At 47.8% G+C, this 57,255-nt stretch carries 52 protein-coding genes (2 of these 52 only partly in view); 17 read left to right on the plus strand and 35 right to left on the minus strand.

Going from position 1 to position 57,255, the window contains the following annotated elements; genetic code table 11:
• A protein-coding gene (locus tag ACJJIZ_RS05810) for a cytosine permease (protein WP_444915507.1) crosses the window boundary here: on the plus strand, positions 1 to 1,055 show its 3' portion. The gene continues 340 nt to the left of window position 1, outside the view; only the last 1,055 of its 1,395 coding nucleotides appear in the window; its start codon lies beyond the left edge, outside the window; it ends in the stop codon at positions 1,053 to 1,055.
• A 46-nt stretch (positions 1,056 to 1,101) separates the two neighbouring features.
• On the opposite strand, the gene ACJJIZ_RS05815 is transcribed toward ACJJIZ_RS05810, so the two are convergent.
• From ACJJIZ_RS05815 to ACJJIZ_RS05825, 3 genes are all read right to left on the minus strand, one after another.
• Positions 1,102 to 1,665: a YceI family protein gene (locus ACJJIZ_RS05815; protein WP_108734532.1), complete on the minus strand. Its 564-nt coding sequence runs from the start codon at positions 1,663 to 1,665 to the stop codon at positions 1,102 to 1,104.
• A 12-nt stretch (positions 1,666 to 1,677) separates the two neighbouring features.
• The gene (locus ACJJIZ_RS05820; protein WP_444915508.1) at positions 1,678 to 2,283 is read right to left on the minus strand and encodes a cytochrome b; all 606 of its coding nucleotides are present in this window, start codon (positions 2,281 to 2,283) and stop codon (positions 1,678 to 1,680) included.
• 134 nt (positions 2,284 to 2,417) lie between these two features.
• Positions 2,418 to 3,086 (minus strand): hypothetical protein, encoded by a 669-nt coding sequence (locus ACJJIZ_RS05825; protein ID WP_444915509.1) that lies wholly within the window; start codon positions 3,084 to 3,086, stop codon positions 2,418 to 2,420.
• Between the two features lie 570 nt (positions 3,087 to 3,656).
• On the opposite strand from ACJJIZ_RS05825, the gene yihG reads away from it, so the two are divergent.
• Positions 3,657 to 4,559, plus strand: coding sequence for a 1-acylglycerol-3-phosphate O-acyltransferase, YihG family (gene yihG, locus ACJJIZ_RS05830; protein ID WP_444896075.1), 903 nt, complete (start codon positions 3,657 to 3,659; stop codon positions 4,557 to 4,559).
• Positions 4,560 to 4,611: 52 nt separating this feature from the next.
• On the opposite strand, the gene ACJJIZ_RS05835 is transcribed toward yihG, so the two are convergent.
• Positions 4,612 to 5,049, minus strand: a complete 438-nt coding sequence (locus ACJJIZ_RS05835) for a host attachment protein (RefSeq protein WP_413663346.1) — start codon at positions 5,047 to 5,049, stop codon at positions 4,612 to 4,614.
• A gap of 315 nt (positions 5,050 to 5,364) precedes the next feature.
• Here ACJJIZ_RS05835 and ACJJIZ_RS05840 point away from each other — a divergent pair, with 315 nt between their 5' ends.
• From ACJJIZ_RS05840 to ACJJIZ_RS05850, 3 genes are all read left to right on the plus strand, one after another.
• Entirely contained in the window at positions 5,365 to 5,793 is a 429-nt protein-coding gene (locus tag ACJJIZ_RS05840; RefSeq protein WP_282931225.1) for an Hsp20/alpha crystallin family protein, read from the plus strand.
• A 74-nt stretch (positions 5,794 to 5,867) separates the two neighbouring features.
• Positions 5,868 to 6,284, plus strand: coding sequence for a CBS domain-containing protein (locus ACJJIZ_RS05845; RefSeq protein WP_108734525.1), 417 nt, complete (start codon positions 5,868 to 5,870; stop codon positions 6,282 to 6,284).
• A 272-nt stretch (positions 6,285 to 6,556) separates the two neighbouring features.
• Positions 6,557 to 7,132 carry a PhnA domain-containing protein gene (locus tag ACJJIZ_RS05850; RefSeq protein WP_444915510.1) on the plus strand — a complete coding sequence of 192 codons (576 nt, stop codon included), beginning with the start codon at positions 6,557 to 6,559 and terminating at the stop codon, positions 7,130 to 7,132.
• Positions 7,133 to 7,278: 146 nt separating this feature from the next.
• Here the strand turns inward: ACJJIZ_RS05850 and ACJJIZ_RS05855 are convergent, their stop codons facing one another.
• The gene (locus ACJJIZ_RS05855; RefSeq protein ID WP_444915511.1) at positions 7,279 to 7,521 is read right to left on the minus strand and encodes a DUF6868 family protein; all 243 of its coding nucleotides are present in this window, start codon (positions 7,519 to 7,521) and stop codon (positions 7,279 to 7,281) included.
• Positions 7,522 to 7,754: 233 nt separating this feature from the next.
• Here ACJJIZ_RS05855 and ACJJIZ_RS05860 point away from each other — a divergent pair, with 233 nt between their 5' ends.
• The 3 genes from ACJJIZ_RS05860 (at position 7,755) to fghA (ending at position 10,948) form a co-directional block, all read left to right on the plus strand.
• Positions 7,755 to 8,768 (plus strand): AraC family transcriptional regulator, encoded by a 1,014-nt coding sequence (locus tag ACJJIZ_RS05860; protein ID WP_444915512.1) that lies wholly within the window; start codon positions 7,755 to 7,757, stop codon positions 8,766 to 8,768.
• 174 nt (positions 8,769 to 8,942) lie between these two features.
• A complete protein-coding gene (locus ACJJIZ_RS05865) occupies positions 8,943 to 10,076 on the plus strand; it encodes an S-(hydroxymethyl)glutathione dehydrogenase/class III alcohol dehydrogenase (protein WP_444915513.1) in 1,134 nt (377 codons plus the stop codon).
• Between the two features lie 14 nt (positions 10,077 to 10,090).
• Entirely contained in the window at positions 10,091 to 10,948 is an 858-nt protein-coding gene (gene fghA / locus ACJJIZ_RS05870) for an S-formylglutathione hydrolase (RefSeq protein ID WP_444892043.1), read from the plus strand.
• A 138-nt stretch (positions 10,949 to 11,086) separates the two neighbouring features.
• Here the strand turns inward: fghA and ACJJIZ_RS05875 are convergent, their stop codons facing one another.
• Positions 11,087 to 11,539, minus strand: coding sequence for a hypothetical protein (locus ACJJIZ_RS05875; RefSeq protein WP_444907253.1), 453 nt, complete (start codon positions 11,537 to 11,539; stop codon positions 11,087 to 11,089).
• A 412-nt stretch (positions 11,540 to 11,951) separates the two neighbouring features.
• Between ACJJIZ_RS05875 and ACJJIZ_RS05880 the strand changes: the two genes are divergently transcribed.
• A complete protein-coding gene (locus ACJJIZ_RS05880) occupies positions 11,952 to 14,159 on the plus strand; it encodes a S9 family peptidase (protein ID WP_444915514.1) in 2,208 nt (735 codons plus the stop codon).
• A 71-nt stretch (positions 14,160 to 14,230) separates the two neighbouring features.
• On the opposite strand, the gene katG is transcribed toward ACJJIZ_RS05880, so the two are convergent.
• Complete coding sequence (gene katG, locus ACJJIZ_RS05885) at positions 14,231 to 16,504, minus strand: catalase/peroxidase HPI (RefSeq protein ID WP_444915515.1); 2,274 nt, start codon at positions 16,502 to 16,504, stop codon at positions 14,231 to 14,233.
• 338 nt (positions 16,505 to 16,842) lie between these two features.
• Between katG and ybaK the strand changes: the two genes are divergently transcribed.
• A complete protein-coding gene (gene ybaK / locus ACJJIZ_RS05890) occupies positions 16,843 to 17,310 on the plus strand; it encodes a Cys-tRNA(Pro) deacylase (protein WP_444915516.1) in 468 nt (155 codons plus the stop codon).
• A 140-nt stretch (positions 17,311 to 17,450) separates the two neighbouring features.
• Here ybaK and ACJJIZ_RS05895 read toward each other — a convergent pair whose 3' ends face one another.
• The 10 genes from ACJJIZ_RS05895 to ACJJIZ_RS05940 form a co-directional block, all read right to left on the minus strand.
• Positions 17,451 to 19,799, minus strand: a complete 2,349-nt coding sequence (locus ACJJIZ_RS05895) for a DNRLRE domain-containing protein (RefSeq protein ID WP_444915517.1) — start codon at positions 19,797 to 19,799, stop codon at positions 17,451 to 17,453.
• An 86-nt stretch (positions 19,800 to 19,885) separates the two neighbouring features.
• Complete coding sequence (locus tag ACJJIZ_RS05900) at positions 19,886 to 20,527, minus strand: Lcl C-terminal domain-containing protein (RefSeq protein ID WP_444915518.1); 642 nt, start codon at positions 20,525 to 20,527, stop codon at positions 19,886 to 19,888.
• Positions 20,527 to 22,110 (minus strand): ethylbenzene dehydrogenase-related protein, encoded by a 1,584-nt coding sequence (locus ACJJIZ_RS05905; RefSeq protein WP_444915519.1) that lies wholly within the window; start codon positions 22,108 to 22,110, stop codon positions 20,527 to 20,529. Before ACJJIZ_RS05905 ends, ACJJIZ_RS05900 begins: the two co-directional genes overlap by 1 nt.
• A gap of 292 nt (positions 22,111 to 22,402) precedes the next feature.
• Positions 22,403 to 23,005 carry a glutathione S-transferase N-terminal domain-containing protein gene (locus ACJJIZ_RS05910; protein WP_444915520.1) on the minus strand — a complete coding sequence of 201 codons (603 nt, stop codon included), beginning with the start codon at positions 23,003 to 23,005 and terminating at the stop codon, positions 22,403 to 22,405.
• Between the two features lie 83 nt (positions 23,006 to 23,088).
• On the minus strand, positions 23,089 to 23,340 hold the full coding sequence (locus ACJJIZ_RS05915) for an HP1242/YdcH family protein (RefSeq protein WP_282931240.1): 252 nt from the start codon (positions 23,338 to 23,340) through the stop codon (positions 23,089 to 23,091).
• Positions 23,341 to 23,654: 314 nt separating this feature from the next.
• Positions 23,655 to 24,407, minus strand: a complete 753-nt coding sequence (locus ACJJIZ_RS05920) for a TetR/AcrR family transcriptional regulator (protein WP_282931241.1) — start codon at positions 24,405 to 24,407, stop codon at positions 23,655 to 23,657.
• Positions 24,408 to 24,552: 145 nt separating this feature from the next.
• Entirely contained in the window at positions 24,553 to 25,572 is a 1,020-nt protein-coding gene (cydB, locus tag ACJJIZ_RS05925; RefSeq protein ID WP_444915521.1) for a cytochrome d ubiquinol oxidase subunit II, read from the minus strand.
• Entirely contained in the window at positions 25,569 to 26,957 is a 1,389-nt protein-coding gene (locus ACJJIZ_RS05930; protein WP_444896088.1) for a cytochrome ubiquinol oxidase subunit I, read from the minus strand. Before ACJJIZ_RS05930 ends, cydB begins: the two co-directional genes overlap by 4 nt.
• Positions 26,958 to 27,274: 317 nt before the next feature.
• The gene (locus ACJJIZ_RS05935) at positions 27,275 to 27,832 is read right to left on the minus strand and encodes a GbsR/MarR family transcriptional regulator (protein WP_282931244.1); all 558 of its coding nucleotides are present in this window, start codon (positions 27,830 to 27,832) and stop codon (positions 27,275 to 27,277) included.
• A gap of 125 nt (positions 27,833 to 27,957) precedes the next feature.
• Positions 27,958 to 28,911 (minus strand): DUF1853 family protein, encoded by a 954-nt coding sequence (locus ACJJIZ_RS05940; RefSeq protein WP_444915522.1) that lies wholly within the window; start codon positions 28,909 to 28,911, stop codon positions 27,958 to 27,960.
• Positions 28,912 to 29,174: 263 nt separating this feature from the next.
• Between ACJJIZ_RS05940 and ACJJIZ_RS05945 the strand changes: the two genes are divergently transcribed.
• Complete coding sequence (locus ACJJIZ_RS05945; protein WP_444892036.1) at positions 29,175 to 30,077, plus strand: bile acid:sodium symporter family protein; 903 nt, start codon at positions 29,175 to 29,177, stop codon at positions 30,075 to 30,077.
• A 211-nt stretch (positions 30,078 to 30,288) separates the two neighbouring features.
• Positions 30,289 to 31,206 (plus strand): glycosyltransferase family A protein, encoded by a 918-nt coding sequence (locus ACJJIZ_RS05950; RefSeq protein WP_444915523.1) that lies wholly within the window; start codon positions 30,289 to 30,291, stop codon positions 31,204 to 31,206.
• Between the two features lie 80 nt (positions 31,207 to 31,286).
• On the opposite strand, the gene ACJJIZ_RS05955 is transcribed toward ACJJIZ_RS05950, so the two are convergent.
• From ACJJIZ_RS05955 to ACJJIZ_RS05965, 3 genes are all read right to left on the minus strand, one after another.
• Entirely contained in the window at positions 31,287 to 33,647 is a 2,361-nt protein-coding gene (locus ACJJIZ_RS05955) for an autotransporter family protein (RefSeq protein ID WP_444915524.1), read from the minus strand.
• A 151-nt stretch (positions 33,648 to 33,798) separates the two neighbouring features.
• Positions 33,799 to 34,563, minus strand: coding sequence for an OmpW/AlkL family protein (locus ACJJIZ_RS05960; protein ID WP_444915525.1), 765 nt, complete (start codon positions 34,561 to 34,563; stop codon positions 33,799 to 33,801).
• A 323-nt stretch (positions 34,564 to 34,886) separates the two neighbouring features.
• Positions 34,887 to 35,816 carry a LysR family transcriptional regulator gene (locus ACJJIZ_RS05965; protein ID WP_444896093.1) on the minus strand — a complete coding sequence of 310 codons (930 nt, stop codon included), beginning with the start codon at positions 35,814 to 35,816 and terminating at the stop codon, positions 34,887 to 34,889.
• A 113-nt stretch (positions 35,817 to 35,929) separates the two neighbouring features.
• On the opposite strand from ACJJIZ_RS05965, the gene ACJJIZ_RS05970 reads away from it, so the two are divergent.
• Genes ACJJIZ_RS05970 through ACJJIZ_RS05985 form a run of 4 tightly spaced genes read left to right on the plus strand, consistent with a single transcriptional unit; the run spans position 35,930 to position 38,691 of the window.
• On the plus strand, positions 35,930 to 36,148 hold the full coding sequence (locus tag ACJJIZ_RS05970; RefSeq protein ID WP_282931251.1) for a hypothetical protein: 219 nt from the start codon (positions 35,930 to 35,932) through the stop codon (positions 36,146 to 36,148).
• A 2-nt stretch (positions 36,149 to 36,150) separates the two neighbouring features.
• Complete coding sequence (locus ACJJIZ_RS05975) at positions 36,151 to 37,080, plus strand: sodium-dependent bicarbonate transport family permease (RefSeq protein WP_444915526.1); 930 nt, start codon at positions 36,151 to 36,153, stop codon at positions 37,078 to 37,080.
• A gap of 6 nt (positions 37,081 to 37,086) precedes the next feature.
• Complete coding sequence (purE, locus tag ACJJIZ_RS05980; RefSeq protein WP_282931253.1) at positions 37,087 to 37,578, plus strand: 5-(carboxyamino)imidazole ribonucleotide mutase; 492 nt, start codon at positions 37,087 to 37,089, stop codon at positions 37,576 to 37,578.
• A gap of 12 nt (positions 37,579 to 37,590) precedes the next feature.
• Positions 37,591 to 38,691, plus strand: a complete 1,101-nt coding sequence (locus ACJJIZ_RS05985; RefSeq protein WP_444896095.1) for a 5-(carboxyamino)imidazole ribonucleotide synthase — start codon at positions 37,591 to 37,593, stop codon at positions 38,689 to 38,691.
• Between the two features lie 3 nt (positions 38,692 to 38,694).
• Here the strand turns inward: ACJJIZ_RS05985 and mnhG are convergent, their stop codons facing one another.
• The 12 genes from mnhG to ACJJIZ_RS06045 all read right to left on the minus strand — a co-directional run bounded on the left by mnhG (position 38,695) and on the right by ACJJIZ_RS06045 (position 48,819).
• A complete protein-coding gene (gene mnhG / locus ACJJIZ_RS05990; RefSeq protein WP_413663319.1) occupies positions 38,695 to 39,039 on the minus strand; it encodes a monovalent cation/H(+) antiporter subunit G in 345 nt (114 codons plus the stop codon).
• On the minus strand, positions 39,029 to 39,364 hold the full coding sequence (locus ACJJIZ_RS05995) for a cation:proton antiporter (protein ID WP_444911519.1): 336 nt from the start codon (positions 39,362 to 39,364) through the stop codon (positions 39,029 to 39,031). Before ACJJIZ_RS05995 ends, mnhG begins: the two co-directional genes overlap by 11 nt.
• On the minus strand, positions 39,364 to 39,837 hold the full coding sequence (locus ACJJIZ_RS06000; RefSeq protein WP_413663317.1) for a Na+/H+ antiporter subunit E: 474 nt from the start codon (positions 39,835 to 39,837) through the stop codon (positions 39,364 to 39,366). Before ACJJIZ_RS06000 ends, ACJJIZ_RS05995 begins: the two co-directional genes overlap by 1 nt.
• A gap of 21 nt (positions 39,838 to 39,858) precedes the next feature.
• Entirely contained in the window at positions 39,859 to 41,364 is a 1,506-nt protein-coding gene (locus tag ACJJIZ_RS06005) for a Na+/H+ antiporter subunit D (protein WP_444915527.1), read from the minus strand.
• Entirely contained in the window at positions 41,361 to 41,735 is a 375-nt protein-coding gene (locus ACJJIZ_RS06010; protein WP_444907269.1) for a Na+/H+ antiporter subunit C, read from the minus strand. Before ACJJIZ_RS06010 ends, ACJJIZ_RS06005 begins: the two co-directional genes overlap by 4 nt.
• Position 41,736: 1 nt before the next feature.
• On the minus strand, positions 41,737 to 42,156 hold the full coding sequence (locus ACJJIZ_RS06015; protein ID WP_444915528.1) for a Na+/H+ antiporter subunit B: 420 nt from the start codon (positions 42,154 to 42,156) through the stop codon (positions 41,737 to 41,739).
• Entirely contained in the window at positions 42,153 to 44,438 is a 2,286-nt protein-coding gene (gene mbhE / locus ACJJIZ_RS06020; protein ID WP_444915529.1) for a hydrogen gas-evolving membrane-bound hydrogenase subunit E, read from the minus strand. The genes ACJJIZ_RS06015 and mbhE overlap by 4 nt, the downstream gene beginning before the upstream one ends.
• Positions 44,439 to 44,657: 219 nt before the next feature.
• Positions 44,658 to 45,350: a pirin family protein gene (locus tag ACJJIZ_RS06025; RefSeq protein WP_444915530.1), complete on the minus strand. Its 693-nt coding sequence runs from the start codon at positions 45,348 to 45,350 to the stop codon at positions 44,658 to 44,660.
• A gap of 109 nt (positions 45,351 to 45,459) precedes the next feature.
• Positions 45,460 to 46,362, minus strand: a complete 903-nt coding sequence (locus ACJJIZ_RS06030; protein WP_444915531.1) for a LysR family transcriptional regulator — start codon at positions 46,360 to 46,362, stop codon at positions 45,460 to 45,462.
• A 101-nt stretch (positions 46,363 to 46,463) separates the two neighbouring features.
• Positions 46,464 to 47,435, minus strand: a complete 972-nt coding sequence (locus ACJJIZ_RS06035; RefSeq protein ID WP_444896103.1) for a glutathione S-transferase family protein — start codon at positions 47,433 to 47,435, stop codon at positions 46,464 to 46,466.
• 39 nt (positions 47,436 to 47,474) lie between these two features.
• On the minus strand, positions 47,475 to 47,909 hold the full coding sequence (locus tag ACJJIZ_RS06040) for a DoxX family protein (RefSeq protein WP_444915532.1): 435 nt from the start codon (positions 47,907 to 47,909) through the stop codon (positions 47,475 to 47,477).
• 172 nt (positions 47,910 to 48,081) lie between these two features.
• Positions 48,082 to 48,819, minus strand: coding sequence for an OmpW/AlkL family protein (locus tag ACJJIZ_RS06045; protein ID WP_444915533.1), 738 nt, complete (start codon positions 48,817 to 48,819; stop codon positions 48,082 to 48,084).
• 373 nt (positions 48,820 to 49,192) lie between these two features.
• Between ACJJIZ_RS06045 and ACJJIZ_RS06050 the strand changes: the two genes are divergently transcribed.
• Entirely contained in the window at positions 49,193 to 50,062 is an 870-nt protein-coding gene (locus ACJJIZ_RS06050; RefSeq protein ID WP_444915534.1) for an alpha/beta fold hydrolase, read from the plus strand.
• Between the two features lie 204 nt (positions 50,063 to 50,266).
• On the opposite strand, the gene ACJJIZ_RS06055 is transcribed toward ACJJIZ_RS06050, so the two are convergent.
• From ACJJIZ_RS06055 to ACJJIZ_RS06065, 3 genes are all read right to left on the minus strand, one after another.
• On the minus strand, positions 50,267 to 53,467 hold the full coding sequence (locus tag ACJJIZ_RS06055; RefSeq protein WP_444915535.1) for a DEAD/DEAH box helicase: 3,201 nt from the start codon (positions 53,465 to 53,467) through the stop codon (positions 50,267 to 50,269).
• A 145-nt stretch (positions 53,468 to 53,612) separates the two neighbouring features.
• Positions 53,613 to 56,630: a DUF2339 domain-containing protein gene (locus ACJJIZ_RS06060; RefSeq protein WP_444915536.1), complete on the minus strand. Its 3,018-nt coding sequence runs from the start codon at positions 56,628 to 56,630 to the stop codon at positions 53,613 to 53,615.
• Positions 56,631 to 56,737: 107 nt separating this feature from the next.
• Positions 56,738 to 57,255: the 3' portion of a DUF4166 domain-containing protein gene (locus tag ACJJIZ_RS06065; protein WP_444915537.1), read on the minus strand. The gene runs 43 nt beyond the window's last position; only the last 518 of its 561 coding nucleotides appear in the window; its start codon lies off the right edge, out of view; its stop codon occupies positions 56,738 to 56,740.

Here is a 57,255-nt window from a genome sequence, read left to right on the forward strand (position 1 = left end):
AGACCTGGTTTGCTGCCCATGCCATGTCTTTATTACTGAGAGAGTGGTGGCCACAAGCTGTCGGAGGGCAGTGGCTGGCAATGGACCGGATCGATTGGGCTTCCCTCGTACTTGTCTCATTATTTCAAGCTCTTCTATTTTTCAAAGGTATCAATACGATCCGTTGGTTTATCAACCTGGCTGCACCCTGTGTCTATGGAGTGATGCTAGCGCTGTTGTGGATGTTAGTGGTTCGCAGTGACGGACAGTTTTCATTTGCTGTTGCTACTTTCTTTGATCGGTCTATAGCATCCTGGGGCGATGGCTTGGTCCAGCTCATCAAAGTCACAGGTACTATGTTGGCTCTCTATGCGCCGATAATCCTAAGTTATGGAGATTTTGCTCGCTTCTGTAAGAACGTGTCTGTTATGCGAAGGGGAAATTTGCTGGGAATCACTATAAATATGACTGGCTTTGCGATAATTGTTCTGTTCACCACTATCGCCGCCCAGTCAGTTTTCCACCAGAACCTGGCGAATCCCACTGATATTGTGCAGAAGCTTGGGAATCTGGAACTGTCATTGATCGCCGCGGTTGTTTTTTTTACAGCAACGGCCGGCATCAATGTGGTGGCGAACTTTGTGGCTCCAGTTAACGATATTTCAAATCTTCTGCCAAAGTACCTGGGGTTTCGCAGGGCGGCATTGATAACGCTGTTTCTGGCCTTTCTGATTAGTGCTTTATGGCCCGCTGTTATCAAACAAATTGGTTTAGTGGCGTTCGTAAACTGGATGGGGGTTTTCCTGGCGCCTGCCTACGGTGTCATATTATCTCATTACTACTTAATAGAGAAGCGCCAGATGGACGTAGGGCAGTTGTATTACAGCGATAGTGATGGGCGTTATTACTATTTCTGTGGCTGGAACCCGCGTGCACTGCTGACTTTATTGGCGACATGTATTGTCATCACAATGCTAGCTTTTTTCTTGCCAAGAGGGTTGATGGCAGGCGTCGACTGGCTATTGGCTGCGGCTGTTGCCTCCGTTGTTTATTGGAGTGTTGCGAAGCGCAGTTAGGGGAAAGCCCGGAGGTATTTCCGGGCTCTGGGGGCGTACTTTTTTGTTAGATACGGATACCTTCGATATCCAGGATCATCTCAACTTTCTGGGAGGCTGGGCCTAGGGATTTGATACCGAATTCTTTCAGCTCGAACTCAGTGGTTCCACTGAAGCCCTGGCGGTAGCCGCCCCAAGGGTCTTTACCGCCACCGATATTGGTAACGTCAATTGTGATTGGCTTAGTGATACCGCGCAGGGTCAGTTCGCCATTTAGACGGGCTTTGCCGTCTTCCAGAGGTTCAAAGCTAGTGCTCTTGAAAGTAGCAGTGGGGAATTTTGCGGTATCGAGGAAGTCATCACTGCGCAGGTGCTTGTCGCGCTCAGCGTGATTGCTGTTGAGGCTAGTTACATCGATGTCGACATTGATAGAAGATTTTTCTGGTTGCTTTTCATCGTAAAAGAAGGAGCCGTTGAAGTCATCGAAACGGCCGTACAGCCAGCTGTATCCAAGGTGCTTGATACGAAACTGCACAAAAGCATGAGCTCCTTTGGTGTCGATTTTGTATTCCGCTGCTTGGGCTACAGTCCCCATCAGAGCTGCAATAAGAAATACAGAGAGCTTCTTCATGTCATTTTTTCCTTATTTGGTGGTTGAGAGTGTTGTTTGTACGTGTGAGTGATCGTCTGTAGAGCCCTTTACACGGATGCCGAGGATTCTGCGCAGTGTGCCGTCACGGTCAATAAAGTGATGCTTGAGGGCTGCCAAGATATGTGCTGCTACGAGTCCAATCAGGCCCCAGGCAAGGATTTCGTGGATAGATCCCGCAATGTCTTCCTGATTGGGAATTCCTTGTAAGGTTGCAGGGATGCTCACTATGCCGAAGACATCGATAGAGCGGCCATCGGCGGTAGAAATCAGATAGCCGGAAACCATGATTGCCAGTAGTAACAGGTAAATCAGTCCATGAGTGGCGGTGGCGGCAAATTTCTGCCAGTTGGGTGTTTGGGGATTGCTCGCCGGAGATGGGTTGGCAAAGCGCCAAGCCAGCCTGAAGAGTAGAAACCCTAGCAGGATGATGCCCACCCCTTTGTGAATTTCAGGGGCTCGTTGATACCAGGGATCGTAGTAGGATAGCTGGCGCATCCACCAACCGAGAATAAAAGTCCCTATGATCGCAGGGGCCATTATCCAGTGGAGGGCGATGGCTACCCAGCCGTAGCTGGAGGAGCTGTTTTTGGCCTGCACTTCTCTCTCCTATTGGTAGTACGTCACACTTAGATTTGCTAAGTGCCACTAGGGTACAGCCTTTGGGCTCTACCACCAATGGGGAGTTCCTGAGTATGGGGAAGGAGTCAAAGGTGTTAGTAGGAAATGCCGCGCTATATCGAGCGCCCCAGGGAGCTTTCGCGCTCGGCCGCCTGAAGGATGCGCTCACAAGATAGCCGATCCAGCGAGGAAGAACGCTGTGCCAATTGGTCTGCCAGCCAGCTGGTGGAGTGCTCTTCATCCCCAAGGGCTAGTTGTTCCAGCTGCCAGATAACATTTAGTAGGGTCTCACGCTCAAACCCGGTCTCAACCGCATGGCTGGTAAATAGATGGGGTTCCAGTTGTTCCAAATCGTTGCGCTTGAGCACTAACTCCGCATAGGTAGGGTACCAGCGGCTGCTAAACGGTTCTGGCCGCTGGTGGTAGTCGAAGGTGATTCGCAGCCGGTTTCCGTCGGCATCTTCCAGAAGCGGGGTGTCATGTTCGTAGGCGGGCAGCGCTGGATTGTTCCGCAAGATATCCACGATGGCGTGCCAGTCACTGGCATTTTCGTAACAGAGCCTGACGGGCTCTACCAGTTCACGGGTCCCCTTGTGATCTTCCAAAGACAGTTTTTGGCCTGGACGGTACCAGTACAGGTTAAGAAGCTGCTCATCGGCCAGGTCTGCAAGATGTGCACTGGTTAGTGGCTCTTCAGACAATGCACTCAGGTGGTCAACGGCCTGCTGTACGCTGAGCCATTGCTTGCGGTGGAAGTGTTGCTTATTACCTGTAATTCCCATTCTATTCTCCCGGCGCAATTCTACGACCTGGAGCCTCAAGTTTAGCAGGGTGCAACGCTGCTCCAGTCACTATCGTGCCTTTGCGGCGTGGGAAGATAAAAGTTGCTAATCCATGATTATAGAAAGGGTACAATGGCGCCTTTTCATATCCAGGGCATGCTGAAAAAATGAGGCCGCTCACTGGGCTGCTGTCACTGGTTTTATCCGTGCAGTTTGCGCTGATGTATCGCCGATAGATTCAGACTATTCAGTCAATAAATATGGGGTTGAAATGCGTGTTACTCTCCCAGAGTTGCTGCGGTTTGATATTGCCTCTGGCGCGGCTAAAGCCTAGACGCTCGGCGCATGAATTTATTGCAGTGGAGCAGTTTCCCATGAGCCATAAATATACACAGCCATGTTGATTGCGATAGGCAGCCTGTAGCCCGGATTATGTAAATACACTGATGAGAGCAGAGTCCGCTTAGTTTGTGATAAGTGGATTTCAAGATATTAAAAAAGAAACGGGTAACCTGTGAATATGGCGTGACAGCCTGACCTGTAAGCCCGGAAAATTAAAAGAGCCTTTAGATGTTTAACTTTCTCCCTTCGTTTTTGCTGTTGGTCATATCTTCGGTGTTGCTGGCCGTTAGCACATTGGTTTGTGCAGCCCCCATACTCTTGTTTTCAGTTTTTAGATTTATTCTCCCTTTTGCCTTTCTGCAAAAAATTTTCATGGGTTTTTTTATTTCTTGGGCAGAAATGTGGATAACCCTAAATAAAGGATGGATGAAGCTGACCCAAAGAACCCAGGTGGATGTACAGGGGATAGAGCATCTCGATAAACATGGATGGTATCTGGTCACAGCGAACCATCAAAGCTGGGTTGATATCTTTATTATGCAGTCGATTTTTAATCGAAGAATTCCATTCCTGAAATTTTTTGTGAAGCAAGAGTTGATCAAAGTTCCTGTGATTGGAATGTGCTGGTGGGCACTCGACTTTCCATTTATGAAGCGTTACAGCAAAGAATTTTTGAAAAAACATCCAGAGATGCGCGGTAAGGATCTTGAAGCGACGAAAAAATCTTGTGAAAAATTTAAGCTAATACCCACCAGTATTATGAACTTCCTTGAAGGAACAAGGTTTAGCAAAGAGAAGCATCAAAGACAGCAATCGCCTTTCAAACATCTTCTAAAGCCCAAGTCCGGAGGGATTGCTTTTGCAATGCACTGTATGGGTGAGCAGCTGAACCAGTTACTGAATGTCACCATTGTTTACCCTGATGGTATACCTACTTTTAAAGATTTCCTTTCCGGTAAGTTAAAGAAAGTGATTGTTCGCATTGAGAAAGTCCAGTTGCCGAGCCGGTTTTTTGAGAGAGACTACGCAACCGATCAGGAGTTTCGGGTGGAGTTTAATCAGTGGGTAAATGAGTTATGGACTGAAAAGGATGCCCTGATTGATAAGCTTTTAATGGAAAGCAGGGCTTGAGCGGGGTTCGTAGAGAGGTTCACTCGTGACCCTCTCTACTGGCCGAACGTCATTATAGCCAAATAGGAAGCTGAGCCCGGATCTCCTCGGGTTCACAAGCCACCAGATTTTTTCCTGTTTCTCCCGCTATTGTTGCGCGGGTTGGAGTTTTCAAGGCATCCCTCAAGCTGCCAACCATGTAGGGTTCTGCAACAATATACAGTTTTTCGTACTGGCCCTCCTGTCTTCCCCTCTCCAGGGTATGTGCAATTTCTCTGGCAAAATTCTCACCTTCACGGCGATGTAATCCTGCAGAATTACCTACTGAGTGCCTTCCTTGACCATAGCTGTCGAAAGTGCGTCCGGGTGCATCACTCTCTTGGTCTCTGCCAGAGAGCCGTGATTCTGGGTGGAGTAGTGCCTGGATTTCATTGAGATTTCCCGCGCGTTTGTTGGCTTCAAAAATTCGCGCTTGGGACTGGTTAGCCACAAGGACCCATGCTAAGGCCATGAACATATCCTCGTTTAACTGCCTTATTTAATCCTAGTAAATAGCCATATTGGCCACGAGCCCTGGTTGCTTATTGATGGATATGGAGGTGGAAATTCTCTTTAGGTTCAATTGGAAAGGAAGTTTTTAATATTTATATGTACAAAAGAAATATACGACAGCTCTCATATTCAATTTGTAATGGCTTTTATCGGCACTTAATCCCTTCGTTTGTCGCAGTATTTCCTAGACTGTACTCAAGATGTAACAGGCGCAAGATGGACTCTTGAGTTTTCTGGCGCCTTTTGCGGCTTAGCGTAAAAAGAGGTTGTAGATATGAGTCTGATCCCCAGAGGGTCCCTATTGGACCTTGATAATATGTTTGAACAAATGCTCTCACCGACCCGTGCAATCGGCTCTGAACGCGAGGGATTTTTTTCACCGCGTATTGATGTGAGTGAGCGCAAGAATATGTATGAAATTAGCGCTGAGCTGCCGGGAGTGGGTAAGGACGATATCAGTGTAACCCTAGAAAATGGGGTTTTGACCCTTGAAGCTGAGGTGCACCGCGAGGTTAAGGAGAAGAAGGATGGCCGCGTGCTTCGTCAGGAGCGGCGTTACGGCAAGTTCTTGCGCAGTTTCAATCTTGGTGAAGATGTTCGCGAAAGTGAGATTGATGCAAATTTCAAAGATGGGATTCTCACGCTCACGGTACCAAAACATGAGGGGCATCCCCCGCAAAGAAAGCGGATTGAAGTGCACTGATCTATAGGGGTTAAGGGTGATGGGTTTTACCCGTCACTCTCTTTGGCATTTGTCTAAAGAGCTTTGAGGTACCTATGAAAGTTAAACACGCAATGCATGAGGGGGCTACCTGGTGCACCCCGGATACTCCATTACAGGAGTTGGCAAAAATTTTACGAGATGAAGATATTGGTGCAGTACCGATCGGAGAAAATGATAGGCTTGTAGGAATAGTGACTGATAGAGATATTGTATGTCGCGGTGTGGTTCAGGGGGGTAATCTCAGCTCTCTGTCCGCCCGAGATGTTATGACAGAGGGGATTGAATGGTGCTGGGAAGAGGATGATCTGCTGTCTGCTGTCCACAAAATGGAGCAACAGTTGTTACGGCGAATGCCGGTACTCAATAGTGAAAAGCGTATGGTCGGTATTCTCAGTTTAGGGGATATTACCAGTGCCATCGCCAGCAAGCAGGGTGGGCAGTTCGCAGCAGCGGTCTCCTCGCACCACTGAGTGTGGAACTTAACGCATAATGCTCTTTACAGTCGTCAATCTATATTGGCGGCTGTTGGAAGTTTTAGTGCTCTAGAGTGCCCTGTCTGAAGCCTGTGAATCCCTTGGCAAACTGATGGCTCCATCTACTACTGGGCTGTTGATAGTCTTATTTACTTCCTGTCTGAGCTTGATCATGTTTACGGTCGACCCCGATGTCCGTTAAATGTGATTATTTGGGAGGCGTAAAGGAAGAATCAGTCGTATAATCCCTACTTTTTTTGAGGTTACTTATGGCTGTGACTCAGGAGCAGTTGGCACAACGCAGTGGAAATCAGTGCGAGCTCTGTAAAGCAGAAAATGGCTTGGCGGTTTATGACGTACCCCAGTCAGAGGGCTATCCAGATGCGGCAGTATTATTGTGTCAAACCTGTAGGGACCAGCTGGAAAATCCTGCACAGCTGGAAAGTGCGCACTGGCAGTGTCTGTCGGAGTCTATGTGGAGTACCGAGCCGGCAATTCAAGTGTTGGCATGGCGTATTCTAAAGCGCTTATCTGGCGAGACCTGGGCCCAAGACTTGTTTGACATGTTGTATTTGGATGGCGATTTGCTGGCCTGGGCAGAGGCCGGGGCAATACCAGAGGCTGGTGAGTTGGTGATTCATCGGGATAGTAATGGTGCCCAGTTACAAGCTGGAGATAATGTAGTTATTATCAAAGACTTGGATGTAAAAGGAAGCAGTTTGGTTGCAAAACGGGGAACGGCAGTTCGCGGTATCAGCTTAAGCGATAATCCTGAGCATATCGAAGGACGGGTCGAGGGTCAGAGAATTGTTATTCTGACAAAGTTTGTGAAAAAGAGTGCCTGATAAATATTTCAGAAATAACTTCATTTTCTGAAAAGGGTATCTGCCGGCGGACCCGAAATACTCCCCTATCCGTCTTAATTATGAAAATAAGAAAGGTATAGTTTACCTTTCTTATTTTTTTTGCAAAATATTTCCGCTTTTATCAATTAACTGATAATTTTTAGAGCAAAATACGGTGTAATATTTAAGACGATAATAGCAATTTTGTATTGTGCTAGATATTGAAAATATGCACGGCCTAAATCTTGTTCATTAAGCTCAAATACTCGTGCGTGAATCCTGGTGATCGACTTCCTCAGGCAGACAAGTCCAATAGTTGATAGCAGTAGTATCAATATGTTTATAATCGAAGCCCAGCCTAAAAATAGTGTTAGATTTTCAGTTTCCATGTGAAATTCCCTTGCAGTTCTTTCTCGTATAAACCGATAGTTTTATGAGTAGATAGTGGAAAGTGCCACAATAGTCAGGCACTAGCCTTCAAATAAGTTGCGTTTGTGGATAGGGGTAGTCCCAGTTAGTTGAAGAGCCATGTTATATGATATAGCTATTGTCCGATGCTCATTATTCCTAGACACTGTGTGATAGTGCAAATGAGAGGTTGGCAATATGGTAGCTATAAAACATGAAGCCTATCTATGAAATTCGCAGTGGTGCGCTGGCTGGGTTTAATCTATTGGTGCCACAGCTCGGTGGTCAGTCATCAGATTTTTTAGCGCAAGTGGGGCTTCCTGCGGATTGTACACGTCGTCCAAATATATTGATCCCCATTGCAACGCTGGTGGACCTCCTTAATTTGTGTTCACGGGACTTGTCCTGTAGTGACTTTGGCTTGCGATTGGCGGGGAAGCAAGGGCTACGTATGCTGGGCGTCCTTGGTAAGCTGATACTGGAAAGTGAGAATCTATCCAGTGCTTTGACAGTAACTCATCGGTATATGGTGTTACACAACCAGGCGGACCACTGGAAAATTTACCAAACCGATGACTGCTTGATTGCAGAGAGAGTTAATCACTTCCCCGACGCAATTCCCGCGCAACAGTATACTGAACTTTCAGTAGGCGCCGCCTATCGCCTGATACAGGAGATGGTTGGCTCTAAAGTATCTCCCCGCTCTGTTTCATTTCGGCATAAGCCCCAATCTTCGCTGAGTAGTTACCAAAATTTTTTTAGCATTGAGGCTAGTTTTGAGCAAGATCGAGATCGCTTGGTTTTTGATGGATCATTGATGAACTATCCCCTCGCTAAACCCAGCAGCGGTCTTATGAGATATTTTGAGGAGTTTTCCAAGTGCTTATTGGCAGAGCACAAGGGTGATATCAGCCGACAGGTTCAAGTCTTAATCCTTCAAACTCTCGGGGCCCAGCAGCACTCCCTGGAGCAAGTTTCTCGCTTACTCGGGATGCCAATGAGAACGCTTCAGCGCCGTTTAAATGAAGCGGGGACCTCTTTTAAACAGTTGGTACAGGGGGCGCGAATGAAGACTGCTCGCTGGCATCTACGGGCCTCAAGTATTGATGTGGGATTACTATCAGCAAGTTTGGGCTACACGGATATCAGTGCTTTCTCAAAAGCATTTCGAGCCATTCATGGAAGCTCCCCACTGCAGTGGAGGAAGCGACAAGCTATTAATTGTTAATCAATTAAAGAAATTATTTTGAGTAATGGTTTAGCGCTACCAATTATTACTATAAGGGTGAGATTTTAGATTTTTCCTGATTTTACTTCAGCAGCGGCGCTTGGCTTTGCACCAATAATCTTAGGGGACTATGCTGGGCGCCACTGGAACGAATGATGAAAGGCAGAATTGAAAATGAGTGCAGAGACAATCCGCTGTAAAGCAGCTGTAGCTTGGGGGCCTGGGGAGCGTTTGGTTATTGAGGATGTCGATGTTATGCCTCCCCAACGGGGTGAAGTTCGCGTGAAATTACACGCCACCGGCGTTTGTCACACAGATGCGTTCACTTTGTCAGGAGATGATCCTGAAGGGGTATTCCCGGCAATCCTCGGCCACGAAGGTGCGGGTGTTGTTGAGTCCGTTGGTGAGGGGGTGACCAGTGTCTCTGTCGGGGATCATGTAATTCCTTTGTATACCCCCGAATGTGGCGAATGTAAGTTTTGTCTCTCTGGAAAGACCAATTTGTGCCAAAAAATCAGGGGCACCCAGGGCAAAGGGTTAATGCCTGACGGTTCGACACGCTTTTCGGTAGATGGGAAACCCATTTTCCATTATATGGGATGCTCTACTTTTTCTGAGTACACAGTCCTTCCTGAGATATCTGTGGCCAAAATTAATCCCGAAGCCCCCTCAAATGAGGTTTGTCTGCTGGGTTGTGGTGTTACTACGGGAATGGGAGCCGTTACCAATACCGCCAAGGTTGAGCCGGGCTCCTGCGTGGCAATTTTTGGTTTGGGTGGAATTGGTTTATCCGCAGTGATCGGAGCCAAGATGGCTGGCGCCTCACGAATTATTGGTGTCGATATTAATGAGGACAAATTTGCGCTGGCGAAGAAACTGGGAGCCACTGAGTGTATTAACCCCAAGGCTTACGATAAGCCTATTCAAGAGGTTATCGTAGAGCTTACCGATGGAGGAGTGGATTATTCTTTTGAGTGTGTGGGCAATGTTAACCTGATGAGAGCTGCCTTGGAGTCTTGCCACAAAGGATGGGGGGAATCCATTATTATTGGAGTGGCAGGTGCGGGACAGGAAATCAGTACACGCCCATTCCAGTTGGTTACAGGGCGGGTTTGGAAGGGATCAGCATTCGGCGGTGTAAAGGGGCGCTCTGAATTGCCTTCTTTCGTAGAGCGTTACCTGGCTGGAGAATTTAAATTGAATGACTTTATTACTCACTCAATGCCCCTTGAGCAAATAAATGATGCCTTCGATTTAATGCACGAAGGTAAAAGTATTCGCAGTGTTATTCATTTCCAGCAGGCTTGATAGGAACACTTAAAATGTCGATTGAATTGGTTGGCAGTACTAAATCTTTTGACGGTTTGCAGCAGCGTTACCGACATAAATCCAGCACGCTCAACTGTTCTATGGTCTTCTCCATTTTTTTACCACAGGATGCAGAGGGGAATACACAGAGGAAATATCCTGTTGTTTATTGGCTATCGGGCTTGACGTGCACGGATGAAAACTTCAGTCAAAAGGCTGGTGCTCAGAGAGTCGCTGCAGAGTTAGGGATTATCTTAGTGATACCCGATACGAGCCCCAGAGGAGACGATGTGGCGGATGACCCGGGTTATGATCTGGGGCAGGGGGCTGGTTTTTATGTAAATGCGACTCAAGAACCCTGGAAGCAGCATTATCAAATGTATGACTACATCGTGGATGAACTTCCAAGCCTGGTAGAACTTCATTTCCCCACCAATGATCGACGCGGGATTTGCGGACATTCTATGGGCGGGCACGGTGCCCTGGTCATCGGTCTGCGAAACCCCAAGCGATATCAATCAATTTCTGCTTTTAGTCCAATTTGTAATCCTATTGCTTGCCCTTGGGGAGAAAAGGCGCTGGGAACTTACTTGGGAGCTGATCCCAAGAGCTGGGAACCATATGACGCAACAGTGCTAATGGGGCGCGCTGTAGAGAAAACTCCGATTTTGGTTTCTCAGGGGGAACAGGATGAGTTTCTTGAGGAACAGCTGAGACCACATTCCCTGCAAACAGCTGCTGAAGCCAGTGATTATCCTCTTCGGATAGAGCACCATGCAGGTTACGATCACAGTTACTATTTCATCGCTTCATTTATTGAGGAGCACTTAAGGTTCCATGCAGACTCATTGTTGAGCAGACATATATATTAGGCTGGATAAATTACGGACTAGTGAAGTTAGCCCCTCAGTTGAGGGGCTGTTTGGGTAAAGGGTTTCGCGCCCTGGGCAAGTTGCTATGTATAAAGCGGTACGAGCAGAATACATAGAGCCAAAGTGAGAGGCGTAAGCTTATCGTGCAACCGCCCGACACTCGCCAATAATTTCAGCTCTGTTCTGGTCAAAAGTTTGTTCGATCAGGAACCAGCCATTGGGACAGAAGCCACTTTCGGCTAGCAAGAGTTCCATTCTCTGCCGGGCAACTTTCTTCACATCTCCAGAATTGGCGCCGCCGGGACCGCCACCTCCTGGGCCACCACTACCCTTACCACCGCCGCCGGGACCACCACCACCGGGACCACCGCCACCTGGACCTCCGCCACCTGGACCACCACCACCCGGACCACCACGCTTACCGCCTTGGCCCTTGGGGCCGGCCCCAATGGTTGCCTTGTAGGTAAAGCGACGATGGCCCAGTTCGGTGATGTCAGTGACAAACGATTCAGTGGTGGGGATCTCTGGTGTAGAGCTACAGCCAGCAGCGATCAAAATCACAGCTGCAGATGCAAAGAGATGAACCTTCATTATTGTTACCCCATATTTTGATAAAAGCTTTAGTCCGACATTAGCTAACCACAAATGTTGGTTAAGCAGAGTAAACATTTGTAAAGGGGGGCTATTGCAGCAGGATTGTTTGTGCGCAAACACAAAACTGTAAGGTACTGCATGTCCCGGAAGGTTCCGTTGTAGAATCCTTCACCGGTTTGCTCTATCCACAATATAGCTGCATTTTTTAGAGGGTTTCCGATAAATTTGAGGTACTTCTGGTGATCAGAACAAGTCCCAAAGAGAAGCTATGGCTTACCTGGATGTCATTTAGGCCGGCTCCTAAGGAAGCCGGAGATAACATGGAATTAATCAGAATTTTCTAAATAATCCCCCTGCTAGCAAAGTGGTACGTGAATTGCCAACAATACTTAATATAAAGAGTTTTCCTATGAAACAAGCACTGCTTGCATTACTTGGATGTACTTTTGCAGGAATATGTTCTGCAGAGTCACTCAGCATTGAACGGTTATTCTCCGACCCGGCTCTGAGTGGTACCGCTCCCCGAGCGCTGGAATATTCACCTGATGGGCAGCGCGTAACTTTCCTCAAAGGTAGAGTTGAAGATTACAACCGTTACGATCTTTGGGAGTACAACCTGAAAGACGGTCAGTCCCGAATTTTAGTCAATTCCGATAGTCTGCACAGCGGTAGTGAAACTCTTTCGGATGAGGAAAAGGCAAGACGGGAGCGCCAGCGAATTTATGGTAGTGGAATAATGGAGTACAGCTGGTCAGAGGATGGTCGGTCTCTGTTATTCCCTTTGGCCGGCGATATTTACTATTACGATCTCAAAGACCGTTCTTCGCGTCGACTGACTGAAACGGAAACCTTTGAAACCGATGTAAAGGTTTCTCCCGAGGGGCACTTTGTTTCGTTTATTCGCGACCAAAATATCTATATTGTCGATCTGAAAACCGGTAGGGAAAAGCAGCTAACCAGCGACGGCAAAGATCATATTAAAAATGGAATGGCTGAGTTTGTTGCCCAGGAGGAAATGGACCGGATGACCGGTTATTGGTGGTCTCCTGATGATCGGCATATTGCTTTCCTGCAAGTTGATGAGTCGCCAGTTGATCAGGTAACCCGTAGCGAAATCTATGCGGATCGTATCGAAATGATACAGCAACGTTACCCCGCTGCTGGGCGTGCGAACGCAAAAATCCGACTTGGCCTTATAGATATTGATTCGGGGGATATCCGTTGGGTCAACCTGGGAGATAATCAGGATATTTATATTCCCCGAGTAAAATGGGCCCGTGATCACCTGTTAACTTTCCAGTGGCAATCTCGAGACCAGCAAAAGTTAGAGCTTCGTGCTTACAATCTCAATACGGGAAAAACCCGAACGCTCCTTACCGAGTCCAGCGATACCTGGGTTAACCTGAGCCATGATCTCCACTTTTTGGAAGATAGCGATGCTTTTATTTGGTCATCGGAGAGGGATGGCTTCAAACACCTGTATAAATATGATTTTGGCGGCAGATTACAGGCACAATTGACTAAGGGAGATTGGGTGGTTGACGAGTTAGAGGCTGTTGATGAGCAGGCTAACCGTCTGTATTTTACCGCACGAAAAGATACTCCAATCGAGAGGCATCTCTATGCAGTCTCCCTGCAAGGGGAGAGCGACATTAAGAGAATTTCACAGCGTAGTGGTATGCACTCTATCGAATTTTCTGAGGATGCCTCTGGATATATTGATAAATTTTCCAGCGTTACCACGCCGCCTCAAGTGAGCCTGCACAGCAGCTCAGGGGCCAGAATCACCTGGCTTGAGCAGAACGCTGTAAATCGTGATCACCCTCTCTATCCTTATAAAGATCAATGGATCACTCCGGAGTTTGGCAGTATTGAGGCGCCCTATGGCCAGGAGCTTTTCTACCGCTTGTACAAACCTGCTAATTTTGATGCGAAGAAAAGTTACCCGGTAATGGTGTTTGTCTATGGTGGTCCACACGCTCAGGTGGTTACCAATAGCTGGGATAAACTATTCAACCAGTATATGGCCCAACAGGGTTATATTGTTTTTTCCCTAGATAATCGTGGTTCAGCAAACCGCGGTACCACTTTTGAGAATCCTATCTTTAAGAATATGGGATCTCCTGAAGTGGAAGATCAAATTACCGGCGTTGAATTCCTGCGTACCCTGCCTTACGTTGATAAAAATAAAGTAGGTATCTTCGGCCACAGCTACGGTGGTTACATGGCACTGATGAGTATGTTCAAAGCCGGAGACTACTTTAAGGCGGGGGTATCTGGTGCGCCGGTTACGGACTGGACGCTGTATGATACCCATTATACTGAGCGCTATATGGGCAATCCAAACAAGGATATGGATGCCTATGAGGCATCTTCTGTGTTTCCCTATGCGAAGGGCTTACAAGGTGATCTGCTGATTTATCATGGCATGGCGGATGACAATGTATTGTTTACCAATACCACTAAACTCATAAAACAGATGCAGGACAACGGCCAACAATTTGAGCTGATGACTTATCCAGGCAAGAAGCATAGCTTGCGCGGTAAGCAGACTCGCATCCACCAATACAGCATGATCAAGCGCTTTTTTGATCGGCATTTAAAGGGGCAGGATTAAAACTTAAATAATCTCCCAGAAGAAAAAACCGAGGCTAGCCTCGGTTTTTTCTTTATTGAGGTATATGATTTTTAAGACTGAGGCTGATCAACCCGATCCAAATTCATTACCTTGGTCCAGGCCTGCACAAAATCATTTACAAACTTGTCAGCGCCATCACTAGAAGCATAAACCTCTGCGACTGCCCTTAATTCAGAGTTTGAACCAAAAATCAGATCTACAGGTGTGGCTGTCCACTTTGCCTGGCCACTTTTGCGATCTTTTCCTTCATAGATACCCTCTGATTTTGCCGACTTGGACCAGACAGTAGACATATCGAGCAGGTTCACAAAGAAATCATTCGTCAGTGTGCCGGGGCGCTGAGTAAGTACACCATTCTGTGAGGAGTCGGTATTTGCATTAAGTGCGCGCATTCCTCCAACCAGAACAGTCATTTCAGGCACACTCAGGGTTAACAGACTGGCTTTATCAACTAATAACTCTGTAGGGGTTCTTCCATAACCATCGCCAAAGTAGTTGCGGAAGCCATCGGCCAGAGGTTGTAGTACTGCAAAAGAATTAATATCTGTTTGTTCCTGGGAAGCATCGGTGCGTCCAGGTTTGAATGGGACCTGAATTTTATGTCCGCCTTGCTCTGCTGCTTTTTCAATGGCTGCTGCGCCTCCAAGTACAATGATATCTGCCATTGAGATTTTTTTGCCCCCGGATTGGGAACTGTTAAATTCCTGCTGGACTTTTTCCAGCGATGCCAGGACTTGTGATAGTTCAGAGGGATCATTTACCGACCAGTCCTTTTGGGGTTCCAGGCGAAGACGGCCACCATTGGCACCACCGCGAAAATCTGAACCACGGAAGGTAGAAGCTGAGGCCCAGGCAGTCCTCACTAGATCGGGAACGCTAATGCCTGCCGCCAGTATTTTTGCTTTGAGAGAATTTATATCCCGGCTGTCAATCAGAGGGTGATCAACTTTGGGGATAGGGTCTTGCCAAATTAAATCTTCTTCGGGTACCTCCGCTCCCAAATAGCGCGCGCGAGGGCCCATATCCCGATGAGTCAACTTGAACCAGGCTTTGGCAAAGGCGCGTTGAAATTCTTCCGGATTTTCCTGAAACCGTTTGGCAATTTCTTTGTAGCTGGGATCGAACTTAAGGGATAAATCCGTGGTAAACATGATGGGGGCATGGCGCTTATTCTTGTCGAATGCATCGGGCACCAGATTTGCCGCGCTCTGATCATCGGGAATCCACTGAACGGCACCAGCTGGACTTTTTGTTTTGACCCAATTGAATTTGAACAGGTTGTCCAGATACTGCTGGCTCCAATTGATCGGGGCGGCAGACCAGGCCCCTTCCAGGCCGGATGTCATTGTGTCGTCGGCATTTCCTTTCCCACACTTATTTTTCCAGCCAAGCCCCTGTTGCTCTATCGGGGCGGCGGCGGGCTCTGGGCCGAGGCAATCAGCTTTCACTGCACCGTGAGCCTTACCAAAAGTATGGCCTCCGGCAATCAAGGCTACTGTCTCTTCGTCATTCATCGCCATGCGGGCAAAAGTTTCGCGGATGTCTGTGGCGGCAGCCACCGGATCGGGATTGCCATTGGGGCCCTCCGGGTTGACATAAATCAGCCCCATTTGCACAGCGCCCAGGGGTTTGTCCAGCTCCCGATTGCCGGTGTAACGCTCATCCGCCAGCATCTTGGTTTCGGGCCCCCAGTAAATCAGGTCGGGCTCCCAGTCATCCTCCCGCCCTCCGGCAAACCCGTACGTAGGGAACCCCATAGATTCCAGGGCCACATTGCCAGTGAGCACCATAAGGTCTGCCCAGGACAGTTTGCGTCCGTATTTCTGTTTGATGGGCCAGAGTAGACGGCGGGCTTTATCCAGGTTGGCGTTATCAGGCCAGCTGTTGAGGGGATCGAACCGCTGTTGACCACCACGGGCACCACCGCGACCATCACCGATCCGGTAGGTGCCAGCGCTGTGCCAGGCCATTCGGATCATAAATGGGCCGTAGTGGCCATAATCCGCTGGCCACCAGTCCTGGGAAGTTTTGAGCTGAGTTTCGATGTCCTGTTTTACCGCTTTAAGGTCCAGGGTTTGGAATTCGGTAGCGTAATCAAAGTCGTCACTCATTGGATTGGATCTGGGGGAGTGCTGTCTGAGCGGGCGTAGGTCGAGTTGGTCTGGCCACCAGAACCTATTGGACTTTGGTTGCCCTTCAACTGCGCCCTCAAGAATGACGGGATCAGTCACCACTTCCTCATTGGTGTCTGCGGCATAGAGTGGCGCGGTTATAAATATTGAGATTATTAAAGCGGCACAACTACGATTATATTTTATTAGCATCGAAAGTGTCTCCGTACGATCGTTGATACATCCTTCGTTTCACTATTACTCATCGTAATGATATAGGCGACTTGCTGCGATTTAGTAAGGTGACTTTCGGTTTACGATAGCACCTGATTCATCTATCCAGCAGATAGTATAGCGGGTAAATAGTATAAGAATTTACCGGTATAAGGATTAAAAGTAATCAATAAGGTAAATTGAAAAACTTAATAACCAAGCCTATTTGTTGAGTGGCGATATGGGCTGGGGTAGTTTTATTTATAGGGTGTTTTGTCTGGGGCCTATTGCATTATTATGTGGGTGTCGTTTGGTGGAATATATAGGTTGTGGGTTATATGACTCTGGGAATTGCCTTATTAAAAAAGAATAATATCAGTCATAAGGTTCATGAGTATAGACACGACTCTTCAAGTGATTCTTACGGTTTAGAAGCATCACAAAAATTGGGAGTTGCTGAGGAGAGAGTGTTTAAAACGTTGGTAGTTGCGCTGAGCAATAAAAAGTTAGTTGTTGGTGTTGTTCCGGTTTCGACCACGCTTAACCTGAAACTTATTGCAAGAGCTGCCGGGGCAAAGAAGGCGATAATGGCCGCTCCAGCTGATGTAGAGAGATCAACAGGTTATGTTTTGGGGGGCGTTAGCCCGCTTGGGCAAAAAAAGCGCTTGAAGACTATCCTTGATCTATCGATTCAAAATCACTCAACCATTTTTGTGAGTGCTGGCCGTAGGGGACTGGTAATAGAGTTAAGTCCAGATGACCTGATAAAGGCTGTCGATGGCAATCTAGCAAAAATTTGTGAGTAACTGAGCCGGGCAGTTCCTGATGTGAGGGTTTATTAGCTTCAAGGTGAATAGCTATTGCCTTCTCAAAAGTAGTGCATGAAGAAATCAGTAAGTTAGTTGTTATTGAAACTGGGCTCTCCCTGGGGAGAGCCCAAAAAGTATTAATTACAGACTGTCTGCATTGTCAGGAGAGGGCTCTGTCCACTCTCTTTGGAGCTTATATCGAGGCCATTAATGCCTCCCTCTGAAGCGATCACCAGGCCGTGATTACTATCGTTGAGCCAGCGGTCCACTATACCGGAGGCTCCCAGGTCAATTAGGTGTCGACCAGTAGAAGAGGGAGTAAAGCTACCCACCTGAAGCCCAAGAATCGAGCTGCCGTCGACAGAGTCCCATGTAGCGGATTCCTCTTGCCAGCTTTGTGTCGCCATATATATGCCATAGCTGTTGCTGGATGTATTGGTGACATTCAGTTCGAGTGTCGCATCAATATATTGCTGACAACTTAAACCGGATAAATCGAAGCGAATCAGGCTATACATTGTGCCGTAGATCAAATCGCTACCATCGGCGAGAAGTCCATCGCTGTCACCATCGAAATTGTCATCTTCCTTTCTGGAGGAGATAAAGACATCATCGGAGGCAACTTGGGATATCTTTTCGCTGACAGTGTCACTGCAGTCTGCAACCACCTTGAGGGCTGGTGCAATACCGGTTTCCTTTGATGAGATATCTACGCCATTGCTTCCATTTTGCGCGGCGATGACCATCCCGGTATTTTCAGCGTTTAGCCAGTCTTCCAGAATACCAGAAGAGCTTAAATCCAGGGTTAGGGTTCCAGTGGACGAAGGAATAAAACTGGCTGCCAATTGTGAAAGCACCCCCGATCCGCCGACTGAATCCCAAGTGACTGATTCTTCGTCCCAGTCAGATTCGGCCAGGTAAATTCCATAATCGTTGGTGGAGCGGTTGGTAATATTTAATTCAAGCTCAACTGAATTTATTGCTGAACAATTGGCGATATTGGAGAGGTCAAATTTGATTAATGAGTAGAGAGTTCCGTAGGTACTATCGCTACCATCTGCCAGTAGCCCGTCTGAGTCACTGTCGAAATTACTGGATGAATAGCGGGAAGAGATAAAGGCATCATCTGCTACGGGTAGGGTTACCTCACCGTTGTCACTGCTATCCTCGACAATGACACTCCTGCCAACACTATTTTGTGCGAGAACCATAGATTCGCCAATTTGGTTGGCACTCCACCAGTTAATGTCCTCTGGTAAAGCAAGGGGGTCATTGGCGCGATCTTCACGGGTCAGGATACTGGCGCTGTCGTCAAATTGGGCCGTGCGGACGCTCAGCTCATCAGGACTAACTTGTATCACTTTAAACTGCTGGATGCTGGCCATATCGATGGTCCAAAACTTGGCATCATTGGCGGAACGGGCCGGAGCCCCCCAACTGCCTTCACCCACATAGACAGTGCCTCCGGTATCACTGGTAGAAAAATCACTATTGCCCGGGGCGACAACTTCAGTGAGCTTGGTCAGGTGGGTATCTGATTCGACCACTAGGTTCATGGCGTAGTCATAAAATGGCTCTGCCCACCAATTGAATAATGTGGGGTTATCGGACTTGCCACTGTAATGGGGGAACATGGGCTTGTGGTATTGGGCAAAACGCCAATTGCTGTAGGCGCCACTTGTAGCTAAATCATCTTCCAGCCAGTTGTTCATAGCCGTTGCATAAGATGACCAGCCACTTTCCTGAAATTGGCTGTTTAGGGTGTAGACGCGTAAGAGGGGGGAAATCTGTACGGCGCCGTAAGTATCGCTGGGGCTACAGCTACTATCTGCATTGAAGTCGACTCCAAATACCTGGCAAATAGTGGAGTAGTTGTCATCTTCATGATTTCCATGAGTGGGAATTAAGGGGTAAATGCGTTGGTAGCTATACCCATCAATTTCATCGCTGGAATAAGTCAGGGTCCAGTCTTGTAAAAACTCATCCATCTCTGATGCGCTGTTGGCGTTAGTAAAATCGCCGCCGTGCATAACAGCCAGCGGACGGATCTTAGCCAGCAGTGCATTCCCCTCGCGCCGTGTTGTATGCCCCGTGCGGGTATCTCCCCCAGCGACTATGACGAAGGGAGATTCCTCCGCAGGAGCCGTTTTAAACCAGAACCGGTCGCCACAGCCGTCCTGATCACACACACGATAGTAAACTGCTGAATCCGGTGTTAGATTTTCCAACCTGACAAAGTAGCTATCTAAGCTGCCATCGAAGGTAGATGTTGAGTCAACCCCTTGACTGCTCCAGCTATTTTCATTGGTTGAATAGCCAAAATTAATGTAAGGATTACTCGTGTGGCCGTCTGGCGAAAAACCGATAACGGCACTGGTGGATGCATCACCATCCCAGGCCAATCTGTGGTGTTTAGTTGCTGAACTGGCATCAATTGCCAAACATAGAGTCGAGAAAGCAAAAGCAGTGCTTAAGAACCGTCTCATGGGGGATTCCTGTAAGTAGTGGTTATTATCTGAAGGCGCTGCAATTTGAAAGGTTAGTTGTGAAAGCTGGATGCAGCGCGCCGGAATTATTCGGGATTATTATTACAGGCGGTTGAATGGTTGGAGACTAAGCGTACAAAAGCGGCGTTTCTATAAGGAATTGTGATAGTTTCTGCGTTCATGAAATTAACTGCCCCCGCCCCTGTTTTCAGGTATTGGTAGATGCCATATAAAGGCCTGTCAAAATTACGGGTCCAGTAATCTCCCCTTTGAGTTTTCGGGAAATATTCAGTCGCAATTAGAGGTCTGCCAGATTTACTCTCCTGCAGGATAATGGATCGTAACTCTGTAATATCGGGGAGCCTCCAGTTTTGCGTTGCACACAATTTCTGTTGATTGGTATTGCGAATCAGGTCCTCGGTATCACACCGCTCTTCTTCAAAATAACAATCTCCATTATTTTCTATACCCTCTTCATATTGATACCATGAATAGGTCCACCTTCCATCGTGAATTCCTTCGTCGTCGGTTTTTACTTCCCAAAGAAGCCCTGTATCGGTGTCGCAGATACAGGACCAGGGGCCTGCCCAAGCCTCGATAGGCTCCCCATTTTTATCAATTTTAACTAAGTGGTATTCACTTGGCAGAGGTTGTGATGGTTGGTGCAGTATGACTGCACAGACCGTGATTGCAGGAAAAATGAATACCCAAAATATGCGCACAAACATTATTGATCTGCCAACTTGATTTTGACGGGGAGGGCGTGGCGAGTGTGGGCAATTTGCGACTGATCAAAGGCAGAAACCCAGAGGCAAATGCCGTCTTTTATTACTACATCTAACGCTGACCCAGTATCTAATTTTCGCACCATCTCCATAGACCATTGGCCGTCCTGCCAAACAGCATAGGCCCTTACATCGGCACGATCTCCCTCAAAGCGATTTGAGGTATAGAGGACTGAAGGCATAATCGTATTGATAGGATAATTGTCATCTTCAGCCGCGTATGGTTGGTAATCAAACCAGGAAATAGTCCAATCGCTCTTTGTATCCTCGTTTTGATATGGCGTCAGGCTGGATGGGCTTTTGGGTAGTCTTTTTGGTGTAACGTTTTTTGAGGAGTACCACTTCCAGTTCATTAAGTATGCCCCGGACTCTTTGCCATCCTGGAGATATCCTGCGGTATAGCGGCGTGCTCCTGGCCTTACAATATCAGGCCTGCCAATATAATTGTCATCTGCCAGGTGCATTTTATTGGTTCTTACTGCTTTCCAGTGCCAGAGATCGTGTACTTCATCGGATGAGCTGTAGTGGTAGCCCTTGCCATGCCAATTTGCGGGCAACTGTGCTGATGGTTTGCGGCCCAGGTGAGAGGTTCCCGAAGCACCGAAATCACAGGCATTGGAAAGCAGGATGGCAAACTTATCTTCATAGTGACGGGTTTCATTAAAACTTTGAAAACCTTGCTGTTGTATTTCCCAGCCAGAACCAACTTTTTTCAGTGGTAGGTGTTTCAGGCTTTCAGTGGGATCTTCCCAAGTGATATGAAAAAATATTTCTTGTTGGTTATGCAAGGCTCTCAAGTTGACTGTTGAGCTACCATCAATAAAGTTAGCACCTCCGTCAGTATGGATTTTAAGTGATATGGCTGAGGACCATGCGGATTCTTGGGGGATTCCATCTATGTTGATAAAGGTTTCCGGACTTATTTTCTCAACTGTAAGATCGTGGTAACTGTTATTTGTAACAATAATCCAAAGTAATAAAGTGATACAGCCGGTAGATAAGTAGGTGAAAATTGAAGTTCGATAGCCCGATCGAGTATTGGGAAGTAAATAACTCAAAGTCTTCAGGCCATAGGTTGTTAGGTAAACGCCAGCGTGAAGGAATATATAGAGTACGATCGCAAAAGCACTATAAAAGTGTGCCTGGCGAAAGATAGAAGCATTGTCGGAACCAATAAATAAAATCCAGCCACTTAAGACCATGAGCACTAAAAAAAGTGAGCCAATGCGTGTTACTACCCTATGGTAGCTAATTGATGTTTTATAAGGTTTACTTTGTGAGGTTGTATTTTTTATTTTAATTGTTACTTTATAGGATAAGTAGCAGATAAGGATGGCCGAAGTAATAAATGCTACAAAGAAGTGAATATCATGAATCTGTCCCTGGGGTAACAGTTCTTCTATATTTCCAATACTTGGCTTAGTTAATGTGGAGATACGGAGCCCCGTTAGTAGGCTACATAAAACTGCAACAATGGCCACGCTGTGCAGAATTATCCAAAGAGTACTCTTCGGTTGTTTGGCCATGGGAGTATTCCAAAAGGGTTTAGGCTAGTAAAAAAGTGTGGCATTTATATTAATTAAAATAGACTGTTTTCTAGTGGTAGAGTCACGACTCCTAAAAAAGGAAGAATGCACTGCGCTGTAGAAACGCATAAAGAATGAATGCCGATTCCTATCTTACCGAGATGTAATCGCCGCGAGTCTCAATTGCAGAGTTTCCTTTCCGCCTGACCCAATAGTGTACTACTCAGTATTTTGACCTGTTCAGAACAAATAGCGGGATAACTTATTCTTGTTGGTATTCCGCATTCTGTAACTACTCATGCAGCTGACACTTATTCAGGCTTTCACTTTTCTCCAAATCTTCCGATATGGCCATAAGTTTCGGGTGGTCACTTCTCCAGTCAAAATCTTCATGGCGAAAATCAAGATAGGATAGTGCTGAGCACAAGTTAATATGTGGCAAGCTAAGACTGGCGGGTAATCGATCCAGGTGCTTTTCCAGGTAATCTAGAGATCTCTCAATAGCACTGAAGTAGCGCTGCCACCAAAAATCAGACCTAAGTTCTTCCCGTGCACGCAGCTTTTCCATTTGCAGATGCACAGCTGCGTCCATTAATCCAGAGCTGACACTGTGAAAAGTATACAGATCCCAATTGTTGTCCAGTGGTGCAGATAAGTGACCATCCCCTAAGCTTTTATCAAGAAATGCACAGATGACTTCGCTGTCAATGATCGAGGAGCCATTATCCAGGGTTAGACAGGGGACTTTTCCCAAGGGGTTGCTGGAAATAAGTTCGTCGTCATTGTGAAAGGGGTGAGAGAAATGCTCTGTTACCACAGAGTGCAGACGCTGTTCTTGCACAACAATGCGCGCCTTGCGCGCAAAGGGGGAGGAAAAGGTCAAGTACAGTTGCATAGGCCAAGCTCTTTTAGGCTGCGTGCCCTTTCAGCAACTGCAGTGACCGCTAGTGCTGCTACGAGCAACTGTTAACGCGTACTTTAGTGATGGGTAATCACTGAAGTAATGCGGTTATAGAGGTGCTGTTTTAAGTAGGCTCTCTGTTTTTTGAGGCTGGAATAGTGATCGTCGTCGGTGCCGATACCACTATCCTGAAGGCCTCTTATTTGTTTATCCAGTTTGCTATAGATGTCGTTTTCAAGTTTGAATTGAATATCGTCTTCGATGAGCTGCTTGATTGTGTCTGCATATTCTGGGAAATCCACCGAGAGCTCGTGTGAAGCAATGGGCATAAGGGACCTCCACAATCGATATTAGTTAATGAAGTGTAGGTTCAGTCTTATCAGTCACAAAAATGCAATTCTAGCGCTGCTTCCCTAAATCAACATAGTTATAAAGTGAAGTTAATATAAGTCTGTATATAGCCATTTGGTATATATAAAAGTTGAAGCTATTTTATTAGAAAATATTTTTTACCCTCTTTTTTTTGACTATCGGTAATTGTTAGTCAGGTGAGGCTTAAACAGAGGGTAGAGTGGAAGTGACGGACACAAAAAAGCCCGACAATTACTTGTCGGGCTTTTTTGTTGCGGTTCTGCTACTGGGCTTAGGCCGAAGCCTCCAGTGGGGCAAAGCGCAATTGGCGCCGCTGCAAAAGCTCACCTAGGTAGAGCTTTAAGTAGGCTGCAGCGGCCCGTTTCCCCTCTGCTGCGGAGTCTTCTGTTATTTTCCCAAAGCGGGAATAAGACTGGGAGCAGAAAGAGTCGTTAATGTTGATGGCACACATGAACCGGTCTCGCCAATCCTGAGAGGGTGGCAACTCAAACTCCCGAGACAGGTTTTTGATCAGAGTATCTGCCAGGCGCCAATTGTTTTCCATTTGTAGTTGGCGTAATGCCCAACTGGACTGAGGTCCAAAATGTACTTTTAGTGCTGCGAGATTCTCTTCATAGTAGCCGCGCACAAGGTCGCACAGCTGATTCAGCATATCCTGCCAGCTTTCTGACGGAGAAAAATCCGAATGGCCCAATACTACGTCACCGAAAGACTTATAGTGACGCTCGGCCAGGGCGGTTAAGCTGGCATCTACACTTGGGAAGAAATGATAAACAGACGCTGCTGGAACACCTGCAACCTGACTAAGGTTTGCGAGGCTAATATCCGTAGAGTCTTGTTCAGTAATTAATACTTCAAGGGCGTCAAGAAGCTTTTCATACTTCTCCCGACCATTTTTGCGCTGTGGTTTGCGCGGACTGGCAGTGTCGCGCCGGCTGATAGCTCGTCGATCGATTTGGTTCAAATTACCTCCCCCTATAGACAAGCGGTACTGGCCATGGGCTAGCATACGCTTTACTTCCATGTAAAAAATTGTCTTTTGGAATTGATTATTATAATCGTACCAAATTCAGGCGAGCAAGAAGAACTTGTTTGATTTGTGGGGTAGTTCCACATTAATTAATTAAATTCGGCTAGCGGGTATTTCTGCCAGCCGAATGGAAATGCAGCTAGTGATAATGTAGCTCTGTCGCCTTTCCTCGGAAGACGTAATAAGAGAAAACGGTATAGGCGAGGATGACGGGAACTACTATTACCGCACCCACAAGAATAAATTTTAATGAGGCGGTGGCACTGGCTGCCTGCCAAATATTTAGTTGGCCGGGAACAATATCAGGGAAAAAGCTGAAGGCCAGGCCGACAAAGCACATCAGAAAAATAACAACGACGGTAAAAAAAGGAACCGCTTTATGTCTGTCCGCAGGCTTAGGCATTCTCGCCAGCAGAACATCATTGGAGACAAAGGCGATAAAGCACAGGGTGGGGACGAGTAGTACAAACATAACCAGAGGGTAGGTAAACCATCGGTCAAATACGGTTGGGTTTACCAGTGGATTGATGGCCGATACTGCAACCACCCCAAGCAGGGTGGCCCGCCCTGCGTAACGGGTCCATGTGGTCGCTCGTTTTTGCAGCTCCGACTCGGTTTTAAGAACCAGCCAGGCGCCGCCAATATAGGCGTATGCGGCGGTAACTCCCAGAGCGCTGAGCGCTGAAAAAAGCTGTGCAGACCAGTCGGGCTTAAAGCCAATCACGTACTGCCCCAGCATGTACCCCTGCGCTAGGCTGGTAATAATAGACCCCGCTTTAAAGGTTCGATCCCAGGTTAGCTTTTTGTCGATGGCAGCCTTGGCACGAAAGTCGAATGCCACTCCTCGCATGATTAGCCCGACCAGCATAATCGCAGCTGGTATATATAGATGCATTAACACCAGGTTGTGTGCGATTGGGAATGCAATCAGGAGCAAACCGATTGCCAGCACCAGCCAAGTTTCGTTGGCATCCCAAAAGGGGCCAATGGATGCGATCATGGTATCCCGCTGCGATTCCTCCTCTTCTCCCATGGGGAGCAAAATGCCCACGCCAAGATCGTAGCCATCCAGAATTGCGTAGACTATTACCGCCAGGCCCATAAGGGCGACAAAGGCGACAGGCAGCCAATAGGCCGCTGCAGAAGCGCTACCGGTCATTTGCCTTCCCCCTTGTCATTTTTCTCAGTATCTTTTGGGCGGTTGGTTAAGCTAGTGCCGGCGAATAGTTCCTGAGTTTCAAACTCCTCGACTTTTACAGACTTCAGGGCCATCACTTTCAGGGTTCTTATGTACGCATAGAGCAATATCACGTAGACAACCAGATAAAGGGTTAGGGAAAAACCGACATGAGAAGGTGGTACTGGAGTAACAGCGTCGGCGGTTTTCAGTACTCCTGTAACGAGCCAGGGTTGGCGTCCAATTTCTGTGACATACCAACCGGCCAAGGTGGCTATCCAGCCGGAGAATGTCATCGCGACCAGGGTTTTAAGCATCCAGCGAGGCAGCTCACCTTTACGCAATAGATAGACCCCACCCCAAGCGGTTAGCAGCATCAATATGCCTATGCCGACCATAATGCGGAAGGCGAAGAATACGGGGGCTACCGGTGGGTGATTATCGGGGAATTCATTAATTCCCTTGATCTCACCATCCCACTCATGGGTAAGGATAAGGCTGGCCATTTTGGGAATGCCGATCGCCAAATGGTTGGTTTTTTCTTCTCCGTCGGGAATCGCAAATAACAGCAGGGGGGCACCGCGCTCTGTTTCCCAAACCCCCTCCATTGCGGCGACTTTTTGAGGCTGGTGCTCAAAAGTGTTGAGTCCGTGTAAGTCACCCACATAGATTTGAATCGGAATAAAGATGGCAGCGAGAATCAGTCCTGTTTTAAGGGCGAGCCGGGGCGCGCGTTTGGGGTCTCCTTTAAGAATCCGATAAGCGGAAATCCCCGCAACAAAGAAAGATGCCGTCAAACCCGAAGCCAGCAGCATATGTGTAAGTCGGTAGGGGAAAGAGGCGTTAAAGATAATTTCCATCCAGCTTGCCGGGTAGGCGACCCCATCCCGTAAATCGAATCCGGCAGGTGTTTGCATCCAGGAGTTGAGAGCAATAATCCAAAAAGCGGATAGAGTGGTTCCTGTTGCCACAATAAAGGCAGATAAAGTATGTATTTTGCTTGGCACCTTATTAATGCCAAACAACATAATGCCGAGAAAGGTTGCTTCGAGAAAGAATGCAGTAAGTACTTCGTATCCGAGAAGCGGGCCGGCGATATTGCCGACCTGGGCCATAAAGCCGGGCCAGTTTGTTCCGAACTGGAATGACATGGTGATGCCACTCACTACGCCGAGAGCAAATGTCAGGGCAAAGACTTTTACCCAAAAACGATATGCGCGCATCCAGACCGGATTATTAGTTTGGTCGTAGCGTAATTTAAAAAAGAAAACGATCCACGCGAGTGCGATGGTGATTGTTGGAAATAGAATATGAAAGCTGATATTTGCGGCAAACTGTATCCTGGAAAGGATCAGGGTATCTAGCATGAGAGCCTCTGCTGGTCTGAGATCTTTGAACCAGTGAGCCGATTAGCACCTCCTGTGCTAATCGGCACTGCAAGAAAATATAGAGGCAGGTGTGTGTTCCCGCGTATACAATCCTGCAGGAGCCGACTTTGGATCGGCAGCGGCACGGCCTTGTGCCGTTTTTAATCCAGCACTATGGGCTGCTGGATTAAAAATATGCCGGGGCTTTTAGCCATGGATTTGGCCCTATGGGTTTCTCCCCGGAATAAGTGCTTCAGATGAAGGTGTTATTTCGCTTTGAGTGCAGCGGTATATTCCTCGTGCTAGCGTTTTTTTCGCTAGTTTGAGGTGTTCTGTCCACCTGTCATCTTACTTTTGAGTTCCAGTAGCTTGACGATACCGGAGCCTAGCTTCATCAATTTAAGCAGGTCCTGGTGTTCTAGCTTGCTGAGTGTGTTGGCAAATTCTTCGAGTAGCTCCAGCAAGCTGTAAACTTCCTGGATTTTTTCCTGTGCCTGGGCATCCAGCTCATCTTGGGGCTCATTGAGCAGCAGCTGGCGAAGCAGACTTAATGTAGGGTCGAGCTCTCGCTTGCGGCGCTCCTCGAAGACAGTGCGAGCGAGGTCCCAGATTGACCCAGCTGCAGTGAAATAATCTTTGCGATCGCCCGGTTGATGGTGCAGCTCAACCAAGCGCCAGGCCTGTAGCTCTTTGAGCCCCATACTGACATTGCCACGACTGATCTTCAGTGCCTGGGCCAATTGCTCGGCATTGAGTGGCGTGGGATGAATGGTGAGTAGGGCAAACATTTGCCCGACCGTGCGATTGAATCCCCAGCGGCTACCCATTTCACCAAAGTGCAGTACGAATGCCTGGGCTTGACTCGATAGTTTCATTTACTTCTTAAGTTTCAGAAATTTCTGAAAATTGTAAATGTAAATTGATCTATGTCAATCACCAATTTAGAAAATAATGTGAGGCCAGCGAAAGGCTCCCTGATTCTGATCTGGGGAGAGGCTGGTTATATGCTCAAACTACTTTTGGCTCTTTGGTACCAGTTGTCGGGCACGATAAAGCCTCTGCAGGCTTCGCCATTTTTATCGACGGCGGCGATGCACAGGGGGTGGGTAAAACTTTCGGGCAGCAGCGCTTCTAGCAATTGATCGGCAGTCATGCCGGTGGTGCTTCTCTGAGGCGCCAGCCAGGCTTGCTTGGGGAGCGCCAGCCACTCGAGAGCACCGCGGTTTGCCTGGCTCAGGGAGAATGACCGAAACTCAGATAACGATACCCACCAAAGATCATGACTGGAGGGCCGGTGAAGTGTATCCAGGGGTTTGAACAGTCTCCCAGGCATTAGCGCCCACTGGCGATCTATCTCTAGGCCGTGCTCTTTCAGCATCGATTGAACTGCCGGCATGTCAATCAGTGGTAGTTGATGATCTGTCATTCTTGCCAGTTTGATATCCAGTCGGTCCTTGATTCCGGGCCCCACCCAATGGATATCGGTAACCTGGAGATAAAATTTTACGGCAATTTCCCAGTGTTCACACTGGTTGCTGGGCAGGTGTTGCACGACGAAGTCGAGTTCCCCCAGTGTCTTGCCGCCGGACCTTAGAGGGAGGTTTTGGTAGAGCAGCTGGTAGTCGGGGTGTTTGTCAAAGGCAAATGACCAGAGCCTTTCAAAGTAAGTGCCCAAGCGGTTGTTGGGTTTGTTGAGGTTGAGTTCGTGCAGGTAATTATCCAGTTCAGGGGAAAGTGCATTTTTTACTTTCGGGCAGGAGAAGTATTCCAATAGGGACTTTCGTCGCGTGGGTAGAAGCCAGGGGAGTTGGTTAGCTGCACTAAAAGCTGTAACGGAGTCCTCGCTAGTGGGAATATCCGAACTTCCCACGGACCACATTAAGTTGTCCCAATTATCTACCTGTCCGCTTTTCAGGGAGGAAATCATGGCCTTCTGTATCGTTTCCTGAGTCATTAAACTTCTGTATATTGCTAAAATACAAGACAGATTGGTGAAGTCATCTATGATTGCTTTACCATCTGAACTAAAAATAATAATTACACTTATAAGAATCGATCCGAGCACCAAGATAATCAGCGAATTACCGATGTCGAAATAAGTCCTCTGGCAGTGAAGTTTCTGCCTTGATTTCGTTATCCATCTCCAGTGCCAGCTTTATTCTGGGAGTTGATTTTGGTCGGGTATTTTTCTTACAGTGACTGATACTGGAGAAAATCATGGAATCAGGTCCCCTTATTTCGATCGGCTTGCCTATCTCGCTGTTTATCATCATGGTGGGAATAGGGATGACCCTAACTGCCAGGGATTTCCATCAGGTAACGGTAAAGCCCATTGGCCTTATTATCGGAACTTTTACCCAAATTCTCCTGATGCCAGCTATAGCAATTGGCCTCTGCTGGGGATTAAATCTACCACCGGCCATTGCTGTTGGCCTAGTCATTATTGCCGCCTGTCCGGGAGGCACAACATCGAACCTGTTTACCTTGATGGCTCGCGGCAACGTGGCGCTTTCTATTGTATTAACAGTTTCTGCCAGCCTGATCACTATTGCCAGTTTACCGCTTTTCGCAAATTATGCGCTTCGAACTTATTTCGGCGCTGACCAGACTATAACTCTGCCATTCGCCAGTACAGTGGTGATGTTATCCAGTATTGTCCTCTTGCCTGTTGTGATAGGGATGCTATTTCGTGCCTGGAGACCGCACCTGGCTCGCCGCGCAGAGGGAATAGTCAGTATTTTTGGCGGGGTTGTATTGCTTGCACTGGTAGCGGGTCTTATCTGGGGAATTCGCGATCGCCTTGCAGACTTGATGGTTCAAGCTGGACCCTCGGTCATTCTATTGAATCTCTGTGGTGTGCTATTGGGGCTTCTTATCAGCCGGGTTGCTGGCCTGCCAAAGCGGGAAGGGGTTGCGGTTGCAACGGAACTCGGTATTAAGAACAGTACCATCGGAATGATGGTAACCCTCACGCTCTTACACTCGAGTGAGATGTCCGTGCCCTCAGCAGTTTACGGTGTATTGATGTTCCCATCTGGCGTTCTTTTGGCGTTATATGGTCGCCGTGGTGCAACGAAAAAACTGGCCTCTGAGACGGAAGGAGCAGGTGAAGTAGGGTAGTAAATGTTGCATTTACCGAAAACTAGACCATACCTTTACTATTGAGGGTGTGGTCGATCTTGGAAAATTGAGCTCGCCTATACCAATTTCTGTTACTGCACTATGAATTTCAATAATTCTAATGTGCGGCCACGGATTACTGAATGTCCTTTTTAGGTATATGTCTAAAACCAGGCATTGAGTTGTCTCAACCCCAGATTGTAAAGTCAATATGTTCAAGGGTTTTACGGCGAAGCGCAGCAAGAAAAATACAATCAACAACAACCTAAAATTAGATGCTCTGGTCTGGAAGAGAATATTGGAGCAGTCGGCCCTCAGTGGTAATGATTCTGGGGTAGGTAATGCGGCTAAACACAGTATTGTTGTTTCTCTGACTAGCTATGGAAAGCGAATCCATGATATCCATTTGTGTATCGAGAGTTTATTTCAGCAGTCGCTAAAAGCGGATTTAATTGTACTTTGGCTGTCGACCAAAGAATTTCCAGATTATATGTTGCCCAATATTTTAATGAGGCAGGTGGATCGTGGGTTGAGAGTTGAATTTGTTGATGAAGATTTAGGACCTTACACAAAGTATTATTACGCGCTTCAAAAATTTCCTGATAGCCTGATAGTCACGGTGGATGACGATATCCTTTACCCGATGGATACCATCGATATGCTGTATCAGTCATATTTAAAGTTCCCGTCACATATTTTCTGTCATCGAGCTCACAGGATAGGTGTTGATAAAAAAGGCAATATATTGCCTTACAATAAATGGAGGACAACGCGGGAAACTTGGAAGTGCAATATGAATATCAAACCTTCTTATCGTGTTTTTCCTACTGGAGTTGGGGGCGTTTTATATTATCCGGGCTCTTTACATCCCGATGTTCTGAATAAAGATAAGTTTTTGGAGTTATGTCCTAATGCGGATGATATCTGGCTTAAAGCCATGAGTATGAGGCAAGGAGTCCGTTGTGCAAGAGTGCCAGATGTTCGTTTCTGGAGGGATAGGTTTTTAACAATCCCTGGGTGTCAGGCTAGCGGCTTGAAGAAACAAAATTTAAAGGGAAAGTGTGGTAACGATAAGAAAATACGCAGAGTATTCTCTGAATATAATTTATCTCAGTTACTGTTAGAGTGAATAGGCGCTGCTTAATCTAGAGGTAATATAGCTGTCGCACTCTAAGGTTGATATTTGGCTTTCAGTTTAATCTCAAATTGCTACCACTTATAACGAAATCCTAATTCCAGGCCTCCGGAAAAACTATTCCCCAGGTTTTCCAAACTGCTGCTGTAATAAATTTCTGAATAGATAGAGCAGTGATCACCGCACTCATCGTAGCTTGCGCCCAAGCGTAATTCACCGTACCAGGTATCAGGTTTTTGACTGAGTCGGGTTTCCGATACGAGTAAATTAGTTCTCTGGTCGATATTGTAAATAAGGCTCGGAGTTGCGAACAGAGAGAACCTTTCCAGGGGAATTGAGCCATACATATTGCGACTACTCTTACGTTGGCTCTTGCGCTTTTCAAAGATGGTTCCCAAGCGTAAGAGGAAGCCATTGTTATTGATATCTGTGGCTTGTACGGCATAGATATCCTGCAAGTTGTTGGCTTCCTCCGAGGTGTAAATCAATTGCGCATGGGGTGTCCAGGAATAGTAATCATGCAGTTTAAAACTCTTTCCACCCTCGATAGACAAGGCATAGCCAAATGCTTCATCGCTATTATTGAGTTCGCGCAGTGATTTGGCATCCATTTCAAAGTCAAACCAATTTAGCTTAAGTTGACTATCAATAAAAATGCCATCCAATCCATACCAGGTGACAAATGCGCTGACGCCGTAGTTACTCGCATCGATTGAGCCATCACCAAAAAATGAACTCACATCGTTATTTGAATCGCCGTAGTGCAAAGCGGCGCTGCCAATAAGTTGGCTTCCAAATACGGAGACTTGTATTGGTAAATCAAAGCCCAATTGTACTTGATAGTAAGTCTGTTTCCAGTTTGCACGGGTACTGGACTCACTGGGATCAAGGGTAATATGTCGGGCAGAGTTCCTGATCCAAAGTCCACGACTATCAATTGCCTGCTCTTGGGCATCGCTATACTCGCTACTGGCCAAGTCCAAATAGCTTGTACCTACCCAATAGCGATTGCCCAGGCGGCTGCGCAGTGAAGAGGGAATATTGAGTGTTCTGAGAATTTGCGGGAGGGCTTCGTAGAGTACTGCAGTAGGTTGCCAGCGGATCATTCCGCCTTCAGGAAATACTGAAGAGTTATCCACAGTTGAACGCAAATACCAGCTGCCATCATCACTTCCTCCTGCGCCGTTCTGGTGCAATGTGTAAGCATAGGCTCCACCTATCACTGCCTGCTGATCATCTTTACTGACAAAGTCCCCTGCCAGAGTGAATTGTGCATTTGATTCGCCTTTGACGGAAACCACCTTAATACCATTGCCCTCTGTCCGCTTTCCTTTACCTGAGCGGTTAAAGACAGAGATAGTGGTGGTGCCAGAGCTGTCTCCTTCCACAATTAGTTGATCGCTCTGTGAGAAATCATCTTCAAGGACGGCGTCTACCCATAGGCGCCCATTATTAGAGCGGTATTGCCCATAATTTCCATTATCGTCTTTGGCTATGGTGAGGGTGTTGAACCTATTGTTGGATAGATCAATGGTTCCACTATTGGATACATCTCCTGAAATTACATAACTGTCGCTATCAAAAAATGCCTGTCCACCCCAGCGAATGTCCAGGCCGAGGGAATTCCCCTCCGAATCGAGACCTCCTCCGACAGCTAAACTCCCAGTAAATGTCATTTTGGAGCTACCCCAGATAACGACTCTTTCCCAGTTATTTAGAAGAGTCCCATCAACGGAGTAATCCAATTTAAATATTAAATTGTCGACTTCACCATCATTTGCACTGAGATCATCACCACCATCCAGTATGACGTCTCCATCGAAAGAGTGTGAATCTATCAGTAGGGTGTCTGATCCGGAGCCGCCTCGAATTTCGTTACTGATGCCCTCATCCCAATAGATGTAGTCATCGCCGTTTCCGCCATCCAGGTAGTTAAAAATGAACCCTCCATCCAAGGTGATTGTATCGTTTCCTTCTCCTCCCCAGACGTGAAAGGACAGCCCATCGAGTAGAATCAGGGTGTCATCTCCATCGCCTCCATGAATGCCTCCTCCCCCCAGATAATTCCCTACATCACTGGATCGCTCGTCGAGAGTTATCGTATCGTTGCCAGCGCCACCGTCGGCAAATAAGGTAACAATTCCTCCCGTGATAATAATTTCGTCATCTCCCTCTCCCGCAAGTACATTTTCCGCCGTCCCACCGTTGAGAATGATGGTATCGTTGCCGGCATAAGTTTCTATGTCCGCACCATCGGGGTCATTGTCTTCGTCACAGGTGATTTCATCTGCGGCAGAGGTGCCACTATTGCCGGGGTTGCATTGTGCTAGAGAGTTGCTGCTAAAAACAAGCAGTGCAGAAAGCGTCATAATGAGTAGGAATATTTTTACGAATCCTACAGAAGAAAGCTGGAAACCAGTTTTTTGGGGGGACACAGTTATTCCTTTTATTGTGCCAGATAGTTGTAATACCGATTAGGTTTTTAGCGGCGAAGTTATAGTTGGGGACAACGCAGCTCGTGTATGAAATAACTTCAAATTTTAAGAGTATTCGCTGTCGCCCAACTGTATGAAATTGCTCCGGTAACTAGAATTTAACGCCCACCCCGAAATTTATGATCCAGGGGTTGTAGTCAAAATGGGCATAGAGGCGATCCCTGCCCAATTCAGTGGGGAAGTCGATAGTGGCATCGGTGTCTGCCAGGTAATAAATCGCGGATGCGTTAAGTAGTAGAGGATATCTCCAGTCGCGGAAATCAAAGATATAATCCAGGCCGGCTTGCAGCCCCCAATCCCACGAGTGCCCCATATTAAATGATCCCGGTGCGACCGAGAGCTCTGAATCTATCAGGTATTCGTTAAACTGGCGGCTGATTTCAACGGTGTGGAAGTTGGTGTAATTGATTCCTGCACCGATATAGGGGCGAGCGCGATAGGATGGGTCTAAGAAATACCAGTTGCCGAAGACCATTGTCGTTGTAGTGCTAAAGTCGCCGAGCTGGATTTGGTTTCGCCCAGGGTTGCCGGTGAAATTATCCAGTTTTGTACCATAGCTGGCGCCATTAATATGCATTAATTCTATGCCCCAGCGATCGCTGGGCCGCCACACTCCCGATATTTGCCATGCATGGGTCGAGTCGATTTGCCAACTGCTGTTGTATAAATCCCATTGCTGTAAAACTCTATATTTGAGCGCTGTGCCCTCATCATTTGGCTGGACATAAGTCAGGCCAAAACGAACAATAAATTCACCCCATTCGATATCACGCCAATCATCCTGGGCATGGGTCGATAGTGCTGAGAGAGTGAAAAGTAGAGTAATAATTCCTTTATTAATTCCTTTTGCGGTCATCTCGATATCCATCTCTGAAAATCCGGACACAGGCAAAACAGCTTATCTGCCATAGGTGGCTTTGGTTGATAATTATTGGCAGTGCATGGGCCAAGTACCCCAAAAAGTAGCAGGACTGAAAAAGGCCGCAGGGAATTTTTCAAAATTTGAGGCCTAAATTATCTAGCCAGGTTTACAGGGAGAAGGGAATTTATAAGGAGAGAAAGAATAATGCGCTTGGTGCCTTTGGGGGGATAAGTGTCTATTCGGGTTTACAGGGAAATTTCCACTGCGAGTCTTGGGTGCAGTGTATTCTTTCCCTCTTTTCCAATGATAAGGCTGGGCTACGGGAGATTACCCAGGGGCACTTTTTCCAGATTGCGGGCGTATTCCAGGAACTTCTGTGCTGCTGGTGATAGTGGACGTGATTTGCGTCGAGCTAAATACCAGTGGGTGACAATGGGAAGCTCTTCGACATCGAGAATTGACAAGCCTGCACGCCCGCCAAATGCCAAAGTATGCTCCGACAATATAGAGACCCCCAGACCGGACATAACCGCGTGCTTAATGGCTTCATTGCTCTCAATGGTCATACGGAGCTTGAGGTCTACATTGCGTTTGCGCAGGAACTGTTCAATGGCATGGCGTGTACCGGAGCCCTCTTCCCGATGTAGGAACTGACATCCTGCAAATTCTTGCAGGGAGATTTTCTTGCGGGAGGCCAGTGGGTGCTTCTCAGGCGCTATAGCCAGTAATCGGTTGGGTAGAAACTCCACCAGCTCCAGGTCCTGGCTCTTTGGAGGATGGCTGAATACGTAGAAGTCATCTTCATCCTCACCAGTGTAATCAATGATCTGTTGGCGGTTGCCCACCCTGAAGTGGATATCCAGTCGCGGATGCTGCTGATAAAACTCCCCGATCAGGTGAGGGATAAAGTATTTGGCGGTAGTCACTACTGCCAGTTGTAAGCTGCCGGTATCCAACCCTCGCAATTGGGCCAGTTTCAGGTCCAGATACTCGTAACTCTTCAGGATTTCCCGGGCACTTTCTACCAGGGTTTGTCCGGCCTCCGTAAATTGCAGTTGCCTGCCCACCGAGTAATACAGAGGTAAACCCACCGCATCGGAGAGTTTGGCCAGTTGCATCGATACGCTCGGCTGGGTTAGGTGCAGTTTTCTGGCTGCGGCGCTGATATTGCCCAACTCATAGACACAAAGCAGGATCTCCAGTTGTCGAACGGTTCCAATGCGGGCATGGGCACGAGTTAGGGGCACAAAATCACCTATATAGGTTTTGGGTTATAGTTTACATAATAAATATCTATTTTTATCTATCAATAGCAATTCCGATAATGCGTCAATTTCAATAACCAGTGGGGGCATTATCAATGCAGAGATCACAACTCTTCTTTGGCGTGGTTGTCGGCTTGTTAGTTTTAAGTACAGGCTTATCAGTAAATCTTGCCGGTATGAACGGGGTTCCCTTGATGGCTGTAGGCCTAGTGGTGGTTCTGGCCAATGCTGCTTACTGGCTGATGGCGCAGCAAACCCCGAAACGCATACGTATCTCCAATAATCGCTCCAGACAGCGCCGGGGACAGCGATAGAGATGCAGTTGGATATTGTTGTTGGTTTCTTTCTGCTGGGCGCCTTTGCCCAGCTGGTTCGCAGTGACCTGCGTTTACCCCAAGGTCTTTACCAGAGCTGCGTTATCTTCCTGCTAATCGCCATCGGCTTGAAAGGTGGTGCTGCTTTAAGTGCGTATTCCGCTGCCACCCTGGTTCCCCAGTCCCTGGCGGTTGTGGCTTTTGGTGCTCTGTTACCTCTGGTGGCTTTCCCTATCTTGCGCTGGATTGGCAAGTGGTCACGTGTGGATGCGGCGGCAACGGCGGCGCACTATGGGTCTGTCAGTGTTGCCACCTACGCGGTGGCTGTGGCCCTGCTACAGTCACAGAATATTGAATACGAAGCGTATTTCCCTCTGTTTGTAGCACTTCTTGAAGTCCCGGCAATCATTGTCGGCATGCTGTTGGCGCGGCAATCGATGGGCAGTTCGAGCAAGCGCCGGGTGTTTCACGAGGTCACCTGCAACCAGGGAGTACTGTTGCTCCTGGGGGGAATCGTTATCGGAGCCTGGGCTGGAGAGCGCACCGCTTCAGTAATGCCTTTGTTTGGGATCCTGTTTCATGGCATATTGGCGCTCTTTCTGCTGGAAATGGGGCGTGTCGCTGCGGCGCGGTTGGCCGATGTTAGAGGGCAGGGGGCTTTCCTGCTCAGCTTCGGCATTTTTATGCCGCTGATTGGCGGTGCCGCTGGCGGTATCTTGGGGAGTTTGTTGGGTTTGTCGCCTGGTGGTATCTTTCTGCTCGCGGTGCTCGGTAGCAGTGCCTCTTATATCGCTGTGCCTGCGGCCATGTCCGTTGCCCTGCCGCAGGCCAATGCTAGTGTGTCCATCACTTTGTCCCTGGCAGTTACCTTTCCTTTCAATGTGCTGGTGGCGATTCCCGTCTATCTGGCGCTCGTTCAATATTGGAGTTAATCGCAAGTGAAGCCGATTCCCTTTGAAAAAGTCACTATCGTAATGGGTTCCCGCTCGGATTGGGCCACCATGAGCAACGCGACTAAGCCTCTGGAAGAGCTCGAAGTTCCCTTTGCTACTGCTGTGGTTTCGGCCCACAGAACTCCCCAGCGCATGGTTGAATTTGCCAGCCGTGCCCACGAATCCGGTACCGAAGTGATTATTGCTGGCGCCGGCGGCTCCGCCCACCTGCCGGGTATGATCGCTGCTTTGACTCCCCTGCCTGTGATCGCAGTGCCGGTTGAGAGCCGCTTTATGACGGGTATGGACAGCTTATTATCCATTGTGCAGATGCCTCGCGGTGTGGCGGTAGCAACCCAGGCGGTCGGTGCTTCCGGTGCCTACAATGCAGGTTTGATGGCTGCGCAGATGTTGTCTTTGGCTGATGCGGAATTGCAGAAGCGCCTGATCGCCTGGCGTGAGCGTCAGACCGAGCAAGTCCCGATCACGGTTGAGTGATAGGAGATCGTTGTGAGTAAGAGACGAGTTGCCATTATTGGCTGTGGGCAGTTGGCGCAGATGATGGCTCAAGAGGGGCAGCCCCTCGGAGTGGAGTTCAGTTTCCTGGCTGAGACCGGTGAAAACACCGACTGTGTGAAGGGACTGGGGACTATCGTGGAGATGGAACCGGGACAGGACCCTGAGGCCTTGTATCAGGCACTGGGACGCCCGGAAGTGATCACCAGTGAGAGGGAGCAAGTGAGTGTGGATTTGCTGCGCTCATTTCAGCCCTTCTGTCCGGTATATCCGGACCCGCATATTACAGAGAAGGCCCAGCACCGCTTGCGTGAGAAGCGAGCACTCACAGACGCTGGCCTGCCTGTTGCACCTTTTGCAGCAGCACAGGGTGAGAAAGAGCTGCGGGAAGCAGTCGACCAACTGGGATATCCGGCGTTTATTAAGAGCTGTGAAAATGGCTACGACGGCAAGAACCAATGGTGTGTGAAGAGTGCTGCAGACTTGGATGCTGCCATTCCCCAAGCTGGAGATCAGGAGTGTGTGGTTGAGGCTGGGGTGAATTTCGCCTGTGAAGTTTCCATTATCGGTGCTCGCTCGGCATCTGGCGAAATCAAAGCCTATCCGCTGACGGAAAACCGCCACCGCAACGGCACCTTACTGCTGTCCACCGCTCCCTACGACAACCCGGAGTTGCTCAAGGCCGCAGAGGGTTACCTGGCGACCCTGCTGAAAGACTGGGACTATGTGGGTGTATTGGCCGTTGAGTGTTTTGTCAGTGAGAGCGGCCTGATTGTCAACGAAGTGGCACCGCGAGTTCACAACAGCGGTCATTGGACCTTTGTCGGCCCTGAGGCCAGCCAATTTGCCAATCATATCCGCGCGATACTGGATATGCCCCTGGGCGATACTGCCTGCCCGGTGCCGGTTGCGATGGTCAATATGTTGGGGGTTGATGTAGCTCCGAAGCAGGATAACGATGGTGTTTGGCTGTACGGCAAAGCACTTCGCCCTGGGCGCAAAATGGGTCATGTCATTTTACAGGACCCGGATATGGAGCACCTGCGCCAGCGCAGCGAAAGTATGATTGAAGAACTTTACGGCGAAAAGATTTAGTGCTTACTGAATATTGCGCATCGGGTTCTTGAACTTGAGTTTGTAGCCGGTACCCCGCCACATGGGAGTGCCGGCTCGATAAGCCGCCCGGGCAATCATATGGACACCAATTGGCACTGTAAGTAATAAGAATAAAATAGCGGCTATGGCCCTGGCTGTTACCTGAGCGTCACTAAAAAGAATTGCTACGCCCGCCAGCAATAATCCGCAACACACCGTAGCCCCTTTTCCCGATGTACTCATTCGAGTGTAAAAGTCCGGCATTCGCAACAAGCCCAAAGCGGCACTGAACCCAAAAAAACTGCCCACCAGAATTATCAAAGCGATAAAAATTTCATCAAATGTCATCACGATCCCTATGGCTGTGGGTGACTGTGCGCGAGCCGCTTTTTTCAATAAAACGGGCAAAGGCCACACTCACTAAAAATGCGACCAGGGCCAGGGCGATGGCAGCGTCCAGATACACGGGTTGTCCCGAGGCGATTGCCAGTAGTGCACAGTAGGCTACCGCCAAAATATTGAGAACATCCAGGGCGACAACCCTGTCTGCTAGGGTGGGGCCCAAAGCGATACGTAGGAAGCACATCACCAGGGCGAGTAACAATAGAAAGGAGGCAATATTGATTGCTACTGTGACCAGTGGCGAATGAATATCGATAATTGTGAGAAACATCAGGAAACGGCCTCCTTAACCCGTTTCTCAAATCCCTCCCTAATCTCCTCGCGAAAGGTTTCTGGATCACTGACAAACATAGTATGTACGATTAAGGCATCATTGTTGGGTGTGACATCCAATACCATAGTGCCCGGTGTCAGCGAAATTAAGTTAGTGAGAATAAAAATCTGGTTTCTATCGAGCCTCTCCATGGGTAGCCGTACGACCAGGGGCCGGCTTTGCAAGCGGGGCGAAAAGACTTCATAGGCTGCACGCAGGCTGGATAAAACAAGCTCCTCGATAAAGAAAAAGAATAAATGAGCCAAACGGGGCAAGCGGGTAAAGTAAGTCTGTGCCCCGGGTAATATAGGTGAGACTCGCAGTGCCAGAAATCCGATCAGAAAACCAAAGAAGAAATTTGCCATGGAAGCATTGCCGGTCAGGGCCGACCAACTGATCGCGAGCAATAAATTTAATAGAAAAATACGCATTTCTATTTATCCATCCCAAAGTTAATGAGTGGTACCTGGTAACACGGCGTTCAGGTAATCATCAGGCTCCAATAACTCTCCGGCAGCCCCCAGGGAGTATTCGATAAAAGGCTCGGGAACCAATCCCAAAGCCAAAGTGATTAATGCCAGTAACGCGACTGGTAACAGCCGCTGGAAGCGCTCTGCGCCGCTGAGGCTATATAAATTTTTGCAGTGCTCCTGGGGGTGTGGCTTCCAGAATGCCTCTGCCCATATTTTACTCATTGAAAACAGGGTAAGCGCCCCGGTAATCAATGCGACTGCAGCGACGATATAGGCGGCCTGGTCGAGACTTGCTTTAACTAATAGCAGTTTCGCCCAGAATCCAGATAATGGTGGGAACCCCGCCAAGCTAAATGCGGCGATAAAAAAGAAAGTAGAGAGAAGTGGGCTGGCGCGATATAAACCACCAATTTCATTGAGTTCATAACTGCCAGTAAGGCGCTGGGCAGTACCGCTAATCAGGAATAAATTTGTCTTTGCCACAATATTGTGGACCATGTAGAACACAGATCCGGCCAATGCTAAAGGGCTGTTCAGTGCTAATCCCAATACCAGGAATCCAATCTGGCTGATGATATGGAATGCGAGTATCTTGCGGAATTCGTACTGTGCTGCTGCGCCCAAAACACCCGTCAGCATGGTGAGTAATGCAGCTCCCAATAAAATATCCCGGGTGAACTCCAAATCATTGGGAAATATTAAAGTAAAGGTGCGAATTAGCGCATAGACGCCGACTTTGGTCAGAAGACCGGCAAATACAGCGGTTACAGCGACCGGTGGAACATGGTATGACGCGGGCAACCAGAAAAAGAGTGGAAATATTGCCGCCTTAATTCCAAAAGCGCAGATAAAAATAACTGCCAATGTCGAAATCGCGACGGGATTTTGTACCTCGGCCAAAGAAATATGCAGCTGCGCCATATTAAGGGTGCCGGTGAGTCCATAAAGCAACCCGATAGAGGTCAGCATCAACAGCGTGGATACAAGGTTTAATGCTACATACTTGATGCCACCGTCCAGCTGTATTTTTTCACCCCCCAGTACCAGTAGCGCGAAAGAGGCAATCAGCATCACCTCAAACCACACATACAAATTAAATAAGTCACCGGTGATAAAGCTACCGCTGACACCGGCCAATAACAGTTGAAAGAAACTGTGAAACCCAAGTTTTACCCGTTTCTCACTGATATCTGAAATGGTAAATAGAGAGACACACAAACCCACGATGGCACTCATCAACAGCATTACCGCGCTGAGCCGATCGGCGATCAATGTGATTCCGAAGGGAGCCTGCCAGTCTCCCATTTGCCCAGCCTGAGGGCCGTGGCTTTCTACCAGGACAAGGATATAAAGGTTAATGCAAAGGGCGGTAAGGCACCCCAATATCGAAATACCAGAGCAAAGGTATCTACGGCCTCGAGCGGGAAATGTGATTAACGCCGTGGCGATAGGGATTAGGAATGGCAGGGCCAATAACCAACTCAAGTGGTCTTCTTCCTCTTGGGTTTCACAGGCTCGGCAATACGCATGCTATCCACATCCAATGTACCCAGCTCACGGTAAGCCTGGGCGATCAGGGCCAGGGCAAAGGCCAGCAGGCCGAAGCCAATTACGATCGCAGTTAGGATCAGGGCCTGGGGTAGGGGGTTGGCAACGATAATTTGTGGGGCTTCCTGGCCCTCGGGTACCAGGGGTGGTGAGGCGCGAGTCAACCGCCCGGCGATAAAAATTGCCAGGTTAGCGGCATTGCTAATTAGTACCAAGCCAAATAGATAGTGCAACAGGTGGCGGGCAAGCATCAAATATACGCCTGTAGCAATCAGAATACCGACGACAACGGCGAGGGGAGACTCCATATCAACTGGCCTCTTCCAAGGCAAAAATGAGTGTGAGAACGGCTCCGAGTACCGTCAGGTAAACCCCAATATCAAAAAACAAAAGATTGCTGATAATGATTCCGCCATCTTCCTTGCTGCCTACTATGGCAAACCACTGTCCGGAAAAGGGACCGTCTCCCCAAAATAGAGCCATCAATCCAGATAATCCGGCGATGACAACTCCCCAGGCGGCGAGGGTCCCTGGAGGTATGCGCAGAGCACTTTGTGCCGCCTCCATCCCCCAAGCCATGGCAAACAGGGCAAAAGCAGAAGCGGCAATTAATCCAGCAATAAATCCGCCTCCGGGATAATTGTGTCCACGCAACAGCATATAAATGGAGAAGACCAAGATCAGCGCTACCAACACACGGGTCGCTGTCTGTAGGATAATAGAATTCACTGCTTGCCCCGTCTTAAATGATGACCGAGTAAGGTCACCGCAGCGACAGCTGCGGTAAACACCACAATAATCTCCCCGAAAGTATCCAGGGCCCGGAAATCCACCAGAATGACATTGACGATATTGCGCCCATGAGCCTCGGGTACAGCAGCTTCCTTGTAAAATTCACTCACTGGGCTCTCGAATGGGGTTTGCAGAACCACCAGAATGCTAATAGTAAATAAAAGGCCAACTGTGGCACCGAGCAGTGCATCCCTTGGACGAAAGCCTTCCTTCTTGCCGGGAGTAAATACGGGCAGACGCGGAAGAATCGCAGCAATTAATACTAAATAGAGTGTTTCCACCAGAATCTGTGTAATGGCCACATCCGGTGCACCAAAGAAGAGGTAAATTAGAGCGATACCCACACCGAGAGCGCCGAGAGCGCAAATGGCAGTCAGAGGTTTACGCGCAAAACCCGCAGTAAATGTACCTCCTACCGTCAGCAGTATGGCTGCCCACTCTTTTAAATTAAGTCGTGGCGCAGTGTATTCCAGTGAGAAGTGGCCGGTATGAACAAAGGCATAAAAAAGGGCCATCGAGAGCGTAACAAAAATGACTGTGAGATAACGACGCATAATTCCATTTTGCAATATGCGTGTTTGCAGTGCGGCAAAAGCTTTTAATAGTTCTAAGGATTTATCCCACAGTAGATCGGCGCTAGTTGGCGCATGGGTAAAGTCCCAGTTTAGCCAGGCACGCATACGTTTTAAATTGACATACATAATCACCCCGAGCACAAAAGTAAGAATGCTCATCAGGAGCGGAATGTTAATACCGTGCCAGAGTTTCAGGTCGATGGTTTCCGGAAGGCCAAGTATCGCTGTCAGTGCCGGTTCCACCAGTCCGCCACCGACTAAGTCCGGGGCCAAACCAAATGTGAGGCCGAAGGCGCTTAAAACCAGTGGGCTTATCCACAAACCAGGAGGTGCCCAGCGAATACGACTGGCATCTTTGGGGGGAGGGCCAAAGAAGGGTTTGATGGCCACCATGCCGGCTACTGTCACCGTTACCGCATTGGCAAAAATTGCTGCTGTGCCCACCAGTGCGGGCTCTGAAGCTACCGCCAGTGCACCTTCATATTTAAGCTCTTTACCAATAAATCCAAGGAACGGCGGGAATCCTGCCATGGATAGGGCTGAAGCCAGTGCAGCTATAAAAGCAAAGGGCAATAATTTCGCCAGACCGTGCAGCCTGGTTAAATCCCGGGTACCTGTTTGCCGATCGATAATGCCCACCACCATAAACAGTGCGGCTTTATAAAAAGAGTGAACCAGCAAGAAAGTAATTGCAGCGGCGACGGCAGCTGAAGCATCAGAACCCAGAAACATGGTGATAGTGCCCAGAGCGATCACGGTGGTATAAGCGAGGGCCAGTTTCAGGTCTGTTTGACGCAGGGCGGCCAATGCCGCTACTGCGGCAGTGGCAATACCGGTGCAGGTTAAAATCCACTCCCAGTATTCAGTGTGAGCCAGTACCGGATGTAGGCGCGCAAGAAGGTAAATACCGGCTTTGACCATAGTGGCGGAATGTAGATATGCGCTCACCGGTGTTGGCGCCGCCATGGCATTGGGCAACCAAAAATGGAAGGGCAGCTGTGCCGACTTTGAGAATGCTCCGATAAGTACCAGTATCAAGATAGGAAGATACAGTGAACTGGATTTAATCTGTTCCCCTTTAATTAACAATTCTTCAAGATCATAGCTATCGACAATCTCTCCCATTAATAGGAAAGCAGTTAGTAAGCAAAGCCCCCCTAAGGCGGTCACTAGTAAAGCCTGTAAAGCTGAGCGTCGTGCAACAGCACTGGAGTGGTTAAAGCCAATCAGGAGGTAACTTGCGACCGTCGTCACTTCCCAAAACACAAATAAAGTAATGAGATCGGATGCCAATACCAACCCCAGCATTCCGACCATAAAGAGATAGAGATAGAGGAAGAAACGCCGCAATAGTGGATTGCCGCGTAAATACGCAGCGGCGTAAATGGTGATAAAAAATCCGATACCGCTGATTAATAAGGCAAATAAAAAGCTGAGGCCATCAATATAGAAGCGTAGGGATACGCCAAGTTCTGGAACCCAGCTAATGCCAAAAGAAAACTCTCTACCAGCGGAAATATCGGGCAGATGAAAAAGCAGTGACAAGGCGATAATGGCCGGAGGGATCGGAGAAAGCAGGGAGATCCATCTTCCTGGCGTTTTTTTATCGCCATTGCGACTTTCCATGTCGCCTTCTGATTCCATTATTTTATCCCTGGTGACTCGATGCCTATATACAGCAGTTATTCACTGCCAAGTTAGTAGTTTAGGTGTAAACCAGAGATTGTCGCTTTTAGGGTGAGTAGTCTTGTGCTTGTGAATATGAACATGCCGGTTAGATAGAGTTTAATGCCTATTACGAGAAGCGGTATCTTAGAGCAGGTTTACAGCCCAAAAAGAATTAGTCTGTTGATAGATCACCTATTATCGAGGCAAGTCGAACCACAGTGCGATAAGATCATTTTCTGAAGCGGTTAATTCTATTTTTTCCCGATAAACTCCCAAGCCATCTCCCGCCACTAGCCGGTGGCTGCCATTGAGTTCGGCATTACCAGTGATGATATGCAGATACCCTGGTCGCTTTAGAGTATCCAATTTTAAACGTTCACCAGCGCGTAATTGGAGACGAAATAAGCTGGCATTCTGATGAATAGTTAGTGAATTATCGCGTCCATTGGGCGTTACAAATGGAGTTAATGCTCCAGTTTGAGTGATTGCCCTTTGTTCATAGCTGGGCTGAATATTTTTCCGGTTAGGTTGAATCCAGATTTGTAGGAATTTAAGGTTTTTAGTCTTTGAGTGGTTATATTCTGAATGAGTAATACCTTTACCCGCACTCATTCTTTGAATTTCGCCAGCGGGAACGACAAAGTGATTACCCTCACTATCCCGATGCTCGATAGCACCTTCCAAAATATAGGAAATAATTTCCATATCCCGATGTCCATGGGCGTCAAACCCGGCTCCTGCTTTTACTGTGTCATCGTTGATAACGCGCAGTGCAGAAAAACCCATGTGTTTTGGGTCGTAATAGTGTCCGAATGAAAAGGTATGTTTGCTGTCCAGCCAGCCAAAGCGGGCTTGACCGCGTTCATGTGATGGTCTGAAGTAATACATAGCAAGCCCCTATTAGTGCAGTAAGTAGAATGTTAGGGCTATGATAGTCTTCTGCGATATAAAGAAATATTGGATAAAAAGAAGCTTATTATTCGTATCAATAGAATACTCAGCCTTCCTCAGAGGTGGGCATATCTAAAGTAAGTAATCGAAGCTCGCCAATAAACTCCCTCGCCACGGGGCCTAATTTATCCTGGTCTTTAAAGTTCAGGTAAAAACTGCTGGAGCGCACTCCGCCATTTTTCAAGGGGAGTCGATTTAAAGTGCCATTCTCGAGTAGTGTTGAGACCATTGGCAAAGGCAGCCAGGCGAACCCCAGCCCCTGTACAATTAAATCCACGGATGCCCGTAAACTGCCCACTTTCCAGCGTTGCTCTGCCCCCAGCCAGCCGGAATCCCTATTGGTCTGCAGTGCGGAGTCCCGCACAATAATCTGGCGATAGGACTTCAAGTCTTCATAGCTCAGCTCGTATCCCAGCTGATGTAGTGGATGGTTCTTATGGGCTACAGCCACAAATTCGATACGACAAATCTCATCGTTGAGGGCATTCTTCATGCGGAAGGCGGAAAGTCCCAGATCTACCAGCCCCTCCTGAATCAACTCATTAGTGCCGGATAGTACGGTATCAACGATATCAATATTCACTTGTGGATAAATTGCGGAAACTCTCTCCAGAGCCTGAAAAACGACACTTTGGGGAAAGGCGCCATCTACGGCAATGCGCAGCTCGGATTCCACTCCCCGGTTAAGGGAGCCGGCAATATCCTCAATACGTGAGACTTCATCCAGCAGGTATTGGCCCCGGCGTAGCATTAAATTACCGGCTTCAGTAATTACTACTTTTCTACCCGAGACTTCAAACAATTTCACGCCGAGAGCAGCTTCCAGATTGCTAACTGCATTGTGAATACTGGACTGGCTTTTGTGAACGTGGGAAGAGGCCTGATTAAAGCCGCCGGCATCTGCGACAGCTTTAAACATTCGCCACTGTTCCAGAGTGGTTTTTTGCATCTGGGTACTCTTTGAAGGCTGCGAAGGGCTGTTCCAAGGTTTAAGGAGCCTGGGGCAGCCCTGAATATCCTGACTGGCCCAGGCTGGATAGGCAAGGGTTTTTAGCTGCGGTTGTGAGAGCTGTTGTAATCGATTTCCGGCCCTACAGGTACAACCTGGGTTGGGTTGATCGATGTATGGCTAAAGTAGTAATGACGTTTAATATGGTGGAAATTTACTGTTTCAGCAACTTTCGGCCACTGGTATAGCTCGCGTACATAGTTACGCAGATTAGGAAAGTCCTCCAGTCTCTGGCGGTTGCACTTGAAGTGTCCATGATAGACAGCATCAAAGCGAATAAGGGTAGTGAACAGTCGCCAATCTGCCTCGGTAATTTCTGTTCCGACCAGATAGCGCTGTTCCCCTAAAATTTTCTCAACCTGGTCTAAAGCAGAGAATAAATTATAGTAAGCATTCTCGTAGGCTTCCTGGGTTGTGGCAAAGCCGCAGCGATAAACTCCGTTGTTTATATTCTCATAGACCAGTTGATTAATGGTATCTATATCCTGCTGCTTCTCTTCGGGGAAAAAGTCCTGTGTATCGCCGGTAATGGTATTAAACGCGCTGTTGAACATGCGGATAATTTCAGAGGACTCATTGCTAACGATACAGTTTTTTTGTTTATCCCAGAGTACTGGTACCGTCACCCGGCCCGAGTAGTCAGACTTGTTACGAGTGTATACTTGGTGCATAAACTGATAGCTAAACAGAGTGTCCCCGCTGCTACCTTCGTCGACGTTAAAGCTCCATCCCTGATCGAGCATATCGGGGCTTACTACCGAAACATCGATATGCTCTTCCAGTTTCTTCAGCTTGCGGAAAATAAGGGTGCGATGGGCCCAAGGGCAGGCCAGTGAAACATACAGGTGATAGCGGCCGGACTCCGCCTTAAAGCCGCTGTCACCACTGGGACCTGCACTGCCATCAGCAGTCACCCAATTGCGCAGTTGCGCCGCTTCGCGCTTAAAGCTCCCACCGGAATTCTCGGTGTCGTACCACTGGTCGTGCCACTGGCCATTGACTAACAGTCCCATTTTTTACTCCACAATCGGTATTTTCTGGTCCAGAGGAATTTATTGCTTGGTGCTTTTGCGGTGATCCAAGCTGAAACGCCCGGCGCCATGGGCTGCCACTACCAAAAAGCCGCCGGCAATCGCCAGGTTTTTGAAGAACATCAAAAACTGCATCTGATTGCCCAGATTGTTATGGAACAAGGCAGCAGTAACTAAGCTAAAGCCAGCAAACGCCAAGGCGGTCAGGCGAACCTGGAAGCCGGCGACTAGTGCGAGCGCACCACCTATTTCAAATAGAATAACAAGCGGCAGCAGAAATTCTGGCAGACCGCCATAGGCTAGGTACTGAGCACTGCCCTCATAATTTTGGATCTTGTTCATTCCCGCCAACAGGAAGATCGCCGCCAAGCTGATACGGCCAGCCAAGTCAGCACTTGCGGAAAACAGGGAGCTGCCGTCGATATTGGCGCTTGTGGATAAAGTGGATGTGCTCATGGTATCGCTCCTAAAACTGTGAATTTTGCGCTACTCAGTAGTCGCTGCTGTGAGTAAGAGGCAGTTTACAGAGGATCGATAGAATGAAAATTGGTTAAATTCGACCAAAACATTCGAAAAAATAGAATGGTTGTTGAGCCTATCTTATCATTAGGTGCAATAGGGCCTTAGTTCAGAAATGGTAACCGATGCCCACTGAGTAAACCCAAGGGTCGATATCCACATCGACATTGATGCGGTCGTAGTCGTTATCTTCTGTACGGAAGCGAATTTTGGCCTTGGTATCGATGCTCAAGTACCAGATGGCCGCATTAAACAGCCAGTTGCCCTCTCGTCCAAAGGCAATATCTATGCCCACTTCCCCTGCCAGGCCCCAGGAATTGCTCAGGTTCAGGGATGCTCTTGAGTCTGCACCCAGGGCTGTATCGAAGTAGTTTTGTGCCGTGCGGCTGATATCTTCATCGAAGAAATGGGTGTAGTTAATTCCCACACCAATATAAGGCTGTACCCAGGACTCGGTGCATACCGGATACCACTGTAAGCTGAGGGTTGGTGGAAGGTGCTTGATGTCACCCAGGGATACCCGCCCCAGTGGATCACCGGTATCCGGGTCCGGTAAACCGCGAACATCAAGATCGTGTCGGAAAGGTACAGCTGCCAGTAATTCCAGCCCCCAATGGTCTGCAAATAACCAGGTACCAGTGATGCTAGCGGAGTAGCCTGTATCCACGTAGACCCGGGTGTAGTCCAAGGGGGTGCCATTTAGGCGGAGTCTGCCAGAGTCGTCGTTTGGATCGACCGCAGCAGCGCCAACGCGAACGATAAAATCTCCCTTTTGATAGTCCGCCACGGAATGGCCGTTGAGCAATAGTGCCATGCAAAAAACTATTGTCAGATTGATTCCTTTCATGTCCAACTTTCCAGAGATTCGATGGAATATAAGTAGGAGAACTGATAGGGGTAGGAGAACCCTAATCTACTGCCAGATTATTAGTGTAGATGTCTTGGGGGACTGGGCATGTAGATAACAAAAGCGGTGGCGCAGTATTTTATTGATATAACTCTAAAGATCTATTCTGGGAAAAACTTCCTATTTCGTTAGGAAAATATTTCAGAAGAAGAGTAATCATCGAATCGGTTAATCTGTTGGATGAAATTGCCCTGTATTATTGAATGTTTTTAGGTTGAAATCTCATCAGAGACCATTGATCAGTGTAATTTTCCTATTGCGTATTAAACACCATCAATGATCATATAAAACGGGATATCAGAGATTTAATAATATGCTTAAGATAATACAGGGAATAATGCAACTCACAGGGCGACTATCCCCCAAATTATCAGCAAATATAGCGATGTATATAGCCTCCCGGCCCAGGCGCTATCCAGATTCGGAACGCGAGAAAGCGCAGTTAGCCCAAGCCAGGAAGATTACCTACCGGGGTGCTTTAGGTACAGAAAATACGGCCTGGTCCTGGGGTGAGGGCCCGGTAGTGATTCTTTGCCACGGCTGGGAGGCCAAAGCCGCAAAAATGGCCACTATGGCGATGGCAATTGCCGAGCAAGGCTTCCAAGCGGTGGCCATAGATGCTACTGCTCATGGTCACTCCGGGGGAAAGGTTTGTAATTTCGATATTATGGCGAAAGATATTTATTCTCTGGCCAGTCAGTTTTCGGAAATATTTGCCGTCGTCGGCCACTCGATGGGTGGAATGATGACAATGAGAGCACGGGAATTTGGGCTTAAAGCTCAATGTTATGCTGTACTCGGCTCACCGAGTGCACCTCTGCCGATTCTTGAAATTATGACAAATTTGTTGAAGGTAAGCTCTGAAACTACAGAGATATGCCAAGACAAGATTGCCGACCAGATAGGATACTCTTGGCAGGAATTGTTACAGTGTAAAATGTATACCCCGGAAGAGACTCCGCTTCTGATGATTTACGATACTGAAGATGATGAAGTGCCGATCTTTCACGGAGAGAGAATTCACAAAACCTGGCCAGCAGCGGAGATGATCAAAATTAGTGGTGTGGGACACCGGAAAATAGTCTGGGATACCTCGGTAGTAGAGTCTGTGACGGATTTTTTGGACTACGAGAAGAGTAAAGAAAGCACAAAAGAAGCTGGTTTAGCCAAACTTGTAAGCTAGCGAATTTACTGTAAATTAGTAGGCATAGCGGAATTAGGTTGCCCTAATTCCGCTTGAATATTTTTTTCAAAGCTGCTGTAGGCTACCCTATTGTGAGGGCTGGTTATAAATAAGCTTATGGAAGCCGACAATAAAACCGAAATTATATGACTGATGGGGTTCTATCTACGACATACCTTGCCACTCATTTTTTTATCGCGTAAATCAGCCCTCAAACAATGATAACCATTGCTCTGAATCCATAGTTATATCTTTCCCATCTTTACTGTAAATCGCATCAGCCAGGGCTTGCTTGTGCGCCTGCATATCGACTATTTTTTCTTCTACGGTATTCTCACAGATAAATTTATATACAAAGACTGGCTTGTCTTGGCCGATTCGGTATGCGCGGTCGGTAGCCTGGTTTTCTACTGCAGGGTTCCACCAGGGATCGTAGTGAATGACCGTATCGGCAGCGGTAAGGTTTAGGCCTACACCGCCGGCTTTTAGGCTAATCAGGAATACAGGAACATCGCCATTCTGGAAAGCGTCAATCGCTTCCTGACGTTTGCGCGTGCGCCCGGTCAGTTTTACATAGGGTATTGCCTGTTCTTCAAGGGCGGTTTCAATCTTGCCCAGCATTTCGGTAAATTGGGAGAATAAAAGTATCTTGCGGCCTTCCTCCACCATCTCCGGGAGCATATCCATCAGCGCTTCCAGCTTGGCCGATTGTTTAACCTTTTTTGCCTTGTCCAGTTTGACCAGTGCGGGGTCGCAGCAGATTTGTCGCAGCTTTAATAGGGCATCCAAGATTTCAATATGAGAGCGATTTAGACCTTTCTTCTTCATCAGGTCCCTAACCCGCTTCTCCATCACTGAACGCACTGTCTCGTAAAGCGCGGCTTGGGCGGTATCGAAAGTCACCCGTTGGATAATTTCTGTTTTTGGGGGAAGTTCTGTGGCTACTTCCTGTTTAGTGCGGCGTAAAATAAATGGTGAGATCCTCTGGTTCAGAACTTCCTGCTTGTACTCATTAGTCTGCTTCTCAATGGGGTTCCGATAAAGGCTATTGAACCTTTTCTGGCTGTGTAGAAAACCGGGCATCAGGTAGTCAAACAGTGCCCACAACTCGCCCAAGTGGTTTTCAAGTGGTGTACCTGTCATGCACATTTTGTGCTTTGCACTTAGGGTACGGAGTAATTGTGCCGCTTTCGATTTGGGGTTTTTTATAACCTGAGCTTCATCAAGGATCAATAAATGAAAGTCATGTTCTTTTAATATTTCGCTATCCCGCACAATAAGGGGGTAGGTGGTTATAACCAGATCTGATTCGGGAATTAGGGGGAAATCCTCATGCCGGTTACTGCCGTGAAGTAGTAGTGGCTTTAAGGTTGGGGCAAAGCGATGGGCCTCGTTAAGCCAGTTACCTACCAAGCTGGTGGGTACAACCACCAGGGCAGGCTTGGCCAGGCGCCGGCTCTCTTTCTCTTTGAGGATATGGGCCAGTCCCTGCAAAGTTTTTCCCAGGCCCATGTCATCGGCCAGGATGCCATTCATATTGAGTTTACGCAGGTATTGCAGCCACTCAAAACCCGTTTGTTGATAGGGGCGTAATTGTGCCTTTAGGGCCCTGGGTGGTTTTACGCTTTGCGGGCCTTTTTGCAGGTTTTTAGCCAGCGATTTTAAGTCTTTATTGCCCTGCCAGGCTGAAGTTGCATTAGGCAGTTCCGGAACAGCAAACCTGGGCACTTTGAGGCTTTGGGACTCGCTGTCATACCACTCCTCTAAAACTGCGAATAAGTTGTGAAATAGTGCACTGGGTAGACGGATATACTGGTCTGAGCCGAGGGGAACCAATATGTCTTCTTCGTCTGTAGCCACATACCCCGATTCCAAATATTGCAATAATAATGGTGCTAAATGAATAGACTGCCCTTCAATATCTACAGTTGCACTAAGGGAAAACCAGTCGTTGGAAGATTGCTCTGTTTGCCATTCCCAATCTTCAATCTCGTGTACTTTTAAAGAAAAGTTATCCTCGAATTCGACTATCCAGCCAGATTCCTCAAGTCTTGGGATACCCTCATTGAGGAATTCATGCCAGCGCTCAATAGGAGTTTGGCCTGGCCCACTATCGGAGAAGAATAAAACGGGTTCACCAGTTTCGTCCGCCCCCAAGCTAAATTGCCACTGCAAGAGATCCTTCAGTACGGCGGCTTCATGTTTGAAGTCTCGCTCTACTTTATATAGTTTATCTTTTTGGGGGTAGATATTAGTCTCAGGACGATTCTCTGTAAGAATTTCTTCCGCGCGGATTACTACCGGACCATATTTAATAAGAAAACTTGCTGTATGGAGACTTTCAGCCCCTTCTCGAATAGAAATTGAGTTAAGGGTTAATACCGGCCGTAACAAATCATCTACAGGTATGATGGGCACCGACTTTGGCGTGGGTAATTGTTCACTGCCATATTGTTTATTGAGGAAAGTAATAGCATTGCCTATTTCATCTTTAGAAATGGCGGGCATGGTTGTAAAGTCATTGAGCGCTTCCCCATCCACCGGGCTGATGATGGGACCAATGATGTCTTCCTGTGGTGAATAATAGCAAGGTGGTTCGGTAGGTATGAGCTTCCAATCATCGGGGAGGTCAGGTACATCTAATTGCAACTGTGCACTACTCTTACTTTCCTTCCAACTTAGTTCCAATTTAACTGCCTCTCCCCAATGAATCGGGGTTAGGGAATCGATATCGCTGAAGAAACGTTGACTAGCGAGTAGGTTTCTCAACAGCATTGCTCCTTCTTCTCCTGAAATGCTCTTTTTGAACGAGGACTGGGAAAGCAGTTGTTGGAGGCCGAATATTTTTTGGTCGACTTTTGAAGTGGCGAGGCTACTGTTGATATGGAAGTATTCGCGCTGAGGCGCTCCATAGCCGCCTTTCTTGAGGCGTCGAGCTGAATATACGCTAATTCGGGCATGAGCTGGGGTATATTGATCACTCCAGTCCAAGGTGTATAGCAGGTCGCGATTAGATGATGTGTCCTGCTCGGAGTCACGATATTTTTCTTTTACACCTTGTTGCCAGTTGTCCCAAGTACGACTGACTGATGGTTCCCCTAATGGACGTTTATGCTCAGCAATTACCGCTATTAGCACTGCAGCTACATGTTTACAGTTGTACCCTACTGGACAGGAGCATTCTCCATCAATTTCAAAGGTTCCCGAAATTGGATTTTCAGTTAGCGATATATACTGATGGTAGTGACTAGAGTAGGAGCCTTTCACTTTCCCGGTGATCGTTTTACCATCCTGAGAAATATTGAATCTTTCGACAAAACCATTCCGGAAGTAATTTTTCCCTCTAGACAGGCTATTAGTGGGAAGTTGATTGGAAATACTACTGAAATCGATAGGGTTGTTCATTTTTGGGTTGTGTAATGACTACTGGCTGGCGGTTGAGGTTTGAAGAATATTCTTTGCTCTAATAATACCCTCTTTTAAGGAGCTTAATTCACTAATAGCTAAGGGATTTCTGAATAAATTTATGTCGATAAGGAAAAAAGGCTGCCTATTGAGGCAGCCTTTTATTTGGTAGGAATCTCTGGTATTGATAGGCCGCCCCCAGCATACACAGCCCCACTAACATACAAACGACTATCTTCTGTATTAGTGAGAAGTCCTGCATATCCCAGAGCACAATCTTCAGTGCAGCTATGCCGTAAATAATTAGTGACAACTTAAGTAACTTCTGGGTTTCGGGCTTTAATGTCTGGAACAATAGTAGGGTTGCATGGACAACGAGAGCGAAGGAAACTGCCGGTAGCCACATGGCATCAAATAGCTGTGCTAATAGAGCTACGTAAACAATAATCGCGGTAACATGCACCAGCCACATATTTGCCATTCGATGACCAGACCAAACAGCTCTCGTAGGCAGGGTTTTGTGGTAAGCCAACAGGACAGCGATGCCAAGAGAGACCAGGTTATAGGCTCCAATCCACTCTGCATTGTGCGATTTCACAATGACAGCTCCGACTTGAATCAGTGTAATTAATTCAAAAATACCCAGTGTCAGCATGTAGAAGGGCGTAAGCTGGTTGCGTACTGGTGCCAGCTTGGGTTGGCTGAAAAAGAGGCTTCCAAAATAGAGCTGGGTGAGTAGTAATGACAGGACAAAGTCATGAGTTAAAGTGTAACTGACAGCTATCAGCACTGCCGCAAAATAGTAGAAGGCCATCGGGAATACAGGCTTCAGTGCCCAGTGAATAGCATGCTGCCACTCCCTACCTGCGGGGTATCGCTTTAAGCCCTGGCCAAGCCATATGAGCCCTATGAAGCTGGCGACTCCCAGTATTAGCCCCTCCATCGCCTTGCCCTGCCAGCCGACAAACTCTTGTAGGAGACAACCGCCGATAGTGATAAGGCTTGCAGCAGAAATCAAAATGCGAACTTCTTGTTTTAGATGTTCCATCCGCAGCCATTTGTAGAGGAATAGGGCAATACCACACGAGAACCACATAGCAACAGTGAAGTAGTCACTGGCCTTATACAGTATGGTAGGTAAGGCAATAATGGGCAGTAAAGCGTAAAAGAGTTTACGCAGTGCCAATGCCAGCTTCTGCCCTGGTGATTGTATATTCAGCTGGTGATAAAGCTCCGCAAGCAACCAAAGTCCCAGGAAAGCTTCAATACTGGCGATTTTTCCGTAGGGGATTTGATCGTAGAAATGAAGGTTGCCTACAACCGATGCACTGGCTAACAGTGGGACAAACAACAGAAGGTAATGCCAGAGACCGAGCCACTCGCTAAATGCTGAATTCATGCGCTGGCTACGCCAGATCAGGAAAGTCATTGGCAGTGGTGCCAGCAACCACATCCCTTGCGGCCAGATAATACCCACCGATAGCAGGAAGCTCGCAGATAAAAGCAGTCCGAAAGCATTATCTGCGATATAAGTGAAATGTTGTTCAGCGGGAGTGATTTTACCGGCACTACGGCGTAATAGCTGGGTGAGCGCAAAGGCCCCAGCACTGAGGGTCAGCCAGTTAGTCCAGCCTGCACTCACCTCTAAGGATAATAGTAGTGGAGCAGGAACCAAGCTCTCAGCCACCCATACGAGAGCTTGCAAGAATAAGGTTACGCCGGCGAGGGCTAGAGCGATATAGCCCTCACTTCGCACGCTGACAAAACCAAAATGTATTCCAAGGTAAATCAGCAGGAGGCCCTCCAGGCACCACACAATGCCCAAAAATTCAGGGCTGCAAAGTGCCAGAATTGCCAGGCCTGTTAACAAGCCCCCATGGAGTAAAGCCATTGCGAGGATACTGCGGGCCGAGGCACTATTAACATCGTAGCCGAACAGGTGGCGTGAGTAGATGGCGAGCGCGGCCCAGGGTATTAGGTTGAGTAACCAAACCACACCTAGTGCATTAGCAGTGGGTGCTAGAGACCAGCTAATATGAATAAATAGCACCAGGTTTGCTACCAGCAAACCGAGGCGCCTCCTATCCATTTCCTTGCCACTAAGCCCACCCAGTATGTAATGGGCAAACCCATAGAAGAAACCATGCAGTATCAGTAACAGACCCCAGTTTGAGCTAGACTCGCCCAAGTTTGCGACTGAAAACTCGAACATCCCTGCGCTGAGCGCCATGGTGACCACTGCCAGCTGAGGCCATTGAATCAACTTGGACAAACGCAGCATTGCGAGCGCGAGTACCAACAAGTAGCTGAGATAAATAACTGCGGATGGATCAAAATGATTGGCCACCAAGGGCATCGTGGCTCCACCCAGCAGAGTCACCATGGAAACAACCCGGGTCTCGAATAGTAGGGCGAGTAAATAAGCAACTCCGGTAGTTACTACAAGCAGCCCCACGCCGATGGGAATCGGAACCAACTGATAGTAAGGCCCGGCAAAGTAACCACATAAGTAAAGCAGTATGACCCCGAGAGCGATCAGTCCTGAGCCGTAATCCGCCATGTTGGGCATGCGCCGCCTGAACATTACTCCACCAGTAGTAGTCGCCGCTGCTACCAGGAAGCCTAAAGTCACTTTACCTACAGGACCAAAATAGGCATTGAAAGAAAACTGCAACAGGTAAGCAAAGCCAAACACCAGCGCCAGGATGCCGGCAGCGGTCATAAAGAAGACAGGAGCCTTCCCTTGGCTTTGGTAGTGCCGGTAGAAACTCATCAGGGAGCCCCATACTCGGCTAATGGGTTCCAGAGCAGGTTCCAATAGGCTCGGTAGCTCTTCAGATAGCCATTTGGCCTGTCTACTAGGCTTTCTGGCTATATTAGGAGCAGTGGTGATAGTGCTTACCGGCTGGGTTGGAGTTTCAGGAAGAGGGGGAGTAGCCTGCTCTGTCGACGGAGATCTGGAGGGATGAGTACCCATTAATTGGGATAGCTCATCTTCAGGCTCATCCACTGCCGGGAGCTGACTTGCTAACTGATCCCTAGTATCTTGCTGTATCTGCGCTTCTAGAGCCGATAACCGCTGTTCGAATATCTCAATGCGACGGCGATTGTCTCGCTCCAGCAGGGCTAGTTCCGCGCGAAGTGATTGCAGTTCACTTTCCATATATCTTTCACTATTGTTTTTAGTGAGATTATCTCTCGTTACGCTCGGCTACAAGTATATGTAATCAAGGTTTTTGAAAGACCTTTTGCCAGAGGTTAATCGCACAGCTATCTAGTTTCAGGGAGTTGTTCACGCAATATGCCCGAATAGCCAAATGAGAACCCTATAATGGGTAACGAAATCGATACCTCAAAGTGATATTGATTGTTAATGATTGATTTGCCTGCGACGATCCTGGGCCTTAAGACTGAGGGAATTGGGATATGAAGAATAGAAACTGACTGTGGGGCCCAAAACCAGTTTCCTTCCTCTATGGAAACGCCAAGTCGGATATTAATTATCCCTGTTTTTTCAATCCAATAACCAGCTTTTTCTCTTGTCCCTATAGGTACAAATTCTGAGGTCATCGAATGGCTATTTGAGAAAGTACGAGACCAGATTAATTTATGCTGTGTGTGCTGAATATTTACTGAAAAAGGAGATTCCCTTGTATTTTGTGGGACACCCAGCTTTCCAGCAATTCGTTTGCCTATAATTCCAGCTAATCCAGAGCCGAACTGAACTTTAACTTCCCCGGAGAGCTTTGCCCCTTTTGTATGTAGGCGTTGTAGTAGCGGGTTTAGCT

This window comes from Microbulbifer maximicatervae (SeqCode) (assembly GCF_052467225.1).

Bases quoted from the DNA above. Each gene is read 5' to 3' on its own strand.
- ACJJIZ_RS05815 (WP_108734532.1), bottom strand. From the start codon at position 1,665: ATGAAGAAGCTCTCTGTATTTCTTATTGCAGCTCTGATGGGGACTGTA.
- ACJJIZ_RS05825 (WP_444915509.1), bottom strand. From the start codon at position 3,086: ATGGGAATTACAGGTAATAAGCAACACTTCCACCGCAAGCAATGGCTC.
- yihG (WP_444896075.1), top strand. From the start codon at position 3,657: ATGTTTAACTTTCTCCCTTCGTTTTTGCTGTTGGTCATATCTTCGGTG.
- ACJJIZ_RS05835 (WP_413663346.1), bottom strand. From the start codon at position 5,049: ATGGCCTTAGCATGGGTCCTTGTGGCTAACCAGTCCCAAGCGCGAATT.
- ACJJIZ_RS05840 (WP_282931225.1), top strand. From the start codon at position 5,365: ATGAGTCTGATCCCCAGAGGGTCCCTATTGGACCTTGATAATATGTTT.
- ACJJIZ_RS05845 (WP_108734525.1), top strand. From the start codon at position 5,868: ATGAAAGTTAAACACGCAATGCATGAGGGGGCTACCTGGTGCACCCCG.
- ACJJIZ_RS05850 (WP_444915510.1), top strand. From the start codon at position 6,557: ATGGCTGTGACTCAGGAGCAGTTGGCACAACGCAGTGGAAATCAGTGC.
- ACJJIZ_RS05855 (WP_444915511.1), bottom strand. From the start codon at position 7,521: ATGGAAACTGAAAATCTAACACTATTTTTAGGCTGGGCTTCGATTATA.
- ACJJIZ_RS05860 (WP_444915512.1), top strand. From the start codon at position 7,755: ATGAAGCCTATCTATGAAATTCGCAGTGGTGCGCTGGCTGGGTTTAAT.
- ACJJIZ_RS05865 (WP_444915513.1), top strand. From the start codon at position 8,943: ATGAGTGCAGAGACAATCCGCTGTAAAGCAGCTGTAGCTTGGGGGCCT.
- fghA (WP_444892043.1), top strand. From the start codon at position 10,091: ATGTCGATTGAATTGGTTGGCAGTACTAAATCTTTTGACGGTTTGCAG.
- ACJJIZ_RS05875 (WP_444907253.1), bottom strand. From the start codon at position 11,539: ATGAAGGTTCATCTCTTTGCATCTGCAGCTGTGATTTTGATCGCTGCT.
- ACJJIZ_RS05880 (WP_444915514.1), top strand. From the start codon at position 11,952: ATGAAACAAGCACTGCTTGCATTACTTGGATGTACTTTTGCAGGAATA.
- katG (WP_444915515.1), bottom strand. From the start codon at position 16,504: ATGCTAATAAAATATAATCGTAGTTGTGCCGCTTTAATAATCTCAATA.
- ybaK (WP_444915516.1), top strand. From the start codon at position 16,843: ATGACTCTGGGAATTGCCTTATTAAAAAAGAATAATATCAGTCATAAG.
- ACJJIZ_RS05895 (WP_444915517.1), bottom strand. From the start codon at position 19,799: ATGAGACGGTTCTTAAGCACTGCTTTTGCTTTCTCGACTCTATGTTTG.
- ACJJIZ_RS05900 (WP_444915518.1), bottom strand. From the start codon at position 20,527: ATGTTTGTGCGCATATTTTGGGTATTCATTTTTCCTGCAATCACGGTC.
- ACJJIZ_RS05905 (WP_444915519.1), bottom strand. From the start codon at position 22,110: ATGGCCAAACAACCGAAGAGTACTCTTTGGATAATTCTGCACAGCGTG.
- ACJJIZ_RS05910 (WP_444915520.1), bottom strand. From the start codon at position 23,005: ATGCAACTGTACTTGACCTTTTCCTCCCCCTTTGCGCGCAAGGCGCGC.
- ACJJIZ_RS05915 (WP_282931240.1), bottom strand. From the start codon at position 23,340: ATGCCCATTGCTTCACACGAGCTCTCGGTGGATTTCCCAGAATATGCA.
- ACJJIZ_RS05920 (WP_282931241.1), bottom strand. From the start codon at position 24,407: ATGGAAGTAAAGCGTATGCTAGCCCATGGCCAGTACCGCTTGTCTATA.
- cydB (WP_444915521.1), bottom strand. From the start codon at position 25,572: ATGACCGGTAGCGCTTCTGCAGCGGCCTATTGGCTGCCTGTCGCCTTT.
- ACJJIZ_RS05930 (WP_444896088.1), bottom strand. From the start codon at position 26,957: ATGCTAGATACCCTGATCCTTTCCAGGATACAGTTTGCCGCAAATATC.
- ACJJIZ_RS05935 (WP_282931244.1), bottom strand. From the start codon at position 27,832: ATGAAACTATCGAGTCAAGCCCAGGCATTCGTACTGCACTTTGGTGAA.
- ACJJIZ_RS05940 (WP_444915522.1), bottom strand. From the start codon at position 28,911: ATGACTCAGGAAACGATACAGAAGGCCATGATTTCCTCCCTGAAAAGC.
- ACJJIZ_RS05945 (WP_444892036.1), top strand. From the start codon at position 29,175: ATGGAATCAGGTCCCCTTATTTCGATCGGCTTGCCTATCTCGCTGTTT.
- ACJJIZ_RS05950 (WP_444915523.1), top strand. From the start codon at position 30,289: ATGTTCAAGGGTTTTACGGCGAAGCGCAGCAAGAAAAATACAATCAAC.
- ACJJIZ_RS05960 (WP_444915525.1), bottom strand. From the start codon at position 34,563: ATGACCGCAAAAGGAATTAATAAAGGAATTATTACTCTACTTTTCACT.
- ACJJIZ_RS05970 (WP_282931251.1), top strand. From the start codon at position 35,930: ATGCAGAGATCACAACTCTTCTTTGGCGTGGTTGTCGGCTTGTTAGTT.
- ACJJIZ_RS05975 (WP_444915526.1), top strand. From the start codon at position 36,151: ATGCAGTTGGATATTGTTGTTGGTTTCTTTCTGCTGGGCGCCTTTGCC.
- mnhG (WP_413663319.1), bottom strand. From the start codon at position 39,039: ATGACATTTGATGAAATTTTTATCGCTTTGATAATTCTGGTGGGCAGT.
- ACJJIZ_RS05995 (WP_444911519.1), bottom strand. From the start codon at position 39,364: ATGTTTCTCACAATTATCGATATTCATTCGCCACTGGTCACAGTAGCA.
- ACJJIZ_RS06000 (WP_413663317.1), bottom strand. From the start codon at position 39,837: ATGCGTATTTTTCTATTAAATTTATTGCTCGCGATCAGTTGGTCGGCC.
- ACJJIZ_RS06010 (WP_444907269.1), bottom strand. From the start codon at position 41,735: ATGGAGTCTCCCCTCGCCGTTGTCGTCGGTATTCTGATTGCTACAGGC.
- mbhE (WP_444915529.1), bottom strand. From the start codon at position 44,438: ATGGAATCAGAAGGCGACATGGAAAGTCGCAATGGCGATAAAAAAACG.
- ACJJIZ_RS06025 (WP_444915530.1), bottom strand. From the start codon at position 45,350: ATGTATTACTTCAGACCATCACATGAACGCGGTCAAGCCCGCTTTGGC.
- ACJJIZ_RS06030 (WP_444915531.1), bottom strand. From the start codon at position 46,362: ATGCAAAAAACCACTCTGGAACAGTGGCGAATGTTTAAAGCTGTCGCA.
- ACJJIZ_RS06035 (WP_444896103.1), bottom strand. From the start codon at position 47,435: ATGGGACTGTTAGTCAATGGCCAGTGGCACGACCAGTGGTACGACACC.
- ACJJIZ_RS06040 (WP_444915532.1), bottom strand. From the start codon at position 47,909: ATGAGCACATCCACTTTATCCACAAGCGCCAATATCGACGGCAGCTCC.
- ACJJIZ_RS06045 (WP_444915533.1), bottom strand. From the start codon at position 48,819: ATGAAAGGAATCAATCTGACAATAGTTTTTTGCATGGCACTATTGCTC.
- ACJJIZ_RS06050 (WP_444915534.1), top strand. From the start codon at position 49,193: ATGCTTAAGATAATACAGGGAATAATGCAACTCACAGGGCGACTATCC.
- ACJJIZ_RS06055 (WP_444915535.1), bottom strand. From the start codon at position 53,467: ATGAACAACCCTATCGATTTCAGTAGTATTTCCAATCAACTTCCCACT.
- ACJJIZ_RS06060 (WP_444915536.1), bottom strand. From the start codon at position 56,630: ATGGAAAGTGAACTGCAATCACTTCGCGCGGAACTAGCCCTGCTGGAG.